The following is a 42,311-nucleotide window of genomic DNA, read 5'->3' as shown; positions in this document are numbered from 1 at the left end:
CGTTCCTGGGCGCCGCCATCGGCAGGGCGATCATGTTCTACGACGAGTACGACATCAATGAGACGTACGACGACAACCATCCGGTGCTGGCGCTCGGCCACGCCTCCGGGGTGAGCGGATTTGTCACCGCCACCTTTGCCGGCAGCGTGGCTGGTCTGGTCGGAGGCCTTGCCGAGGGGCTCACCGCGCACCTCGGGGCCGTGCAGGACGTCGTCTACGGCAGTGGTGTGGCGTTCGCCGTAGAGGAAGATCTTGTCGGTGCATTCGACGGGCGACCGGTGCGGTGCGGGTAGATCCACCGCCGACGGACCAGCCGGCGGTGCCAGGCCAGCAGCGTCGCCGGGGTCACCAGCCGGCACGACCGGGCCCCGCGGGGGAGCAGTCGGGCCGGCGCGGCCAGGACCGCGCGATCCGGCCAGGTGAACCGAGGCCGCCCGACCTGGCGACGCAGCACGTCGACCTCCTGGCGCAAGACCAGTAGTTCCGTCATCCTCGCCGCATCGCTGCGGGTGAGCAGGACGAGCCAGCCGAACACCCGCACCATGACCAGATACACCAGTCGCACGACCTTGAGCCACGATCATCCGCCACGGCGCCTGGCAGCGAAGTTGCAGATCAACGCCCCGAGACCGAGTTCTGGCACGGTACAGGGGTCGCGGCGAGGCTGGCGGAAGATTCCCTGGGGTCATTTCTCGGCGCCGCCGATCTTGCCGGGCAGGCCGAAGGAGTCGAACAGGTCCTGGTCCTGGAAGACGTTGTTGCGGCTGATACCTGACGCGGTGACGGTGAAGACCTGGAGGGTGTGCAGGTGGTATTCGCCGTCCTGGGCGCGTGTGTAGGCGGCCAGCGCGGGGTTGCCCGTTCGCCCGCGTCGGCACCATGCGCCAGCCCGTGCCCCGGAGGGTGAAGAGGCGTGCCATGAAGCGGATGTAGGGCTCGCGGCCGGCGTACCAGGTGAGGAACGGCGGCATCTCCAAGACTGCGTCATCGGTCAGCAGCTTCTCCAGAGCCGCCAGGTCGGCGCTCTCGAAGGCGACGGCATACCGCTCGACCTGGGCGCGGTCGCCGGGGTCGGCGGGCTCGTCGATCTGGTCCTCGCGCAGCCCCGCCTCGCCGAGCCGGGCCCTGGCCCGTTGCAGGGCGCTGTTGACTGCGGCGGTCGTCATCTCCAGCGTCGCGAACCAATCCCGCCAGTCGCCGAACGCAACTGTGAGTGTTATTTGCGGGCGACGCCGCAGTGGCTGTCGACGGGGGTGGGGTTGGTGCCGGGGTCGGGTCGCCACAGTGAGGTGGAGACGACGCCGGGTTCGACGAGTTCCAGGCCGTCGAGGAACCGGGCGAGCTGCTCGGGGGTGCGTGGGTGGTACGGGTCGCCGGCTTCGTTGCGGCGGCGGCCCGCCTCGCGCGCCGCCGCGGCGGTGTCGTCGGTGGGGATCGTGCCGTCGTTGACCACGAGGTAGCTGCCTGCGGGTACGGCGTGGAGGAGCCGGGTGACGATGCTGTGGGCTTCGTCGGTGTCGGCGACGTTGCCGAGGATGCCGAGCATCATCAGCGCGATCGGTTGGGTGAAGTCGAGGAGGCGGGTGGCGGCGGCCAGGATGGCGTCGGGCTGGCGGACGTCGGCGTCCATGAAGGCGGTCGCGCCTTCGGGGGTGCTGGTCAGCAGGGCCCGGGCGTGGACGAGAACGAGGGGATCGCGGTCCACGTAGACGATCCGTGCGTCTGGGGCGATGCGCTGGGCGACCTCGTGGGTGTTGTCGGCGGTCGGCAGGCCGGTACCGATGTCGAGGAACTGGCGGATGCCGGCCTCGCCGGCCAGGAACCGCACCACCCGGCCCAGGAACGCCCTCGACTCGCGGGCGATGTTGATGATCTCCGGGTAGAGTTCGCGGACCTGGTTCCCGATCGCCCGGTCGGCCGGGTAGTTGTCCTTCCCGCCGAGCCAGTAGTTCCACACCCGTGCCGAGTGCGGAACGGCGGTGTCGAGCACGGGCTGGTAGGTGCTGTCGGGGTCAGGCACAGCGCTCGTGGTCACTGTCATCTCCCTCGACATGTCCTTTCTGGTCACCCTAAACGACCCGTGCCGCTCCGTTCACAACGAACTGCCCCAATTCGGCTGCTGTGAGCAGGTGTCGCGGTGGGCGGACGTTTGCTCGCCGTCCAGTCGTTTCCTCTCACCGGGACCCGGGCGTGCCAGGCCGTGGGACCTCGACGCGGCCTGCCCTGTCGCGGGGGCCGCGGCGGGGGACGGCTCAAGGCCGTGGGAGGCCGTGGCGGTTGATGGGCGCCCGAACCGCCTGTGAGAAGACTCGTGATGCGCCTTGTCGTTGAAGCGGGGCCACCCGGTCGGGCCGGACAGCCGATCTCCCATGCCCGCCGGGCTCGATGGCCAGCCGTCGGCGTGGACGCCGACGGTGCGATGGACATGGAGTGGCGGGTAGGGGCTCGGCGATGTGAGTTCCTTCGGCGAGGCGACAACCCCTTCACGGCGGCACGAGCCTCAGGCCGTAGGCCACCTGTCTGGCTCGCTGCAACGGAACGTCGTCGACGCTGCGCGGTGGACGCGGGTCAGGACCGAGAAGGACCCGACCCGGCATGCGCGCTCGGACGCGGCTGATGTGCCCCATCGGGCGGGGGCACGGCGACCTGCGGGGACGAATCGGGGTGAAACGGTCCGGGCACGGAGGGTGCACGCAGGCGGGGCGCGCCGGCTCTAGAAGGGTGAGGGCCTCATCGCCGAGGCCCTTGTTGACCGACGAAGGGATGAACGACGTGGACCTGGTGACCGTTGGGTCAGGTTTCGTGGGCATGGTGCTCGCGCTGACCGGTGTGGGTAGGTTCACTGTCGGCGGACGAGGCGGCGATGCCAGGCCAGCAGCGTCGCCGGGGTCACCAGCTGACACGACCGGACCTCCCGGGGGGAGTAGCCGGGTCAGGCGGCCAGGAGGGCGCGGCCGGGCCAGGTGAACCGGGGTCGTCCGAGCTGGCGGCGCAGGATCGAGACCTCGTTGCGCAGCACCAGCAGTTCCGCCGTCCTCGCCGCGTCGCTGCGGGTGAGCAGGACGAGCCAGCCGAAGACCCGGACCATGACCAGATATACCAGCCGAACCACCATGAACAGAGATCATGAACCGCTGCGCCTGGCGGAGAAGTCGCAGGTCAAACCCCCGAAACCGAGTTCTGGCACGGTACAGGCAGAACCGACAGTGCGGACACGGCGACAGCTGTGCGGGTCGGATGCCGACCCGCACAGCTGTTCAGGTGTTTAAAGATCAACGCTGAGGCGCCCGAGACGCAGACGCCAGCGGCGTGCGTCAGACCGGGCGGACGTGCTCCGCCTGCGGGCCCTTCTGGCCCTGCGTGACGTCAAACTCCACGCGCTGGTTCTCGTCCAGGCTGCGGAAACCCGCGCTGTCGATCGCCGAGTAGTGAACGAAAACGTCCGGGCCGCCGCCGTCCTGCGCGATGAAACCGAAGCCCTTTTCGCCGTTGAACCACTTAACAGTGCCCTGAGCCATGTGCTTCTCCTTCGTGGGAGCTGAACCGGGACCGCCTGGCGCGGGCCGGGGTGCTGCGGTGCGGTTGCTCCCACTGCCGAACTGGCCGGAACACGACAAACGCCCGCTGTCAGAATCCGCGGGCGTCCATATGTTCGAGGAACCTACAACTGCAACGAAGCCAAGCCTATCACTCATCGCGCCGACCCGCCGTCTGCGGTCGGGAGGCGGATTGGTGGGCACCCCGTCGTCGCGGCTGGGCTTCGATCAGCCCGGCACAGTTCCATTGGCTGGAGGGCAAGGCTGGCCGGCCAGTCGGGCATGATCGTGTCATCGGCGAGCAGGACAAGCCGGCGCGTGCCCCTGGGGAGGCTCGTGTTGTCGATGCATCGCGACGGGAGTCGGTCAGGCACAGGGTTCGTGTCCCGGCCTGAGGTGGTGGACTTCGTGTACGCGGTCGCCATCGCCTACTGCCCGGAAGTGCCGCGGCCCGATATTGCGCCCCTGCTCGCGACCACGGTGCCCGCCGCGCCTGCACCGGCGACGACGATCACTCCGGGAACCTGGCTGGTCGGTAGCAACATCCAGCCGGGTACCTACGAGATCACGAACGCCAGCGCGGACGTCCTGGACTCCTGCTACTGGGCGCGGCTGTCCGGCACGTCCAGGGACTTCGGTGAGATCCTCGCGAACGGCAACGTCCAAGGCCACGGCGTCGTGACCATCAAGCCGACCGATGTCGCGTTCCAGACTCGCTGCACGTGGACCAAGCTCGGCTGAGCCCAGGCCGCGGCGACCAGACCGACGACAGCCCGGTCTGGTCGCCGCGTGACGCCGGCCCTCCCAGCGAAAAGGGACCCGTTGACAGAAATGGACCTGCGCGCCCAAGCCGACTACGACACCGGCGAAGTCCGCGTCAGCCGCCATCGCCATGACGATGGCGAGTGCATCGGCAACACCGGCGTCACCCGACTCGACAGGCCTGATCACGAGGCCGACCTCGGGGAGCTCGAACGGGCCGCCGACAGGTTGCTCGCCGAGAACGGCTTGAAGCGCACCGGTCCGTGGCGTCGAGGCCGGCAGTGGAAGATCGCGACCACGGTCACCGAAGCAGAACCCGTGCCGACCGCCAGCTGAGCCGAAGACGACGAACGCCCCGCCTCATCGGTGAACCACCTGCTACCTGGGCTGTGGCGGCATGGCCGGGCGGCGTCGATCAACAGCGGAGTGAAGCGCTGCACCACCTGTAGACGCTGACGTGGTAGACGGTGATGCCACGTTCGGCCAGCAGCTCCTCGACGTCCCGGTAGGACAGGCCATATCGCAGATACCACCGCACCGCCAACGTGATCACCTCTGGCGGGAACCGGAACCCCGCGAACTCCGAGGCCACGACCACGGAACGGACACTCCGACGATGCACCAATCGATCATGCCTTAGCGGCTGGCCCGACCGCTGTGCCCCGCCAACGCAACAGGTCCTCGGTCACCGCCGACCGGCGTGCACTCCTGCTGGACCGCCGCGTGGTGGAGCCGAGTCCTGGTCGATCCATGGACGACACGCCGCCACGGGCGACCTCTGGCTCTCCGACGGCACCCGCCGCCCTCGCCGACACCGCCCTCGCCGACGCCGTCATCACCGGGAACAATCTCGTCCGGCTTCACGCACGGCCGGCGCCCGCCCCCGACAGCGACGCGCAGTGGCACCGCCAGGCGATGCTGTTCGGCGCCGCTGGGCAGCAGGCGTTCGCCCGGATGCGCGTCGCGGTCGTCGGTCTCGGCGGAGCAGGAAACATCATCACGGAGTTCCTCGCGCACCTCGGAGTCGGCGAACTCGTTCTGATCGACGACGACCGAGTCGATGCCACCAACCTCCCGCGGCTCCTCGCCGCGCGCAACGCCCGGCGGGCGAACCTCGCGATCGGCATCCTGCACGAATACGAACATGCCGCCTGACAAGCCGGACGTGATTTTCGGCAGGTACAGGGTGTCGTCCGCTGTCTCGCGCAGCTGCTGGGCGGTCAGGCTGTCGTCGTTCGGGTCGAGGGTGTCGGCGGCGTCCAGGACGCGGGCCTGGATCTGCCGCTCCGCGGCCATGGTGGCGGCCAGCACGGCGCGGGTGCGAGGCGAGGGCATCGAGGGGTCCTCCTTGTCGTCGGCGGGGCCGGGGGGATGTCAGCCGCGGCGGCCGGTGGCTCGGCTTGACATCTTATGATTGGCCTATCAATAATGGGCCCATGACCACTGGGCGAGTCCATGAGCAGCGCCTCTCGATGGAGGAGCGCCGCGAGCAGGTGTTGGCGGCCGCGGTGGCTGAGTTCGCCGAGAACGGCTACCACGCGGCGCGTACCGCGGCGATCGCGGCTCGGGCTGGGATCTCTCAGCCCTACATCTACGCGTTGTTCGAGAACAAGAAGGTGTTGTTCCTTGCCTGCCAGGACCAGGTGCATGAGCGGATCCGGGGGGTCTTCGCCGCGGCGCTGCGCCCGGCGGAGTCGCCGGTTGAGTCTCTGCGCCTGCTGGGTCGGGCCTATCAGGTCCTGCTCGCCGACGAGGACCTGATGCGGTGCCGGATGCAGGGCTTCGCCGCGGCCGCCGACCCGGAGATCCGAGCGCATGTGCACCGCCGCTTCGTCGAGCTGTTCGACGCGGTGAAGGAGATGACGGGCGCCGACCAGGAGCAGGTCGCCCGGTTCTTCGCCACCGGGATGCTGCTGACCATTGGCGTCACGATCGACCTGCCGCGCTCCTACGCGTTCGCCCCGCCCGCCCACTGATCGTCTTTTTTTTCGGCATCAATTTATAGGTCAATCAATCAAGAGAGGTTCCCGGCATGACCACCATCCACGCTCCCTCCCGCACCCATCCCTCCCGTCCGAGCGCCCCGGCGACTCCCGCCTCCCTCGGCGCCCGGCCAGCGAGCGCGCCCGGCCCGTTCCGCCGCCGGTGGGCGACCCTCGCCGTACTCTGCCTGAGCCTGCTGGTGATCGTGGTCGACACCACGATCGTCAACGTGGCCCTCCCGACCCTGTCCCGCGACCTGCATCCCACCGCGAGCGGCCTCGCCTGGATCGTCGACGCCTACACCCTGGCCTTCGCCGCCCTGCTGCTACCCGCCGGCGCCCTCGGCGACCGCTACGGCCGACACCGCGCCCTCGCCGCCGGGCTGATCGTGTTCGGCGCCGGCTCGCTCGGCGCGGCGCTGACCACCACCACCGCACAGCTGATCGCGCTACGTGCCCTGATGGGCGCGGGCGCCGCGTTCGTCATGCCCGCCACGCTGTCGATCCTCACCAGCGTGTTCACCGACCCCGCCGAGCGCGTCAAGGCGATCGGGCTGTGGTCCGGAGTCAGCGGGCTCGGTGTCGCGATCGGCCCGACCGCCGGCGGCTGGCTTTTGGCCCACTTCTCCTGGGGGTCGATCTTCCTGGTCAACCTGCCCGTCGTCGCGGTCGCCCTGACCGCCGGGGCACTGCTGGTACCCGCCTCCCGCGCACCGCGCCCGGTCCGGCCCGACCTCGCCGGCGCGCTGCTGTCGATCGCCGGCCTGGGTACCCTGACCTACACCCTCATCCAAGCCCCCGCCGCCGGCTGGACCTCGACCACCACCCTGGCCCGCGCCGCCGCCGCCGCGGCTCTGCTCGCCGCCTTCACCGGCTGGCAGCTGCACAGTGACCACCCGATGGTCGACGTCACCGTGTTCCGCAACCCCCGCTTCACCGCCGCATCCGCCGCGATCATGACAATGTTCTTCGCGCTCACCGGCGCGACGTTCCTACTCACCCAGATCTACCAGTTCGTTCTCGGCTACTCCCCGCTCGGCGCCGGCGTCCGCGCCCTGCCCTCCGCGCTCGCCCTGGCCATCGCCTCCCAGTTCGGCGCCCACCTCGCCACCCGGCTCGGGACCAGGGCCACCGTGGCCGGCGGCCTACTCGTCATGGCCGGCGGGCTCGCCTTCTTCGCCACCGCCACCACCGCGTCCACCTACCCGCACTACCTGATCGCCACCGTGGTGATGTCCACCGGCCTGGGCCTGGCGATGGCACCCGCCACCACATCCATCATGAACGCGCTGCCCCCCGCCAAGACCGGCGTGGGCTCGGCGATCAACGACACCACCCGCAACCTCGGCAGCGTGCTCGGCATCGCCATCCTCGGCAGCATCGCCACCACCGCCTACACCCATACCCTCACCCACCAGCTGCCCGCCGCCACCGCGCCCACCGCGGGACAGTCCATCGGCGCTGCCACCGCGATCGCCCACCACACCCCCGGCCCGGCCGGGCAAGCCATCGCCCACACCACCGCCAGCGCCTTCATCCACGGCACCAACCTCGCCCTCACCGCCGCCACCGCCACCCTGCTCGCCGCCGCCGCCATCGCCCTGCGCTACCTGCCCGCCCGGACGGCCGCGGCACCCCAGCTCCAGACCGAACCCGAGCCGGCGGCCTGACCCACACCCCGAAGACACACCCCCAACGCAGAGGCGAAAGCCTGTCGACAGGTGGAGCCGGCCGACCCCACCCGGGCCGGCCGGCTCCACCTGTCGCCGGCATCCCGGTTGCCGACCTCCGAAGACGTCCACGCTGACGTCTGAACTCGTGTGCACATGAGCCTCGAAGCTGACGGCCAGGGCCAGATCCTCCGCGCTCGCACCGGTCTCACCCAATGGCGTTCAGTCCTTCGAACACCTCCTCGAACTGTCCGCCGGCCTACAGGCCCGCGACGTCGACCTGGTCGCGCTCGACCAGGGCATCGACACCTCCACCGCCATCGGCGGCATGTTCTTCCAGATCCTGGGCGCGATCGCCGAGCACGCGCTGATGTCCGAGCGAACGATGAACGGGCTCGCGGCCGCACCGGCGGGCAGAAGCCCAAACTCGGCCCTCGTCAGGTGCAGCTGGCGCGGGAGATGTACGACGAGACCGGCCCCGACGGCCGGCGGTGCCCGGGGCGGGGCGGTACTGTCTGGGCGCGGATGGCCGGCTTCCCGTGCGCCGCGGCCAGTGCCCAGGAAGGACGGCCGTGACGGATCGGCAGCGGCTGGCGACGCCGGAGCCCGGGGCGGTCTGGTTCGCCGGAAGCCAGAGCTGGGGCGGGGTGGTGGCCGTGCCCAACACGATGGAGCTCTTCTGGGTACGCCCCATGCGCATCCCGCCGTTACGGCGGTTGCTGGCGCGCCGCGTTCTCGGCGCGGGCGGTCAGCGGGACTGGTGGTAGCGGACCATCGAGCCTGGGACGCCCGGCACGACGTCGAACGGGCTCAGAGCCAAGCTCATCATCCGATCGCCGACGTCCGACCAAACAAATCAAGCGTCACCTCGACTCGCAGGTCAAGGCCTGCAGCCGGTTTGAACCGGGAGCCCACCGGTCGGGCGAGGTCAGGTAGCGGTGGCTGGTTCGTCTTCGGGGAGCAGCCGGGGTATGAGGCGGCCTTCCGCGCCGTGCGACGGCTGCCTGGGCGAAAGCCTCAGCGAGTGGGTTGGACTGCGTCCCTGGTAAAGGAGCCTCGCCAGACCTCGAGGGATCCGTCGTCGAGGGCGGCGGTGTAGTTGATGACGCGGCTGTAGCCGTCGTCGAGGAGCATCGGCAGCGCGGGTCCGGTGGGTAGGCCGTTCGAGAAGGTCTTGGTAACCCAGGCCTGGGCCCAGGCCGTTTGGTTCGTCCACTCGGTGGTGGTGAAGCCGGCCCGTTCGATCGAGGCGTGGAGTGAGTCGGCGGTGACGAGGAAGCTGTCGGTGCCGTCGAGTGACCACGGCATCGGCCAGGGCGGGTCGGCCTGCCGCTGGCGAGGCTGGCAGACCTCCCAGACGGCCAGGCGTGCGCCGGGGGCGAGGCGGCGGGCGATGTGCGCGAACCAGGAGGTCTTGTCCTGGACGTTCATCTGGACGTGCATCGTGATCGCGGCCTGGAACGGCGGGTCGGGTTCGAACGTGGCGATGTCGCCGACCTGGAAGCGGACGAGGTCGGCTAGTCCGGCCTTGGCGGTCAGGTCGCGGGCGGCGTCGACGTAGGCCGGGGTGATGTCGACGCCGAGGACGTGGTTGCCGGTGCGGTGGGCGATCTGGCGCGCGGGTCCGCCGAGACCCGAGCCGATGTCGAGGACGCGGTCGCCCTCGGCGAGGGCGAGCCCGCTGATGAGGAGGTCGACCGCGTCGGCGCCGCCGATGTGGAACTGGTCGAGGTTGTCCAGCGCACCGTCGGCCGACGCGTCCAGGTCCGGATGTTCGGTCAGGAGCCGCTCGATCGTCTGGTCGACCGTCGTTTCTCCGTAGGTCATCGCACGAGGTCCCTTCCGTCGCTGGTGGTTGCCGTCAGATCGACTAGGTGGGGTCTGGGGCATCGGCAGGCGTGATCGCCGTCGCGCCGCGTTCGCGGGGACGACCAGCTCCACGGCCATACAGGATCACGGTTGAAGACTACGTCCAGATGATAGAATTTCTCCACCGTTATATATAGAAACTAAACCATCGACACCTGGGGTGAGCTCGTGCGGACTTACGGCCAGTACTGCTCGATCGCCCGCGCCCTCGACGTCGTGGGGGACCGCTGGACGCTCCTGATCGCCCGAGAGTTACTGCTGCAGGGCCGATGCCGGTTCACCGACCTGAAGAACGGGCTGCCCGGCATCGCGACCAACCTCCTGTCGACCCGTCTGAAGGAGCTCGAGGACGCCGGGCTGATCAGCCGCGAGGACGCACCGCCCCCCGTCGCCACCGTCCTGTACTCCCTGACCGAGAACGGCCTGGCGCTGGAACCGGTGTTGAAGGCGCTCGGACTCTGGGGACTGCGCCACATGACCGTCGAACGGCCCGGAGACGAGTTCCAGGCACGCTGGCTCGCCTACGCCCCCGCCTGGTTCACGACTGATACCGATCCCGACGCCCCGCCGGTGACCATCCAGCTCGTCGCATCAGACAAGCAGGCCGTCATCGAGGTCGGCCAAGGACAGGTCCGCAGCCGAGTCGGACGCGCTGACAACCCCGACCTGATCCTGGACGGCCCACCCCGTGCCATCCTGGGCCTGCTCGCCGGTGTGATCGACATCGACCTGGCCACCAGCATCGGGCTGACCGTCCACGGCCGCCGCGACCTGCTCACCCGCCTCCAGCCCATCGACGAGCAACCAGCGCATACTCAACCCGAAGCCGTTGAGCATTGAAGGCCGACCGGGTGGGGAGCTCGAGGACGTAGCCCCTCAACCCGGCGGATCACGTCGTGCTACCCGGCGGCGGCGAGGGCGTGCTGCTGTCCCATCGGAACGACGCGGACTCCCGCCCGATCGGCGAGCCGCAGCCGGCCAGACCTTCTGGCCGGGCCCACGCGAATCAGGGATTCGTGAAGATGCCGCCGCCGGTCAGGTTCTGGACGTTCGAGCTGGAGTCGGTGGGCGGCACATAGTCGTAGTGCAGGCGGCCCGAGGCGTCGATGGTCAGGCGGACGGGCGGCGGAGCGCAGCCGTTGTTCCCCGGCAGCTCCTCCAGGTAGATCTCGGAGCCGTCGGCCGCGGCCGACAGGAGCTTCATCTTCCCGGAGCAGTGTAGGTGTAGCAGCGTGCCGATGACCGTTCCCTGCTCGCCGCCGGCGATCTCGAGGGCTACGCGCTGGGGCGCGGCGAGATCGCTGCGCGCGATGTCGCCAGCCCAGACGTCGATGAACGCCTTCGGGACCACCTGGATGGATTCCTCGCCGGTGAGGAACGGGGTGAACTCGGTGCCATTCCACCGCCAGACGAAGGTACGGCGGGTGATCAGCCCGGGCGTGTCCTGCGCAGGTGGGTAGTCGACCGCGGTGAAGAGCTCGTTGCCGGTGACGCGGACCTTCCGGTCGGCAAACCCGGTCGGAACCTGGCCGTCGACCGCGGGCGGGGTGAGGGTGGCGAGCAGCGTGCGGTCGTCGCGGTAGATTTGAACGAACGAGGTATCGACGGCGGGGCCGCCCGGGTCAAGGTGGCGGCAGTACAGAAGGACAGCCGCGTGTTCGGCGGTGGACCCGGCGACGAAACGGCCGGCGGAGGAACCGCCGAACACCAGCAGCATGCCCGCGCCAGGACCTTCGCTGGTCGCGCCGGATACCAGCCCGCCGCCGTGGCGGAGCGTCACTTGCGGTGCGCCACCGCCCGCGGCGCACTCCGCCGGTGGGTCGACGGTGGTGTTCGCCCAGTCCAGAGCGGCAAAGGCAGAGGTGGTGTCCGCCAGCGCCGGCCGGCTGTCGCGCTCAGCCCCGTCGGTGCGGAGGACGACCGGTAGCGAGACACCGACCGCGACCACGGCCATGGCGGCGAGGGCGCGGGTCTGCCGACGGCGGCGCTGGACGCGATGACGGACCGCTTCCGCCAGCCCAGGGTCGACGGACGGGTGTCCGAGCCCGGTCCGCAGGGTCGCGCGGATCTCGTCCTCGAGGTGGTTCGTGGTCACAGCGTGTTCCTCCTGCGCAGTGTGTTCGCTCTGGCCGGCTCGTCGCCGGGCAGGGTGTCGGCGATGTCGACCAGGTGGTGGCTGTCGCGGAGCCTGGCAAGACCGCGGAACGCCTGGCTACGGACGGAGCCAATCGAGCAGCCGAGCGTGGCCGCCACCTCGCCCTCTGGCAGGTCGTGGAGGTAGCGCAGCACGATGACGGCCCGCTGGCGGGGTGGCAGCGACAGGAGCGCACGGACCAGCCCGTCCCGCTGGGTGAGCCGGGTGGCGTGGTCGAGCAGGTCGGGGCCGGCGGGCTCGTGCTCGGCGAGCAGCGGCACCTCGTGGCCCCGGACCCTCAGCCGGCGCCAGCGGCTGGTCGCGGCGTTGGCGAGCGCCCGACGGACGTAGGCCTCCGGGTTTCCCGCCCGGACCCGGTTCCAGTGGCGATAGGTGCGTTCCAACGCGCCCTGCAGCAGATCCTCCGCCTCGCCCCGGTGACCGCCGACAAGCCACAGCGCGGTCAGCAGCAGCCGGTCCCCCGAAACGGCGACGAACCGTTCGAACGCCCACTCCGGGTCGTCACCGTCGTTCCTCTCCCGGTCGTCAAGCACCCTCGGCCGCCTCCTGTCGCTGCGCTCCCTGCCCCCGTCGCCCGCGTCAACGCGACGGAGCTGGCGCACTATGAGTGGAACAAAAAGGATGAAACGATCCGGGCGGCTCTACGTGATCAGACGGGGGAGGGTGATCGTTGGAGTGGCGGGCGTAGTCGCCGAGCACGGCGGTGGCGTGACACTCGCCGTAGAGGAGGATCCGGTCGGTGCACTCCTGGCGGACGGAGCGGATGAACCGCTCCGCCGAGCAGTTCGCCTGGAGTGTCCGCGGCGGCGTCCGCACGACCTGGATGTCTTCGGCGGCGAACACGTCGTCAAAGGCGCGGAGGTATTTCGCGTCTCGGCCGCGGATTGGGGTTAGTACGGCGCCTCCGACCCCAATTTCACCTGCCTCAACGAGTGATCCACCGCGCCGCGTGCAATGGCAGAAGCTGGTGGCCCGGCTGGTGGTGGGTGCGGGTTCCGAACCTTGATCGTGCGGCTAGGGCTTGCGGGCAAGGATCTGGATACCCGTCGACTCGTGCCCGTTCATGGTGGCAACCGTTATCTGGTGGGTGCGGACCGTTTCGAACCCGGCGAGCAGGGTGGAAAGCCACGCGCGGGAGTGATGGCGGCAGACCGCGCCGTCGCTCGTTTCGAACACACCGTAGCTGCCGCCATGGCGGTCGGCGTAGCGGCCGTAGCGACGGCGGTTGCGTTCGTCGTCCTGCAGCAGATAGTCGCTGATGTAAAGGACTCCGCCTGTCCTGAGCAGGCGGTGCAGCTCAGTGATCAACCGGTGTTGCGCGGCGTCGCCTGGAACGCAGGTCAGCACGGCGAAGAGCAGGACCGCGTCGAAGCCGGCGTCGGGGAAAGGCGCGAGCGGTGGCGCATCCAGGACGGCAAAGCGCGTGACGGGGTGCGTGCCGCGCGCTCGTTCGATCATTTCTGGCGAGGTGTCGGCGCCGGTGAGGTTGTCGAAGCCGTGCTGTTCGAGCTCCGCCAGGACGCGGCCGTAGCCGCATCCGTAGTCGAGGATCGCGGCGTGCCTGCTGATCCCGTCGAGCCAGCGCGGATCGAGCGGGTGGGTGAACGTCTTCGTGGCCGCGACGGCATCCCAGTAGGGAACCTGGCTGTCGAGGTCGGACATGGCGGGGTTGCTCCCTGGAGGTGTGGCCTCAGCCGATGGCGGTGAGCTCGGGTCCTGGTCCGGGGTCGCATTCCTGGTGATCCAGGGTCGGGCGTTCGCGGAAGGCGATGGGTGTGTCATAGCTGGGCGGCGGGTTGGGTGTACCGCCCGGTCAGGAGCTGGCCGGGCGGGGCCAGCGGCCGAACTGTTGGGCGGCGGCGTCGCCGAAGCCGGCTGGTTCTCCCGCCTCGGCGAACGTGCGGGCAATCTGGTGCATCTCCTCCTCCCAACGCCACCCCTTGTGGGCTGCCGCGTCGAGTGCGGCGGCGTGGCGGGTGCCGAGCTCGGGCTGGGACCGGACCCACTCCGCCGCTAGAGCTTCGTCGACCCCGTAGTGCTTCGCGGCGCCGCGGGCGCTGATCAGAAGAGCGGTGGTGATTTTGGTCCACGCCGCGTAGGTCATCTTCAGTGCCGACGCGGCCGTGTGATCGCCGTACAGCACAACGGCTTCGACGCGGGTGTCGCGGAAGAGCGCGGCCACCTCCTCGGCTCGGTCCCCGCACAGGAACAGGCGGGTGGTCCCGGGTCGCTCCGGTGGCGGCCCGATGATCCCGCCGTCGACGTAGGCGGTTCCGTGGGCGTGGACCACCGCCGCGACCTCGGAGGCGGTGCCCGGGCTGATCGCGTTGGCGTCCACGTACAACCCGGAGAAGCTGGCAACCGTCCGGGCGGTCTCCACCGCGGCGGCGGGCGGGCAGATGGACAGGACGACGTCGCGGTCGCGCAGGTCGACTGATGCGCGCATCCCGGCGGCGTCCGCGCGACGGCGCGTGCTCTCGCTTCGTCCGGTGCGCAGCCAGGTCACGTCGTGGCCGGAGTCGACGAGCGCCCGGCCCACCGCCGCGCCCATTTCCCCCGGGTGAAGAATCGCGATGCGGCTCATCAGAGCATCATCCGTCGTCGGTCACCGCCCGTGCGCCCGCCATCAGGCTGGCCCTCAGTTCGCGAGCGGTGCGGACGAGTGCGCGAAGCTCGCGCGATAGGCGCTGGGGGACACGCCGATTCGCCTGACGAAATGCTGGCGGAGTGACTCGGCCGAACCCAGGCCGCTGCGCCGGGCGACCTGGTCCATCGGCAGCGTCGTGGACTCCAGCAGAACCCGCGCCCGGTCGACCCGCTGGTGGGGAAGCCACTGCAGCGGGCTCAGGCCGGTCTCGGCCTGGAAACGGCGGGTGAGGTTGCGAACGCTGGTGTGAGCGTGAGTCGCCAGGTCCCTGAGCGTGAGCTCATCCTCGATCGCCGACACCATCGGCTACGGCTCACCCTTCGCCTTCGCGGCAGCCTTCCGCCGCCACCACGGAAATCCGCCCGGAGCCTGGCGGCAACAGCAGCGGGCAACCGCACACACCCGTCCACTCGCCACGCACCCCGGCTCGTGAACAGCCCCGCAACCGAACAGCGGTTGCGCCAGCTCCTATGAGGGATCGGTCGAACACCCGATGCCCGTGCTCGCTGACCGGGCCAGCAGGGGGGACGAGGGACGCTGTGTCGGTAGTTCACCCGATGGCCCGCCCGGGGCGGCAGTCCTAGCGTCAATCCCATGTCACACGCCTCAAGGCCGACTCTCCCGCCAGCGGCCGGCACGGACATGCGTCGCGGGGTACTGCCCACCCTGACGGTCTCGTCTCGCTTCGGTGGTCCGGCCGGCACCGCCAACGGTGGCTATATGTGCGGTCGCCTCGCCGCATACCTCGACGGACCAGCGACGGTCACCCTCCGCCGACCTCCGCCGCTGGCCACGCCCTTGGCCGTCGACGCCGATACCGACGGTTCGGTGCGGGCTCGTCATGGCGGCGCACTCGTCGCCGAGGCCGAGCCCGCCCGGGACGGGGCGACGCTGTGCGTGCCCGACACCGTCTCCGCGGCCGAGGCCCGCGCGGCAGAGGGCCGCGCGCGGTACTTCCAAGACCCGCTGTACCCGGCGTGTTTCGTCTGCGGGATACGCCGCGGATCAGGCGACGGCCTGCGTATCTTCGCTGGGCGGCTGCCGGGTCGGGACGTGTGGGCGGCGCCGTGGGCACCGGATGCCTCGCTGGCGGACGGCAGCGGCAGAGTGCCCTCGGAGATCGTCTGGGCGGCACTGGACTGTCCCAGCGGGATCGCCGCCATCGACGCTGCCGATCTCGGCGACGATGCCGCCGTCCTGCTTGGCCGGATGACCGCCACCGTGGCGGCGCTGCCGGCGGTCGGCGACGAGTGCCGGGTGATCGCCTGGCCGCTCGGACGTGACGGCCGCAAGCTGATGGCCGGCTCGGCGCTGCTGGGGGCCGGTGGCGAGGTGCTCGCGGCGGCCAGGGCCGTGTGGCTTACCGTGCCACGCTCCGGGTGCGGGATGCCCGTGGAAGAGGCGTCATGACGGAGCGGCGAGGCGTGGGGCTCACGCCGATGGAGACTCGCTGGGATGTCATCGTCAAGGCCGCGGTGCTGGCCGAGCAGCTGGGGTACGAGACCTTCGCGGTACCCGAGGGATGGGGGCTGGACTCCACCCCGATCGTGACCGAGATCGCGGTGCGCACCAGCCGTATCCAGGTCGTGTCGGGTGTGCTGTCGGTGTGGGGGCGCACCCCGGGGACGCTGGCGATGACCGCCGCCACTCTGCAACAGGTCTGTGGAGGGCGGTACGGACTGGGCCTGGGTACCAGCACGAGAGCGCTGGTCGAGGGATTTCACGACACCCCGTTCGAGCATCCGGCCGCCAAGCTGCGCGACGTCGTCACCCAGGTCCGCGCGCTGCTCGCCGGCGAGCCAGCCCTCCTGCGCCGCCTCCCGGGCGCGCACCCGTTGCGACTAGGCCAGCCGCCCACCTCCGAGGTGCCCATCTGGGTCGCGGCGCTCGGCCCGCGCACGACCCAGGTGGCCGCCGAGCTCGGCGACGGCTGGATCCCCGCGCTGATGGCCCGGGATCGCCTCGCATCCTCGGCAGAACAGCTCAACCGCCTGCGCGAGACCATCGCTCCGCACCGGGCGCCCCTCACCGTCGCGGCCGGACCGATCACCGTCGCCGACGAGAACCCCGACACTGCCAGGGACATCGCCGCCGCGTGTACCGCCTGGTACCTCACCGCCATGGGCGGCGTCTATGCCCGGTCGGTGTCCGACCAGGGCTACGCCCCACAGGTCGACGCCATCATGGCCGCCAACCCGCGGCCAAGCCCCCGGCGCGGGACCGTGCCGCCCTCCGCCCAGCCCGTACTCGACCAGCTCGCCGCGTACGGAACCGTCGACCAGGTCACCGAGCAGCTCAAGGCGTGGGACCAGGCAGCCGACATCGTCACCGTCTTGCTGCCACCCGGCCTGCCCTGGCCCACCATCGAGGCAACCCTGGTGGCCGCGGCCCCACCAACAAGGCCGGACGCGGCCTTGCCTCCCGCAGGTTCCGCGCCTCCCGCAGGTTCCGCCCAGGCCTACCGATGAGGAGTCGTGATGGGCTTCTATGACGACCAGGTGCTGCCCCGACTTGTCGATCTTGTCCTCGGCAGACCGATGGAGGAGGCCAGGGCGCGCGTCGCGGCCGGGCTGTCCGGCGAGGTCCTGGAGATCGGTTTCGGGTCGGGACGCAACATCCCGCATCTTCCGGCGGGAGTCACTCGCCTGCTCGCGGTCGAGCCCGCCGCCGTCGGACGCAAGCTCGCGGCGCCTCGCATCGCCGCGGCGCCCTTCATGATCGAGTTCATCGGCGACGATGGCCAGGCGCTGCTCCTTCCGGACGCGTCGGTCGACCATGTCCTCATGACCTGGACGCTGTGCACCATCCCCGACGCCGAACTGGCGCTGCGCGAGATCCATCGAGTGCTGCGGCCCGGCGGCACACTGCACTTCACCGAGCACGGCCGCTCGCCCAAACCCACCGTCGCTCGCTGGCAGGACCGGCTCACACCCGCCTGGGGCAGGTTCGTCGGAGGCTGCCACCTCAACCGCCGGATCGACGATCTGGTCGAGAAGTCCGGACTGACCCTGGAGTCGGCCAGGACATATCAGATGGGCGGGACGGCCCTGATCGGCTTCGCCTACGAGGGCGTCGCGTCGAAACTGGCCTGATGCCGCGAGGGCGAAGGGAGGACAACTCGGAGAGGTGGCTGGACGTCCGCTTCCACCGCACCGGAGCCAAGCGCCTCTACCACCCCGTGGTCGGCGCGCTCGGCCTCACCTTCGAGGCCATGGAATTCCCCGCGCACCACGGAGGTATATCCTGGCGTCGAAATTTGTGTTGGCCACAGCGGTCGATGCCACACGACCGGCCGGCACGACTGCGGCCGCCCTGAGCAGGGCGGATAGCATTTCCGGCAAGCCCAACCTGCGCTACGGCCCCTGTCATGGCTCGGGCCAGCTCAACACAACTGCGCCTTCCGCCCCAACCCAGGCGCGAGATCGTATACATTATTGGAACTGGGCGCGCGGCACGCTCGCACGTGGCACAGCCGCCGGTTCACGCATCCAGGGTGACGCTGTGAATCGGGTGGGATGTTCCTCGGGCATGGGAATGGGGGCTGCGTGAGCGGGAACCGCATGCGGGTCGGGGTGTTCATCGGGCGGACGACCGGCGAACGCACGACCGCCAAGGAACTGCTCGACAACGCCAGGGACGCCGAGGCCCGGGGATTGTCCACCGGCTGGGTGCCGCATCTGCCATGGAGCCTGGACGCGTTGACCGCGCTGGCGCTGGCCGCCGGGGTCACCGAGGAGCTCGAGCTCGGCACAGCCGTGGTACCGACCTTTCCGCGCCACCCGATGTCGCTGGCCCAACACGCGCTCACGGTGCAGGCGGTCGCCGGCGGCCGACTCACGCTGGGTATCGGTCCGTCGCACCCGGTCGTGATCGAGTCTATGTACGGGCTCTCCTACGACCGGCCCGCCTCGCACACGGAGGAGTACGTCGAGGTGCTCCGGGCCTGCTTCGCGGGAACCGGCTACGTCAGGCACGAGGGTGACCGTTTTTCGGTGGCCGCGATGCTCGACGTCCCCGAGGGCTCACCGGTGCCGGTTCTCGTCGCGGCGCTGGGCCCTCGGATGCTCGAGATCGCCGGCCGGCTCGCCGACGGCACGATCACCTGGTGGGCTGACGAACGCGCGATCGGCGAACACGTAGTACCGAAGATCAATGCCGCCGCGGAGACGGCGGGCAGACCTGTTCCCCGAGTGGTCGCGGGTGTGCCGGTCGCCGTCGTGGACGACGTGGACGCGGCCCGGGAGCGGGCGGCCGAGCTGTTCTCCGCGTATTCCGGCATCCCCAGCTACGATCGCATCCTGTCGCGGGGCGAGACCGGCAACACCGTAGACGTGGCGGTCATCGGCGACGAGGCAACAGTGCGGGCACGTCTGCGGCGCTTCGCGGACGCTGGGGTGACTGACCTGTGTGCGTCCGTCCTGAGCATCGAGGGCGAGGCCAGCCGCCGGCACACTCTGGACGTACTCGCCACGCTCTGAGCAACTCTGGTCGGGTGGCCCGGGGGAATCGCACCCCGCGCTCCCACAGAGTCGGGCAGGCCGCCGGCGAAGTGCCCTGGTTGGGTCCTTTTCCGTCGGCCTGTGGGTGCCCGAGATCGGGTCCGGTCACGCTGCCTGCTGGTATTCGCGGATGAGGCCGTCGAGTCGATCCCGTCAGATGACCGCGGGCGTGGTCGCGGCGGCGGGCCGGCCGCGTCCGGTGGCTGCTGGCGCCTGCGTTCCCCATCCACCTCGGCCGACGACGGCGACAGAAACGCCTCCCGACCGGCATCACCCCGGCGCCTCCCGCAGGCTGGCCAACCATCCCGGCTGTGGTGGGCGGTAGCGGCGCCCGGGGTTCAAGCGTCTGCGCCAGGCGTGCGTGGCGATCAGACCTATGAGACGTGCGGGCAGGACCGAAAGTCCCTGTCGACGGCACCGCTCGTGGGCAATCCTGGGACCCGCCAACCTCCCGCGGCCACAGGAGGTGATCTCAGTGGTAACGGGACGGCGGAACAGGAGCGTGTGACGATGACGGCCCACCGCATTCATCGGCGGGACGGCGGCGGAATTCAGGCCTGCTGGCGCCGACGTCCGGCCGGCCGCGGTGCCATCGGCGGCGACTGGATCGACGCCTTCCGCCTCGACGACGGTCGGCTGGCGGTGACGATCGGCGACGCCGCGGGCCATGACGCCGTGACATGGCGGTAGCGGTCTCGGTTGACCAACGCATCGGGGCAGGCGAGGACCTGGCCGGCCTTCAATGACGTCCCTTGGTACTTGACACGCCCGGCGCCGCACGGCACCAGCAGCGTGAGGTGAGGCGGAGGCATGCGCAGATATGCGGAGAACAGACGGCCTGCTGAACTCGGTTTCGCTATGCTCCCGCCGTGGACGCAGTCACCCGGCCCGAGGTTCGGGTCGAACCGTCCGATGCACGACGACCAGCGTCGCCTTCCGTCGGCGACGACCTGATGTTTCCGACCGTTGGTCGCCTCGAGCTCGATGAGCTGCTTGCCCAGCTGGTCGAACGTGCCCAGGACGTCATGGCCACCCAGGGCCGGTTGCGCGGCCTGTTGCGCGCCAACCGGATGGTCACGACCGACCTGCGCCTACCAACGCTGCTACGACAGGTGGTCGAGGCTGCCTGCGAACTCCTCGACGCGCGATACGGGGCGCTGGGGGTGGTGGCGCCGGATCGAACTCTCGAGGAGTTCGTCCACGTCGGCATGGACTCCGCGGACGTGGCACACATCGGCCACCTACCGACTGGCCACGGTGTGCTGGGCGTTCTGATCGACGACCCGCGTCCCCGCCGAGTGGGCGACATCGCCCGCGACCCGAACGCCGTCGGTTTCCCGCCGGGGCACCCGCCGATGCACACCTTCCTCGGCGTGCCCATCACCGTGCGGGGCGAGGTCTTCGGCAACCTGTACCTGACCGAGAAACGCGACGGCCGGGCGTTCACCGCCGAGGACGAGGAACTCGCGCTCGCCCTGGCGGCCACCGCCGGCGTCGCGATCGACAACGCCCGGCTGTTCGACGAAGCGCAGCAGCGGCACCAGTGGATGAGTGCGTCGGCCGAGGTGACTCACGAGGTCATGGCGGACCCGTCCGACCCGATCGTGCTGGTTGTCGAGCGGGCTCGAACCACCGCGCGTGCCGACTACGCGGCCATGGTCGTCCGCGGCGGTGACCCCGTCTCCGCGATCGTGGAGGTCGCCGCCGGAGCAGATATCGGGGGGAACGCGATCCCCCTTGACAGCAGCCTGGCCGGGCGCGTCTTCGCCGAACAGCGCCCCGTGCTCACCGGCAATGCCGACGTGGACGCCTGCGATCTGGAACGAGTCTCTGACGTCGGGTCCCTCATCGCCGTGCCGCTGCGAGCCGGCACGGACGCCGACCGCCGCGTTCTGCTTCTGGGACACGCCCGCGGGCGTCGGGCGTTCACGGCCGCGGAGCTCGACATGGCATCGAGCTTCGCCGGCCACGTGGCGGTTGGCCTCGAGCTCGCCCGCGCCAAGTCCGAGCGAGAACGGCTCGTGGTGCTCGCCGACCGCGGCCGGATTGCCCGTGACCTTCATGACCACGTGATCCAGCGGATGTTCGCTGTCGCGTTGGGTGTCCAGGACGTGGCGCAGTACGAGAGCACCGCGAACGCCGACCGCCTGAACGGCTTCGTCGAGGACATCGACGCGACGATCAAGGATATTCGACGGTCGATCTTCGAGCTGCGGGGAAGCGCCCAGCTCGGGCGCGGCAGTCTGCGCGCCACGATCGAGAAGATCGCCAGGGACGCCGAAGCCGGGCTCGGCTTCGCGCCGACGGTGACCTGTGCCGGCCCTCTGGACACGGTCGTCGGTGAAACGCTGGTCACCCACGTGCTCGCGGTGATACGGGAAGCGGTGTCCAACGCGGCCCGCCACTCCCGCGCCACCACGCTGCGGATCAGCGTGCGCCTGGAGAACGACGAGGTCGTCGTCGACGCCGAGGACAATGGCGTGGGAATCGGGGAGACGGTCCGCCGCAGCGGCCTGGCCAACCTGCGAGAACGTGCCGAGTCACTCGACGGGACGTTCACGCTGGCGGTTCCCGTCGGGGGCGGCACCCACCTGCGCTGGACCGCTCCGATCTAGGCCGCCCCGGCTGCGCGCAGCCGGGGCGGTAGGACCTTCCGCGATCATCGAAGACCCCGCCGAAGTGCGCTCGCTGCGGTCGTTCGACGTGCGCCTCGCATGACGAAGGTCCCGAGGTCACCACTCCGATCGCCGGATATCGGCCCCAGTCGTGCCGCGTATCGTCCTCGGCGTGGAGAAGATTACGGTATTCATCCTCGACGACCACGAAATCGTGCGGGATGGTCTCCGGCGGACCCTGGAACGTCATGACGACATCGAAGTGGTGGGAGAGGCGGGGCTCGCGGCGGAAGCGCTGCGGCGTATACCCGCCCTGACGCCCACCGTGGCGATCCTCGACGGCCGGCTCCCCGACGGCAGCGGCATCGACGTCTGCCGCGAGATCCGGTCGACGCATCCGGACGTCGCCTGCCTGATCCTGACCTCCTACGACGATGACGAGGCCCTCTTCTCCGCCATCATGGCTGGCGCCGCGGGCTACGTGCTCAAGGAGATCCGCGGCACTGACCTGGTGGGCGCGATCCGGACGGTGGCGTCCGGCCAGTCGCTGCTGTCGCCGTCGGTCACGCAGCGGGTGCTCGCCCGGTTGCGCGAAGGACCGAAGCAGGACCCGGTCCTGGCGGAGCTCAGCCCCCGCGAACGCGAGATCCTGGGGCTCGTCGCCGAAGGACTCACCAACCGTCAGATCGGGACGCGCATCCACCTGTCCGAGAAGACCGTCAAGAACTACGTGTCGAGCATTCTGGACAAGCTCGGGCTGACCAGCCGCACCCAGGCCGCCGTCCTTGCGTACAAGCACCTTGGAGGGGAGAGCTCGGCCCCGTGATGGGCGCTGGTACCGGTTAGCGGGGCGGCTGGGGCCGGGCAGGCAGGTCGCCCGCGAACCGGCGACGAGGTCGGGGGCGGTGTTTCAGGCTTCGTGCTCGTCCTCGGGCCGGGCGGACGGGCCCGTCCGGACTGGCTGGCCTCGGTGCGGGCGGTCCTCATATCGCAGAAGTCTCGTCCTCAGCCGCGCCTGGAGAAGGTCGATCGCCTCACGTAGCGTCGTTCCCTCCGCCCGTGCCCGTACCGGTGTCCCATTGACGTCCAGACTCACCGCCGCTGATGCGGGGACGGTGCCAGGTCGTCCGCCCGCGTCGAGGCTGATCCGGGCATGCAGGATCGGCTCGTGGCATAGCTGTGCCAACGCGTTCACCTTTTCCACGGCGTAGTCACGTGCTGGCTGGGAAACAGGTCCGGTGATCTGGACCGTGATGGTTCCCGGACCGAGCCGCGAAGTACTGGTCATTGATTCCTCCAGGCTGTGCTGCGGCGCCGTCGGGTGAGTCGCCGGTCGCCAGGCGGGTCACATGTCGGTCGGACGTTCCGTTCGGGTACCTCCAAGCCCCAGTAGCGGTCCAAACTCGGCGTCCCAGTCGATCAGACCGGCTTCCACCTCGGGCGGAACGGCCTCGTAGGTGTGGCGCAGAAAGGCAGCGACCCGCTGAGATGGCAGTTCCAGATCCGCGTGGCCATCCGGGCCAGTCAGCGTGATCGTCATGACCCGTCGTTTATTACCGTGGACCGGCTGGACCCGCACGTCGCCCACCGAGGCTGGTCGAGGACCTCCTGCCATGAGCAGGGTGCGCGCGAACGTCCATGCGACGGTCTCGTCGGCCGGCATCCGAACGACGAGTGTTACCGCGATGGGGTCAGCAGGGTCAAAGCGTAGATGGCCCGTCAGGGGCAGCCGCTCTCCGTTGTCCATGACCAAGCCGATGCGCAAGTCGCAGCTGATTTTCTTCATCGGGGATGACCGGGAGTGCGGCATCTCGACCCTCCTAGTCCGTGTCGCGGGCCGTTCTTCGCTCGCGTGACCACTCTGCCTGCGTTATCCGGCACGATCCTGAGGCGGTCGGTCCGGTCTGGTGGGAGGAACGGACCTCTGGGACCACCCCGCATGACTCGATGGTCGCCGGTGTCAGGAGACTGCAGCCCCGCCGGGACGGGGACCAACGCACCGCGACGGCCAGCCTGACGGCCGATGTCCGCCGAGGCGCCCAAAGGGACAGTGGTACCGAGCGAGCGAACCGCGACCCGGAAGGTGCACCATGGACCGCGCTGACGCACCAACCCACCCCATGCGAATACTCGTCGGCATCGATGGATCACCTGGCTCGGAGGCGGCGCTGCGATGGGCGTGTCACGAGGCGACGCTCCGTCCGGCAGCAATTTCGGCGCTCGTCGCGTGGACGGCGGACGGACGCCCGCAACGCGTCTACCACCTCGCCCGTCGGGCACCACGTCGAACGCCCACCGCGGGCGGGCGGCCCGTTTGGCCGCTTCCACCGACACCAGTGGATCCTTCTCTCCGTGGAGAAGCAGAACCGGCTGCCGTATCCCGCCCATGGTCGCCTCGTAACGTGCGGGAGTGACCAGGGCCCGCAGGGTGCTGTGAAATGCGTGCAGGAAGTCAGACTCGGTACCTGGATAGGACAAGCGCCGTTCGGCCAGCTCGACGGAGCGCTCAACGAGGTCAGCCGGCACCCGCGTGGAGTCAACGCAGCACACCTTCAAGGTTGACTCGATGCCACGTGTGGCCCCTGCCCAGCGCCGCGATGCTGTGACGAGGGCTCTGCCAACGCCAGGGAGCGCGTAGCCAAGAATGCCCAGGCTCATCAATACCCCTGGATGTCCGCCCGGTCGCGCGGGCAGAGCCGGGTCGATCAGGACGAGGCCGGCCACGGCGTCCGGGTCGGCTGCGGTCGCCAGGACCGCGATCATCGCACCCATCGAGTTTCCTACCAGGATCGCGGGCGTGCCCACGACCTCTCGAAGAAACCTGCCGAGCAACTGCACGTTGGCCTCGACAGTCGTGCGTCGCCCCAGGGCCTGGGTCAGGCCGTGGCCGGCCAGGTCCACGGCCAGGACACGGCACGACAGGGTCAACCGGGGCGCGAGCGCGAACCAGTTGAGATGGGAACCGCCAAGACCATGCACGCAGACCAGCAGTGGCCCGCGCTGTGGGCCCCCGAAATCGACATAGTGCGTCGGTCCGTCCAGATCGACCCAGTGCGACGCGGCATCAACCCTGTCGGGGAAACGGGACGGCTGATGGCGGACGGGTGATATCCCAATCATCGACGCTTCCTTTTTCAGCCAGATGTCGGCCGCCGCGACTGGAAGATCAGCCGCGGCGGGCCGGGATGTGTGCCGAGAGTCAATGCGTCTCGACGGACTTCGCGCCGAGCAGGACCGCCCACCAAGGCCGGCGGCCACTGCCCGCGCGGTCGGTGACGAGCTGGCGGCCGCCTCGATATCCACAGGGCTGGTGATCGCTGGTCCTGCGGTCGTGCGGTAGACCGCGAGCCGCCTGGCTTGACGTGTCTTGGCAGGCGGAGCGTCGGCGCCGCGCGGGTCGGGAGCCCATGGAGGTCCTCGCCCGACGGGTGCGGATATCCACGGCACCGCCACGCATGCTGACCCAGCCACCGGGGCCCATCTGGATCCGTGCCCGGGGGCCGCCGCGCAGGCCGTCCAGGTGGTCGAACAGGTGGATCGCGATCACGGTTCCCGCTGCGGCGAGCTCGCCGATGACTAGCACCTTGGTCAGGTCGATCTGCGCCAGGAGTCGGCCGGTCCGCCCGTTCTGGCCGGACCGGTCCGACTCCTCGCGTTCGGTCATCAGGCCGATCGGGCGGTGGAGCGGCGCGCTGTTGGCGGCCGCGTCGCCTGGAGAGTGGGACCGGTCCGGCAGGGCCGGCGTCCCAGGCCTCTCGACGGTCCCGCGGGGCGGGCTTTCGGTGGGGCTCGTCCTGTCGCGGTGCGCCCAGTCTGTCGCGATGACGGTCGCGTTGCGGCGCATAGCGCGCCTCCCTACGCTGTGACCTGCTTCTGCATGTCGGCGCCGTGCGTGTCCATTCTTGGCCGGACGGCTCTGAGATGGATGGTCCGAGTCGTCACGCGAGACTGGACCAATGGGGTAGAAGACCGACCCTGAAGGCCGGGTGAAACGCCGAGGTGCGCTCTGCCACCCGGCCAACCGGCCCAGGCGTGCCGGCCCAATGCACCCTCGTGGACCGCCGCATGGCGCGGTCTCGTCGGTCCATTCCGGTGGAACAGTCAGGGAGGTCGATCACCGGCCAGTTCTGCTTCCGCCCGATCGCCCCAGATCGGTGTCGGAAAGTGGTGGGCCGTCACAGCGGGCACGGCGACGTGCCGCACCGGACGTGGAGCGTGAGGCGTGAGCAGCTCGGTACGCATTCTTGTCGGAGTTGACGGCTCTCCTGGCTCGGAGGCCGCGCTGAGGTGGGCGCTTCGAGAGGCGGCGCTGTGGTCCGCCGCGACGGACGGCGCCGGCCGGGGTGCTGCCCCGACGGTGACCGCCCTGCTGGCCTGGACCGCGGACGGGCTGCCGACGGGCGTGCTGCGCGCCGTGGCCCAGGGCAACCATGATGGGATGACCAAGGCGGCTACCGAGATGCTGGAGCGTTCGATCAGGCGGGTGGGCGAGCCGCCGGCGTCGGTCACGCTTCGGCGCACCGTTGTCCTGGACGACCCGGTCGCGGCTCTCACCGCGGCGGCCGCGGATGCCGACATGGTCGTCATCGGGGAGCGTGGCCATGGGCCGATCCACCGGATGACCGCGGGCTCGGTCAGCCAGGGGGTCGTCCACCACGCGCCGGGGCCCGTCGTCGTCGTCCGCCCGCCCAAGGAGGACGAGACCCCACGGGTCGACGACCGCCGGCCGGTCGTCGTCGGCGTCGACGGGTCGGACCCGTCGCTTACGGCGCTGCGCTGGGCCGCGCACGCCGCGGCCGTCCGTAAGGTGCCGCTGCGGGTGATCCACGCCTGGGGTGGCTATGACCCGATGTACGCCGAAGTGCTTGTCGGGGCGCAGGGATTGCTGGTCAAGCAGGCAGACGAGGTCCTCGCGCAGGCCGTCAAGCTGGGCCTGGCCGACGCCCCGCGCCTCACCGTCGAGTCGGTCGTCTCGCCCGAATCTGCGATCCGTGCCCTGTTGCGCGAGGCCCGCGAGGCGCAGCTCCTGGTCGTCGGCAGCCGGGGGCACGGCGGTTTCGCTCGGCTGTTGCTCGGTTCGGTCAGCAACCAGTGCGTGCTGCACGCGGACAGCGACGTCGCCGTCGTGCGCTCCGACCGGCTTCCCGCCCCAGTGGACGAATCGGCCGCGACGGCCGGCGCCGCCCTGTCCACCTAGAAGGCCGAAGTCTGCGGTCGTTGGTCTCTCGCTACGGTGCCGGCGAGCTCGATGGACCGGGCTAACGCGAGGCCGCCGAGATGATCCTTGAGATCTTCCTAAGCGGCGACAGGTGGGCCGCCATCATCGGAGGCCGGCTCGACGTCAGTCCTGTACGTGAGGCGTCTCCTGCCCCAGCCGGGGCGGGAGGCGCCTCGCCGCGTCTCCGGCTGATTTGTTCGGCCACGACGAGTGGCAGCCCGGCCGAGGCATGCCCTTCCGTCGGCTCGCCCGGAGCCTCTCTGGCCTTCCCGCGGCAGGTGGGCCGATCGGCCCTACAGACGGCACGTGCCGATAGTCCGAAGCGACTGCCCGGGTGGCCCGCGCAGCCCCTGATCCGGGCGCCGTGGCCGCGCGAGTCTAAGAGCCACACAAACCAGGGAGGTCGAAAGCACATGACAACCACCACCAACGCCAAGGTCGGGGCGCGGTCCGGCTCGGTCGTCTCGTCGCCTTTCTCGACGCTGTTCCGGCAGCGTGCCGGCGCCCGCGGCCTGGCGCTGGACATCGTGCTCGCGCTGACCAGGGTCAGTCTCGGATGGGTCTTCCTCTGGGCGTTCCTCGACAAGCTGTTCGGCCTCGGCCACGAGACCGCGTCGAAGGCGGCCTGGATTCATGGCGGCAGCCCCACCGAAGGCTTCCTGGCACACGGTGCGGTCGGCCCGTTCAAGTCGTTCTACAACGACATCGCCGGCGCCGCCTGGGCCGACTACCTCTTCATGATTGGCCTCGCCGCCATCGGCACCGCGCTGATCCTCGGGATCGGGATGCGCGCCGCCGCCGGTGCCGGCACGGTCCTGCTCGTCATGATGTGGACGGTCGTCCTGCCCCCCGAGAACAACGTCTTCATGGACGACCACCTCATCTACGCGCTCACCCTGATCCTGCTGGCCGCGCTGAACGCCGGCCGGTCCTTCGGCCTCGGCGGCGCCTGGGCCCGCACCCCGATCGTCCGCGACCGCCCATACCTGGTCTGAACGTCCGGCCGTCGGTGACCGAACCGGCACCCGGCATCCTGAACTCCTCCGCCAGTCCGGCATCCAGCGGCCGGGACGCGTCACGGGACGCGTCCCGGCCGCTTCACGTGCTGCGCGACAGGGGACTGTCCGGCAGGCGGCCCTGATGCATCCAACAACCGGTGTCGCCCCAGATGGCCAGCCGGCGGAGTCCGACGTTCTTCTCTGCGCGCATCACCTCCGCCGGTCAGCCGCCGCGCTCGAAGCATGTGACGCCCGGGTGTACGACCGGTTCGGCGACCCAATCGACGAGCTCGGCAAGGTATTCCTCCACGACAGATGAGCGCGGATACGCCCCCCGGGTCAGTCCAAAGGTCCCGAGGCGTGCACACGGTGGGCACATGGTGGCGATTTGGTGCCGATGGTTCGCTGAAATCATGGTCGAGAAGAGCGGGATGACCGCCACCCCTCTGCTACGCGCCGAAGGCGTACGCAAGATCTACCGGACCGGCGCCGTCGAGGTGGAGGCGCTGCGCGGCCTCGACCTCGAGGTCGAGGCCGGTGAGCTCGTCGCGGTCATGGGCCCGTCGGGATCCGGGAAGACGACGCTGCTTAACTGCCTGTCCGGGCTGGACGACATTGATGGCGGCCGGGTGATACTCGGCGGCGTCGACCTGTTCGCGATGCCGGACGCCAGGCGCACCGAGCACCGCGCCCGCACGATGGGTTTCGTCTTCCAGGCCTTCAACCTCATCCCGGTGTTTACCGCGGTCGAGAACGTGGAGCTTCCGCTGCTGCTCGTCGGCGTCGCTCCGGCGCAGGCCCGTAGGCGAGCCGCCGACATGCTGGAGCGGGTCGGGCTGGGTGCGCGCGGCGCGCACCGGCCGAACGAGCTGTCCGGCGGCGAGCAGCAGCGGGTGACGATCGCGCGGGCCCTGGTGGCCCGCCCGGCGATCGTCTGGGCCGACGAGCCGACCGGGAACCTGGACAGTGAGATGGCGGCGCAGGTCATGGACCTGCTGCGGACGCTCAACCGGGACGAGGGACAGACGATCATCCTGGTTACCCACGACCCGGGGATCGGCGCTGCCGCGGGCAGGCTGATCCGCATGCGCGACGGCGCGCTGATCAGCGACGAACGCCGCGCGCCCGCGAACGGGCCAGTGCCCTCGGCACCCTCCGCCTCCTCGATGGCGGCCTCGCCGCCAGCACCTTCGTCTCCTTCGGCGCCCGAGGCGCCGGATGCGCTGACGTCGGCCGTCTGAGCGCGCCCAGGGGATGAGGAGATCATGTATCCGGAACTAACTCGACCACTGCTGGTCCTGCTGGTCGCAGCAGCGGCCGCGCTGATCACGGTAGCTGCCGTCCGACCGTTCCTACGCAGGCTGGCGCTGCGCCAGGTGTCGCGCCGCCCGCTGGAGGCGGTGCTCGTCATAGCCGGCTCACTGCTCGGCACGGCGATCATCGTCGGTAGCTTCGCGGTCGGCGACACGATCGACCATTCGGTGCGGAACACGGCCTTCCGCACGCTGGGACCGGTCGACGAGGAGGTCTACTCCAACGACCTGACTCGCGGCGACGCGGCCACGCGGCGCCTGGCCGCGCTGCGCGTCGACCCGGACGTCGACGGCCTACTCACCGTGGTCGCGGACAAGGCGGCGGTCAGCCGCGGCACGGGCGCGGCGCGCGTCGCCGAGCCGCAGGCACAGGTCTTCGAAGCCGACTTCGCCGCCGCCGCGACGTTCGGCGACCGCGGCGCCGACGGCCGGGACGGCAGCCACCTGTCTGGCGCGAATCCCGCGCCAGGCTCTGCGGTCGTCAACACCGAGCTGGCGGACTCCCTCGGGCTGCGAGCGGGGGACACCGTCACCGCCTATCTGTACGGCCAGCCGACGCAGCTGCGGGTCGAGCGGGTGGTGCCGGCCCGGGGCCTGGCCGCGCTGGGGTTCGCCAACATCAACCGTGATCTGTTCGTCGCCCCCGGCACGCTGGCCGCCGCGGCGGCCCGGGCCGGCGGTGACAACTCACCGTCGACGATCACACTCGTGTCCAACCGGGGCGGCGTCGAGTCGGGCAGCACGCTCACCGACGCCGTCGAACAGAAGATCCGCACCGCGCTGGGGGGCCTGACGACGTCCGGCGCGCAGGTGACGACCCCGAAGAAGGACGCGCTCGCGACCGCCGAGGACGTGGCCGGCCAGCTCGGCTCGCTGTTCCTGTTCATCGGCAGCTTCAGCATCATCGCCGGCGTCCTGCTGCTGGTGAACGTGTTCGTCATGCTCACCGACGAGCGGCGCGGCCAGCTGGGCATGCTGCGCGCGATGGGCATGCGCCGACGGCGGCTGATCAGTGCCTTCCTCCTGGAGGGCAGCATCTACGGGGTCGTGGCGGCGGCGCTCGGCGTGGCCGCCGGCATCGGGGTCGGCTGGGCGGTGGTGCTGGTCGCGGCGCAGATCTTCGCCGCTTTCCAGGACGGCGGCAATGCCCTGGAGCTGACCTTCGCCATCACGCCGACCAGCCTGTTCAACGGCTTCGCCGCCGGCTTCCTGATCGCGTTCGCCACGATCGCGGCGACCAGCGCACGGGTCAGCCGCCTCAACATCATCGCCGCGATCCGGGACCTGCCAGACGGCGTGGGCCGCAAGCCGCGTCGATCGCTGCTGGTCGGTTCGGCGCTGCTCGCGGTGCTGTGCACCGCCGCCGCGGTCCCGGCGGTCGCCAGCAGCGAAGGCATGACGACCTACCTGTTCCCCGCACTCGCGGTGCTGTTCGCCGTGCCGCTGGCGCGCCGGTTCGCCGGCACCCGGGCGGTGTCGACTGTCGCCTCGGCGCTGGTACTGGCCTGGGGCCTGCTCGCGAACATCGCGCGTCCGGACGTGTACGACAACGGCTCGACCGCGACCTACGTCGTCCTCGGAGTCATGGTCACCGGGGCCGCGGTGGTGCTGCTGTCGGTGAACCAGGACATCGTCCTGCGCCCGCTGCGCCTGCTCACGGCCCGGGCGGGGGAGACGGGCTTGGCCGCCCGGCTCGCGGTGACCTATCCGACCTCCCGGAAGTTCCGCACCGGCGCCACACTGCTCATGTACTCCCTGATCATCTTTACCCTCGTGATCATCACCGAGATGGGTGCCATCATCGGCGCGGGCACCGACCAGGCGGTCGTCGAGGCATCCGCCGGCTATGCCATCCGCGCGGACGTCGCCCCGTCGACCCTGATCAATGATCCGCAGCTAACGCTGCGCTCGGGTGATCTGGCCGGCCAGATCACCGAGGTGACCCCGCTGACGATCGGCCGGGGTACCTCGGACGACCCGACCGGGCGTTCGGACACCCCGCTGCCAGTCGTACTGATCGGGCTGCCCGCGGCCGCCGCGACCAGCCACCCGCTCGCCCTTGACTCGTGGCTGCCGTCGCTGGGCGCCGACGAGAAGGCGGCGTGGCGGGGGATCGTCGCCGACAGCCGTTACGTCGTGCTCGACCCGTACTTCAACAGCACCACCGGCCCGAACACCGATCAGGTCAAACCGGGCGCCACCATCACCCTCACCGACCCGGCAACCGGCCGAGCCCAAAAGAAGATCATCGCGGCGAAGGTCGAGAACGCGCTGCCGTACTACTCCTTCCCGGCGCAGCCACCGGCCTACCCCGTGTTCGCCGGCGCCGACACCGTGCGGGCGATCTACGGCGACGGCGCCCAGGACACCAGCCTGCTCATCCGCGCGGCACCGGGCGTGAGCGACGAGCGGCTCGCCGCCACGCTGCAAGGCCGGTTCCTGGCCAACGGGCTGATCGCCAACCGGATCGAGCGCGACGTACGGCGCACCTTCGCCGCCAACGTGAGCTTCTTCCGTCTCATGCAGGGCTACCTCGCGCTGGGCCTGCTCGTCGGCATCATCGGCCTGGGCGTCGTCATGGTGCGCGCCGTACGGGAACGGCGGCGCACCATCGGCATCCTGCGGGCGCTCGGCGTGCGGTCCAGGACGGTGACGCTGGCCTTCCTCGGCGAGAGCGCATTCGTCGCGATCGAGGGGATCGTGCTCGGTGCCGGACTGTCCCTGCTCACCTCCTGGCTGATGTACACCAACAGCCCGGCATTCGGCGGCCTCGACGTCGCGTTCCCGGTCGACTGGGCGACCATCGGCCCGACCGTCGGCGCGACTCTCGTCGCGTCCCTGCTCGCCAGCGCCGGCCCAGCACGTCGGGCGGCCGCGATCCGCCCCGCCGTCGCCGTCCGCGTCGCCGACTGACAGGGCCAGCCATGCCAACCAACGAGACGTCGCATATCTGGTGCCGGCCGGCGGCATCGAGGTGGAGGTCGTCACGAGCGCGGACACCGACCGGCAACGCGCCGCCCGACGGGCCTGTCACACGGCCGGATCGCCTCGGCGCGGGGAGCCGAACGGCCGGTCCTGGAAGGACGAGCGAGACCTGCCCGACTCGTCCCCTCGGAAGAAACATGGGAGTTGGGCACTCCGGGCGTGGCGACCGCAAACGGCGCCAGGCCGATGGAGAGGCACCCGGCACGTCGCGGCGTGACGCGACGAGGATGGAGCGGGCACGATGCGCGCACTGGTCGTCTTCGAGTCGATGTTCGGCAACACCAAGGAGATCGCAGAGGCGGTCGCGGCCAGCCTCGGGGAGCGGATGGACGCCGAGCTGGTCGAGGTCGGCGCCGCGCCCACCACGCTGACCAGCGACGTCGACCTGCTGGTCGTCGGCGGCCCCACCCACGTCCTGGGCATGAGCCGGCCTAACAGCCGGCAGGACGCCGCCCGCCAGCTGGCCGCCGACGCCGAAGGCCCCGCCGTCGAGAACGGCGTGATCTCGCCGGGCATCGGGATCCGGGAGTGGCTGGCCAGCGTCGAGCTTGGCCGCCCGGCGCCGGCCGTGGCCGTCTTCGACACCAGGGCGCGCTCCCCGCTGGCCGGCTCCGCCGCGGCGAAGGCGGCGCGCCTGCTGCGACGGCGCGGCGCGAACGTCGTCGGCCGGCGCAGCTTCTACGTCACTGGCACTCGAGGGCCGCTGCGCGACGGCGAGCCCGACCAGGCCCGTCGTTGGGCAGCGGACCTCGCCGCCCGCCCGGCGACGGGCGGCGCGGCGGGGGAGACCGCCGGAGCGCCCATCGGCACGACTGGATGAGATCCCGATGAGCCAGAACGGACCACAACGCGCCAGCGACGAGCCTCACTGCGCAGCGGGACCATCGGCCGTCGCGGCCGCGTCGCTCCCGCGCGGATGCTGGACGCGTGGCTCCGCCGAGCGGTCAGCGTAGGGTGCCTACGCAATCCTCCGGCGTTCCACCGACGGATCCCGATCCGGTGCCGCCCGACGACTCTGGCCGGACCGCCGCCGAACCTGGTCCCGCGGCGGTGTCCGACCCGCGTGAGCCTCTCGCTCTGCTGCTGCGTGATCTGCGCGCCGGGCGGAGCGGTCTGTCGGAGCGGGAGGCGGCCCGGCGCCTGGTCAGCGCCGGGCCGAACGAGCTGTCCCGGCGGCGCGGGCGCACCTGGCCGCGTGAGATCGCCCGTCAGCTCGTTCATCCGCTGGCGCTGCTGCTGTGGCTCGCCGCCGTCCTCGCCGCGGTCTCCGGCTCGACGGCGCTGGCCGTCGCGATCGTCATCGTCGTGCTGCTCAACGCCGCCGTCGCGTTCATCCAGGAACAGCACGCCGAGAAGGCCGTCGAGGCGCTCGCCGCCTACCTGCCGCCGCTGGCGACCGTCGTGCGCGACGGCGCCGAACGGCGAGCGCCCGTCCGGGAGATCGTGCCCGGAGACGTGCTGCTGATTGGTGAAGGCGACCGGGTGCCGGCCGACGCGCGACTTCTCGACGGCTACGTCGAGGTCGACATGTCGATGCTGACCGGCGAGTCGGTGCCGGTCGCCCGCTCGGCGGCCGAGACACCTGACGCCGGCCCGTTGCTCGCGGCCGAGGACCTTGTCTTCTCTGGCACGTCCTGCACGGCCGGGTCCGCGCGGGTGCTGGTCGTCGCGACCGGGATGAACACCGAGATCGGCCGGCTCGCCGCGCTGTCGGAGCGGGTGCAGCGCGACGAGAGCCCGCTGGAGCGACAGGTTCGTCGGGTCGCGTGGCTGATCGCCGCGGTGGCGGTCGGGGTCGGGGTCGCCTTCCTGCCGATCGGGCTGGCCGCCGGGCTGCCGTTCGGCGAGGCGCTCACGTTCGCGATCGGGCTACTGGTCGCGAACGTGCCCGAGGGCCTGCTGCCGACGATCACCCTCGCGCTCGCGGTCGGCGTGCGGGTGCTGGCCCGGCGCGGCGCGGTCGTGCGCCGGCTGTCCGCCGTCGAGACCTTCGGCTCGACCACTGTCATCTGCACGGACAAGACCGGCACTCTCACCGAGAACCGGATGCGCCCGGTCCGGTTGTGGACCACAGCCGGTGACCTTGCCGTCGACGGCGTGAACTGGGCTGCTTCGACCGGCGGCGACGAGACTGCGGTGGACCGGTCGGCCCCCGTGCTCGCGGCGCTCCGGACGGCGCTGGCGAGCTGCTCGAACGCCCAGCTCGCTGGCGACACGTACCAGACGAGACAGGGGATCCCACCCGAGGAGCCCAGCGACGACAGTGTCCGGCCCGGGCTGCCCGAGCCGGACGCCGAACTCAGCGAGCCCGAGGAGAGCGAGGACCGGGGGGACCCCACCGAGATCGGGCTGCTGCAGGCGGCCGCATGGCTGAGGGCGGACACCGGGCGCGCCTCGCGGCTCGCGCGGCGACGCCTGGAGGCGCCGTTCGACCCAAGGCTGCGCCGGATGACCACGGTGGACGAGACCGCGCCGGGTCGGTTCGTCGCCTTCGTCAAGGGCGCCCCGGAAGCGGTCCTCGAGCGTTGCGAGACGCTCGCCACCCCGCTCTACGGCATCCTCTTCGAGGTCGCCTTCGCGGCCGCCGTCGTCTACCTGCCGTTCCTGCACCCCGTGCTCGACACCGTTGCCGTCAACCCTGTGAACCTGCTCCTCCTGCTGCCCATGCCCGTCCTCGTCTGGGGCGCCGACGAACTGTGGCGAGCCGACCACCGCCGCCGTGAACGGACCGCTGCCGCGTAGCCGTTCGGGACGGGCGTAACGCACCGCGCCCATGCCTACTCGACAAGACCTACCCGGGTGGGGATGCGCCGGTCCGGCCGCGGGCGGCGGATAGCAGCAATCGTCGCTCGGCCGCCGCGATCACTCGCCGGGCCGCGTCGACCGCGTCCGGGTTCACCGACACCGACGTGATGCCGAGCCGCACCAGGTGTTCGGCGAAGTCGGGCCGGCTGGAAGGCGCCTGGCCGCACAGTGACGAGGTGATCCCGGCCTCCCGGCAGGCTCCGATGATCCGTGCGATGGCGTCCAACACGGCCGGGTCGGACTCGTCGAACAGCTCCGCGCACGTCTCGGAGTCGCGGTCGACGCCGAGAACGAGCTGGGTCAGGTCGTTCGACCCGATCGACACCCCGTCGATGCCGAGCCGGGCGTAGGCGGGGATCCAGTAGGCCACCGACGGGACCTCGGCCATGATCCAGGCACGCAGCAGCCGTCCGCCGTCGAGTGGAGCGGCCGGAAGGGCGTTGAAGACGGCGAGCAGCAGGTTGACGTCCGCCAGCCAGGCCACCACGTCGACTAGGAGCCCGGACGCGGACGCCAAGGCGAGCAGCCAGGCGCCCAGCGCGAAGAGTCCGCCCAGCAGGAGGCTGACCAGGGGGCCGACGCCCGCGATCCGCAGCTCCGCCGCCGGGCTCGACGCTTCCGACTTCAGCCGGGCCACGCCCCCAGCAGCCACAGCACGATGTCATCCACGGCCACCCCGTTGCGCCGGGCCATCACGGCGTGCGCCACCTCGTGGGCGAGCAGGGAGATGAAGAAGGCAACCGCGGCGCCAAGGGCGCCACCCAGTACAGCACCAGGGCACGGCCCGGATACGCCTGTGGGAGGCGGTCTTGCGCGAGGCCGAACGTGATGATGCCGAAGATGAGCAGCACGCTCCAGTGGACCCCGACCCGGACCCCGGCGATCCGTCCCAACGCGATGGTCGCTCGCACAGCGTCGCTCCCTGCTCGAAAGACCAGCGGAGGCCTCTCCGCGCTCGGGGCGGACTCGTCCGGATCAGGGCGTCGGCGTCACGACCGGAGCTGACGGCCGGGCCGTGCACGGAGATCAATGGCGGCTGGACGCCGCGCGGTTTCGGCGGGAGCCGCCGGGGCGGGCAGGGCCTGCCAGCGGTCGGCGAGCCTGTCCTCCAGCGCGGGCATGGTGGTGTACTCGAGCTCGTCGAGGCCGAGCCGGTGCGGTTCGAACGGGCCGTGCCGGCGCAGGTAGTCCATGACCTCGTTGGCCTGTGCCCGGGCCCGGTCGAAGGCCGGGTCGTCGAACATGTCGCGCGGGCCGATCAGCCGGCCGCCGGTGATCTGGAAGCCGAGGCAGACCACCCGCGGGGGGCCGTCGAAGCGGGACGGGTGCGCCTGGGCGGTCGAGACCGGCATCAGTGGCGCGTGGTGCGAGCCGCGCATGGAGCCGCCGACCGTGTAGGCCAGCGCGAAAGGCTCCAACGCCTCGCCGATCGAGGGCAGCCCGGACTGGCAGCGCACGATCATCACTCGATCGTCCTTACCGACATACTTCCCCGCGATCAGGGACAGCCGCTGGGTGCTCGTCGCCTCCGCCTGCTCGCCCAACGTCGATGAACCTGGCGTATCTGTCGAGAAGCGCTCCATCGGGTGTCTACCCCGGGCACGACGGCCACGGGCGCGCGGCATGCAGGCTCGGCTGGTGGAACCAAGCAGCAGCTCAGCGAAGCCGCCATGGCCACAGGCAAGGTCGTGGCGGTGCGGGACATCCTTTCCCTCCGGGAGGCCGGAACTGGGTCGTTGCCGCCTCGTGGGCAGGTCCGGCTCCGCGACCCTGGTTACAGGCCGGCGGAGAGCAACATTTCGTGAGCCTGCCTGGCTGCCCGCTCCGCCGTCGCTTCGAAGGGCTCATCCTCGACGGGCGGGGACTCAAGCCCACGGGCGATGACCCGGACCGCCTCCGTGAGCGCGACGATCTGCCTTTCCAAAAGCGCGATGCGCGCCTCCTGATCAGCAACCACGATCTCTTTCTCCCTCCGTCAGGCGGTGCCGCGCCATCCGCGGATTCGCCTGCTACGCACGTAGACGCGGGGTGTCGACGTCCGGGCGCCGGGGATGACTACCCACGGAGTGTCTAGCCGCTGTGTGTTGGTCAGAAACGTCTGGCCGCCGACCCTCCCGCGATCGCGGGCAGGTCCTTCGCTGACGCGGACGCCGACCTCTGCCGCGGGGCCCCGGCTGGGAGGAGAAGCCGCCGGTCACGCCGGCCAGATGCGCCGGGCGACGTGCTCGCTGTAGTCGCGAGTGTCAGGCAGACCACCCGCGAGAATCCTGGTGCGACTCCTGTGGGAGGAGATGACGTGGCGGAAGCAGACATCGTCGTGGGGATCGACGGTTCCGCGGACGCCGAGCGGGCGCTGCGCTGGGCGGTGGACACGCCTGGGAGCCAGCACCGACCCTCACCGCCCGGACCGGCCTCGGCGACGAGGTATTCCGCGACGCCGCGCAGGCCGTGCTGGACGAGTCGACCAGCGCGGGTCTCACCGGCCGGACGGGCCTCGACGTGAACACACGCCTGATCATGGGCACCGCCGCCCACGGCTCATCAACGCGGCGGCACGCGCCCAGATGCTCGTGGTCGGCGCCCGGGGCCGCGGCGGCTTCGCCGAGTTGCTGCTCGGTTCCACCAGCTCGCAGTGCGTGCTGCACGCCACCTGCCCGGTCGCCGTCGTCCGCCGCCAGCCGGCGTTAGACGGTGGGGAGCGACGGTGACGCGGCCGGTGGCCTTCGTCCTCGGCGGCAGCGGTGTACTCGGGGCAAGCGAGGTGGTCATGCTCGCGCCCTGCTCGACGCCGGGATCCGGCCGGACCTGGTGGTCGGCACCTCGGTCGGCGCGATCAACGGGCCTCGATCAGCCCGTCCGTGTACACGATCACAGCGTCGCCGGGATGGCAAGCCATGGCCGCGGTTTCCCACGCGTGGCGACGTCGCCGGGCACCACGGTGTCGATGGGGCCTTCGAAGACGACGGAGGGAGCAAAGCCGAGTGCGTCCTGGGCGTCAGTCAATAGCCGTTACAGATCAACTCGATTGACCGCCGAAATGGATCGGTGCATCCAGGCTGAGGGGTCAGGGTAAAGAGGTGGTTTTCCGGTGTGCCGATGGGGACCATCTTTGGGCTCATGTCCAGGATGGCCAGGATTGACAGCCGGGCGCGTCGGCGGGAGTCGGCGCATGCGGATGGCGGCGGTGGGATTTCACACGATGTCGCGGCGGCGGAATCCGGTGAAGGCGACGGCGAGGAACAGCGCGGCGATTCCCGCGAGCCACCCGAGGCCGGCCCAGTCGGGGGCTGTGGCGGTCACGTTCGGGACGTGGCGCAGCGGGCTGATGTCCAGGGCCCAGCCCGGGAGGTTGAACGTCGGGCCCAGGAGGGTCAGGCCGAAGGTCGCGACGACGCCGAGCCAGCCGACAAGTCGCCTGCTGGGCGCGGCGCCCACGGCGGCGAACGCGAGCGCGACGAGCGTCCACACCGCGGGAATCGTGACGAGCGCCTGGGTGACGACGTCGCCCGCGGAAATCGAGCTGTCCCGGGAGGCGGCGACCACGCCGAGCGCGGTGCCGGCTACCGTAAGGGCGACCGCGGGCGCGGCGAACGCGACGGCGGCGTTGCTGGCCAGGTACATCTGTCGCCGCAGGGCACCGGCGAGCAGGGGCTCGACCCGGTAGTCGACCTCCTCGGCGTAAATTCTGAGCGCCACCTGCACGCCGGTGACGGCGGCGATGATGCCGACGATCTGCAGGATCGTGACGAGGAACCCGAAGGTGAGCGCGGCGGGGCCGGTGGCGCCGGCGGCGAGGACCTTGGCCGCGGCGGGGTTGTCGCCGAGGACGCTGCCGAGGGACGTGGCGAGGTTGCCGAAGATGAGGCCGAGGCCGACGAAGGCGATCATCCACGACGCGAGCGCCCCGCGGTGGAGCCGCACCGCGAGACCCCACACGTTCGCCGTCGCGCCCCCACGGGCGGCGCCTGCCCGCGGCGCGATCATACCGAGCCCGTAGTCGCGTCGGCTGTGCAGCGCGAACCCGGCGAGCACGAGGACGATCGTCAGCGCGAGCGCGGCGAGCAGCGGCAAGGGGTTGTTGTCCGTGGCGGGGCGTGTCCGGGACAGCCAGCCGAGCGGGGTGGTCCAGGAAGTCCAGTCGGGCGTGTTACTGGAGTCGAGGTAGCCGCGGATCACGTAGCAGATGCCGAGCGCGGCGACGGCGATGCTATTGGCGGTTCGGGCGTCGGAGCCGAGTTGGGCAGCGATCGCCGCGACCCCGGCGAACATCAGGCCCGAGGCGGTGAATGTCGCGGACAGTATCAGTGATGGGACTACAGCTCCGCCGCAAGCGATGGTCAGCAGGAAGCACACGACTCCGAGCGCGACGGAGGCCGCGGCGGCCATCAGGACGGCGACGGCCAGTCGGGCCTGGCGCCCGAGCACGCCCGACGCGAGCAGTTCGGCCTGGCCGGAGTCCTCATCGGCGCGGCTGTTGCGGACGACGATGAGGATCCCCATCAGTCCGGCGAAGAAGGCGCCAAGGGCGCCCGCGCGCCAGGCGTTGAACCCGTCAGCAGTCGTCAGGTCGCGGGCGGGCCCGAAGATCAGCGCGAGTGCGGGGTTCCCGCCCAGTGTGGCGGCCAGCTTCGCGCGGTCCGCCGCGTCGGGGAAGATCCACGAGTAGGCGAGGATCGACGACGCGGACAACACCGAGATGAGCATCACCCAGGGTGCGATGTTGCGGGCGTCCTGGCGTAGCGCCACCCTCAACAGCGGGCGGGTACCGGTGAAGGCGGTCATGGCCGGGCCCGTCCAGTCGGCGCCTGGCGCGGAACGGCGTCGCCGGCAGTGACGCTGTCGGTGTCGTACTGGCTGAGGAAGAGGTCCTCCAGGGAGGCCGGCGCGACGGTGAGCATGGACATCTGGTGCGGCACCAGCGCGGCCATCGCGGCGTTGATCTGGTCAGGATCGACCGAGCCGGTGAGCCGAGTGCCGTCGAGCCGGGCGTCGTGGATCTCACGGAGGTCGCCTGGGTCCGCGGGTGGTCGGGCGAGCGTCGCGGTGATCTTGATCCGGGTCTGTCCGCGCAGGTCCTGCAACGTGCCTGTCCGCACGATGCGGCCCTGCCGGATGATGCTGACGCGGTCGGCGAGTGCCTCGACCTCGCTGAGGATGTGGCTCGACAGCAGGACGGTGCGGCCGGCCGCCTTCTCCTTGGCGATCTCCTCCTGGAAGACCGCCTCCATCAGGGGGTCGAGGCCGGAGGTGGGTTCATCGAGGATGAGCAGCTCGACGTTGGAGGAGAGTGCGGCCACGATGGCGACCTTCTGCCGGTTGCCCTTGGAGTACTGGCGGCCCCGCTTGGTCGGGTCGAGCTCGAACCTGTCGATCAGCTCGGCGCGGCGTGTCTCATCGAGCCCGCCGCGCAGGTTGCCGAGCAGGTCGATCGCCTCCCCGCCGGACAACCCGGGCCACAGCACCACGTCGCCGGGCACGTAGGCCAGGCGCCGGTGCAGCGCGACAACATGTCGCCACGGGTCACCGCCGAGCAGCTCCACGGTGCCCGCGTTGGCGCGCAGCAGTCCCAGCAGCACTCGGATGGTGGTCGACTTCCCCGCGCCGTTCGGGCCCAGGAACCCCTGAACCTCCCCGCGGGCGACGGTCAGGTCGAGCCCGTTGAGCGCGGTGAAGGAGCCGAACTTCTTCACCAGCCCCTCGATCCGGATTGCTGGCTGGGTCGCCGACTCATGCGTGTCGATCATCGACGGGATCTCTCCTGGGAGGCGGAACCAGATCAGGACAAGGGCAGGGCGGGGCCGGCGGGCGGGCCGTCGGTGACGTCGGGCGGGCCGGGGAGCTCACCGAGGAGGTAGCGGCTGATCGTGGGCGTGACCATGGCCGCCAGCAGGTCGGCGGGCATACTGGCCAGCGGTTCGACGGCCAGCACCCGGCGCGCCACCGCAAGGCCAAGCATCTGACTAGCCACCAGCCCGATCCGGATCTCGGCCTCGGCGGGGTCGACGCCGCCGAGCAGCTTGCCCGCCGCGAGCCGCACCACGGTGGCCGCGAAGAACTCGCGCATCAGGCTCACGGACTCCTGCCGTGACAGCACAGTGCGCAGGAAGCTCACCATCGCCGGACCGGTCTCGGGCGCATCCCAGACCCGCAGGAACGTCCGCACCAACCGCTGGGGAGCCTGCTCCACGCCGGCGGCGAAGATCTCCTCCACCAGTTCCTCAGGCTGGACAGGAATCTCCAGCGCCGCGCGGAACAGCCCCTCCTTGCTACCGAAGTAGTGGTGCACCAAGGCGGGATCGACCCCGGCGCCGGCAGCCACAGCCCTGATCGAGGTGCCTACGAACCCGCGCTCGGCGAACAACGCGCGCGCGGCGCGCAGGATCTCAGCCCGTGCGTCCGACTGGCCGGGGCGCCGTCCGACGCGCCTGGCCGCATCCTCGATCGGCATGCCGCCCCCAATTTCAACACTTGATGAGTTAAGGCTAGCCGATCGGTGCCAAGAAACTCAGCGGGTGGTGAAATTGGCGTCCAACCGGACACCCTCCACGCGGCCGAACGTCCGACCGTGCCCAGGCGGAGGCGGCCCGACTGCTGCGCGCCCCAGTCATGGGGCGGGGCCATCGCGGTCGCGGGCCGTGTCAGCCGCGTCTTGTCCGCGATCAGCGGAGCGCGGCTGTTCAGCCCAAGCCACGTGATCGCCATCGACCTCGTGACAAGCCGGCTCGACGCGGCGAAGCGGTTCGGCGCGGACCTGGTCGTGAACAACGGCGAACAGGATCCCCGCGACCTGGTACTGGAGCTGACCGGCGGGCTGGGCGTGGATGTCGCGATCGAGGCCGTCGGGATTCCGGCCACCTTCGAACTCGCCGCCGATCTCATCAGACCTGGTGGACGGGTGGCCAACATCGGCGTGCACGGCAAGCCGGCGACCCTGCACCTCGAACGGCTGTGGACGCGGGACGTCACGATCGTCACCGGCCTCGTCGACACCTACTCCACACCGACGCTGCTGCGCCTGCTGACCAGTCGACAGATCAACGCGGCCCGCTTCGTCACGCATCACTTCCCACTCGACGACTTCCTCCGCGCCTACGACGTGTTCGCCAACGCGGACGAGACCGGTGCGCTCAAGGTCGTCCTGAGCCGCGAGACCTGAGCCGTCCCAGCAGGGCCGGAGTCTCCCTACTGTTGCGCACGGCGCAGACCACCGGGGATCCTTCTGCTGATCATCCGGCCTCTTTATGACCAGCCACCCAG

At 70.4% G+C, this 42,311-nt stretch carries 44 protein-coding genes and 4 pseudogenes; 25 read left to right on the top strand and 23 right to left on the bottom strand.

What is annotated here, in order from left to right; translation table 11 throughout:
- Window positions 1–293, top strand: a 293-nt coding sequence (locus BCD48_RS53190; RefSeq protein ID WP_241841519.1) for a hypothetical protein, incomplete at its 5' end; no start/stop codon positions are given.
- A gap of 392 nt (window positions 294–685) precedes the next feature.
- On the opposite strand, the gene BCD48_RS53180 is transcribed toward BCD48_RS53190, so the two are convergent.
- The 5 genes and pseudogenes from BCD48_RS53180 to BCD48_RS05045 form a co-directional block, all read right to left on the bottom strand.
- Window positions 686–988, bottom strand: a complete 303-nt coding sequence (locus tag BCD48_RS53180; RefSeq protein WP_241841518.1) for a sigma-70 family RNA polymerase sigma factor family protein — start codon at window positions 986–988, stop codon at window positions 686–688.
- Window positions 888–1,166, bottom strand: a pseudogene (locus BCD48_RS55420) (nuclear transport factor 2 family protein); the annotation flags it as partial. The gene BCD48_RS53180 and the pseudogene BCD48_RS55420, both read right to left, overlap by 101 nt.
- 50 nt (window positions 1,167–1,216) lie before the next feature.
- Window positions 1,217–2,041, bottom strand: coding sequence for an SAM-dependent methyltransferase (locus tag BCD48_RS05055; RefSeq protein ID WP_071047063.1), 825 nt, complete (start codon window positions 2,039–2,041; stop codon window positions 1,217–1,219).
- A gap of 891 nt (window positions 2,042–2,932) precedes the next feature.
- Window positions 2,933–3,115, bottom strand: coding sequence for a hypothetical protein (locus tag BCD48_RS05050; RefSeq protein WP_241841517.1), 183 nt, complete (start codon window positions 3,113–3,115; stop codon window positions 2,933–2,935).
- A 199-nt stretch (window positions 3,116–3,314) separates the two neighbouring features.
- Window positions 3,315–3,518, bottom strand: coding sequence for a cold-shock protein (locus tag BCD48_RS05045; protein WP_007507818.1), 204 nt, complete (start codon window positions 3,516–3,518; stop codon window positions 3,315–3,317).
- 399 nt (window positions 3,519–3,917) lie between these two features.
- Between BCD48_RS05045 and BCD48_RS05040 the strand changes: the two genes are divergently transcribed.
- Window positions 3,918–4,277 (top strand): Rv1352/Rv1906c domain-containing protein, encoded by a 360-nt coding sequence (locus BCD48_RS05040; RefSeq protein ID WP_131803784.1) that lies wholly within the window; start codon window positions 3,918–3,920, stop codon window positions 4,275–4,277.
- Between the two features lie 90 nt (window positions 4,278–4,367).
- A complete protein-coding gene (locus tag BCD48_RS51990) occupies window positions 4,368–4,634 on the top strand; it encodes a hypothetical protein (protein WP_198543088.1) in 267 nt (88 codons plus the stop codon).
- 23 nt (window positions 4,635–4,657) lie between these two features.
- On the opposite strand, the pseudogene BCD48_RS05035 reads toward BCD48_RS51990, so the two are convergent.
- Window positions 4,658–4,896, bottom strand: a pseudogene (locus BCD48_RS05035) (IS6 family transposase); the annotation flags it as partial.
- A 152-nt stretch (window positions 4,897–5,048) separates the two neighbouring features.
- Here BCD48_RS05035 and BCD48_RS05030 point away from each other — a divergent pair.
- The 5 genes and pseudogenes from BCD48_RS05030 to BCD48_RS53175 all read left to right on the top strand — a co-directional run bounded on the left by BCD48_RS05030 (window position 5,049) and on the right by BCD48_RS53175 (window position 8,717).
- Window positions 5,049–5,453 (top strand): ThiF family adenylyltransferase, encoded by a 405-nt coding sequence (locus BCD48_RS05030; protein WP_071047061.1) that lies wholly within the window; start codon window positions 5,049–5,051, stop codon window positions 5,451–5,453.
- 281 nt (window positions 5,454–5,734) lie between these two features.
- Window positions 5,735–6,274 carry a TetR/AcrR family transcriptional regulator gene (locus BCD48_RS05020; protein ID WP_083418191.1) on the top strand — a complete coding sequence of 180 codons (540 nt, stop codon included), beginning with the start codon at window positions 5,735–5,737 and terminating at the stop codon, window positions 6,272–6,274.
- A 56-nt stretch (window positions 6,275–6,330) separates the two neighbouring features.
- On the top strand, window positions 6,331–7,950 hold the full coding sequence (locus BCD48_RS05015) for a DHA2 family efflux MFS transporter permease subunit (RefSeq protein ID WP_083418190.1): 1,620 nt from the start codon (window positions 6,331–6,333) through the stop codon (window positions 7,948–7,950).
- 169 nt (window positions 7,951–8,119) lie between these two features.
- Window positions 8,120–8,296 (top strand): annotated as a pseudogene (locus BCD48_RS55415) (hypothetical protein); the annotation flags it as partial.
- Window positions 8,297–8,522: 226 nt separating this feature from the next.
- Window positions 8,523–8,717: a hypothetical protein gene (locus BCD48_RS53175; RefSeq protein WP_071047057.1), complete on the top strand. Its 195-nt coding sequence runs from the start codon at window positions 8,523–8,525 to the stop codon at window positions 8,715–8,717.
- 250 nt (window positions 8,718–8,967) lie between these two features.
- On the opposite strand, the gene BCD48_RS05005 is transcribed toward BCD48_RS53175, so the two are convergent.
- On the bottom strand, window positions 8,968–9,777 hold the full coding sequence (locus tag BCD48_RS05005; RefSeq protein WP_071047056.1) for an SAM-dependent methyltransferase: 810 nt from the start codon (window positions 9,775–9,777) through the stop codon (window positions 8,968–8,970).
- A 210-nt stretch (window positions 9,778–9,987) separates the two neighbouring features.
- On the opposite strand from BCD48_RS05005, the gene BCD48_RS05000 reads away from it, so the two are divergent.
- The gene (locus BCD48_RS05000; protein WP_071047055.1) at window positions 9,988–10,659 is read left to right on the top strand and encodes a winged helix-turn-helix transcriptional regulator; all 672 of its coding nucleotides are present in this window, start codon (window positions 9,988–9,990) and stop codon (window positions 10,657–10,659) included.
- A 166-nt stretch (window positions 10,660–10,825) separates the two neighbouring features.
- Here the strand turns inward: BCD48_RS05000 and BCD48_RS04995 are convergent, their stop codons facing one another.
- From BCD48_RS04995 to BCD48_RS04975, 5 genes are all read right to left on the bottom strand, one after another.
- Window positions 10,826–11,914: a hypothetical protein gene (locus BCD48_RS04995; RefSeq protein WP_071047053.1), complete on the bottom strand. Its 1,089-nt coding sequence runs from the start codon at window positions 11,912–11,914 to the stop codon at window positions 10,826–10,828.
- Entirely contained in the window at window positions 11,911–12,507 is a 597-nt protein-coding gene (locus BCD48_RS04990; RefSeq protein WP_071047052.1) for a SigE family RNA polymerase sigma factor, read from the bottom strand. The genes BCD48_RS04995 and BCD48_RS04990 overlap by 4 nt, the downstream gene beginning before the upstream one ends.
- A 481-nt stretch (window positions 12,508–12,988) precedes the next feature.
- Window positions 12,989–13,636, bottom strand: a complete 648-nt coding sequence (locus tag BCD48_RS04985) for a class I SAM-dependent methyltransferase (protein ID WP_071047050.1) — start codon at window positions 13,634–13,636, stop codon at window positions 12,989–12,991.
- A gap of 151 nt (window positions 13,637–13,787) precedes the next feature.
- On the bottom strand, window positions 13,788–14,558 hold the full coding sequence (locus BCD48_RS04980) for an NAD(P)-dependent oxidoreductase (RefSeq protein WP_083418189.1): 771 nt from the start codon (window positions 14,556–14,558) through the stop codon (window positions 13,788–13,790).
- 54 nt (window positions 14,559–14,612) lie between these two features.
- Window positions 14,613–14,924, bottom strand: a complete 312-nt coding sequence (locus BCD48_RS04975; protein WP_071047047.1) for a helix-turn-helix domain-containing protein — start codon at window positions 14,922–14,924, stop codon at window positions 14,613–14,615.
- Window positions 14,925–15,341: 417 nt separating this feature from the next.
- Here BCD48_RS04975 and BCD48_RS04970 point away from each other — a divergent pair, with 417 nt between their 5' ends.
- The 7 genes from BCD48_RS04970 to BCD48_RS04940 all read left to right on the top strand — a co-directional run bounded on the left by BCD48_RS04970 (window position 15,342) and on the right by BCD48_RS04940 (window position 22,561).
- Entirely contained in the window at window positions 15,342–16,031 is a 690-nt protein-coding gene (locus BCD48_RS04970; RefSeq protein ID WP_198543084.1) for a hypothetical protein, read from the top strand.
- The gene (locus BCD48_RS04965; RefSeq protein ID WP_071047045.1) at window positions 16,028–17,089 is read left to right on the top strand and encodes an LLM class flavin-dependent oxidoreductase; all 1,062 of its coding nucleotides are present in this window, start codon (window positions 16,028–16,030) and stop codon (window positions 17,087–17,089) included. The genes BCD48_RS04970 and BCD48_RS04965 overlap by 4 nt, the downstream gene beginning before the upstream one ends.
- A 9-nt stretch (window positions 17,090–17,098) precedes the next feature.
- Window positions 17,099–17,713: a class I SAM-dependent methyltransferase gene (locus tag BCD48_RS04960; RefSeq protein WP_071047043.1), complete on the top strand. Its 615-nt coding sequence runs from the start codon at window positions 17,099–17,101 to the stop codon at window positions 17,711–17,713.
- Between the two features lie 453 nt (window positions 17,714–18,166).
- Window positions 18,167–19,099 carry a TIGR03564 family F420-dependent LLM class oxidoreductase gene (locus BCD48_RS04955; RefSeq protein ID WP_241841516.1) on the top strand — a complete coding sequence of 311 codons (933 nt, stop codon included), beginning with the start codon at window positions 18,167–18,169 and terminating at the stop codon, window positions 19,097–19,099.
- A gap of 531 nt (window positions 19,100–19,630) precedes the next feature.
- Window positions 19,631–19,810 (top strand): hypothetical protein, encoded by a 180-nt coding sequence (locus BCD48_RS51980; RefSeq protein WP_071047042.1) that lies wholly within the window; start codon window positions 19,631–19,633, stop codon window positions 19,808–19,810.
- Window positions 19,811–20,073: 263 nt separating this feature from the next.
- Window positions 20,074–21,735 (top strand): sensor histidine kinase, encoded by a 1,662-nt coding sequence (locus tag BCD48_RS04945; RefSeq protein WP_071047041.1) that lies wholly within the window; start codon window positions 20,074–20,076, stop codon window positions 21,733–21,735.
- Window positions 21,736–21,907: 172 nt separating this feature from the next.
- On the top strand, window positions 21,908–22,561 hold the full coding sequence (locus BCD48_RS04940) for a response regulator (RefSeq protein ID WP_198543086.1): 654 nt from the start codon (window positions 21,908–21,910) through the stop codon (window positions 22,559–22,561).
- Window positions 22,562–22,645: 84 nt separating this feature from the next.
- Here BCD48_RS04940 and BCD48_RS45480 read toward each other — a convergent pair whose 3' ends face one another.
- Both BCD48_RS45480 and BCD48_RS04935 read right to left on the bottom strand, forming a co-directional pair.
- Window positions 22,646–23,023, bottom strand: a complete 378-nt coding sequence (locus BCD48_RS45480) for an HPF/RaiA family ribosome-associated protein (protein WP_083418188.1) — start codon at window positions 23,021–23,023, stop codon at window positions 22,646–22,648.
- A 57-nt stretch (window positions 23,024–23,080) separates the two neighbouring features.
- Window positions 23,081–23,521 carry an SsgA family sporulation/cell division regulator gene (locus BCD48_RS04935; RefSeq protein ID WP_071047039.1) on the bottom strand — a complete coding sequence of 147 codons (441 nt, stop codon included), beginning with the start codon at window positions 23,519–23,521 and terminating at the stop codon, window positions 23,081–23,083.
- Window positions 23,522–23,825: 304 nt separating this feature from the next.
- On the opposite strand from BCD48_RS04935, the gene BCD48_RS54755 reads away from it, so the two are divergent.
- Window positions 23,826–24,149: a universal stress protein gene (locus BCD48_RS54755; protein ID WP_349307995.1), complete on the top strand. Its 324-nt coding sequence runs from the start codon at window positions 23,826–23,828 to the stop codon at window positions 24,147–24,149.
- On the opposite strand, the pseudogene BCD48_RS56370 reads toward BCD48_RS54755, so the two are convergent.
- A pseudogene (locus BCD48_RS56370) lies at window positions 24,064–24,855 on the bottom strand (alpha/beta fold hydrolase); the annotation flags it as partial. The gene BCD48_RS54755 and the pseudogene BCD48_RS56370 overlap by 86 nt on opposite strands.
- A 79-nt stretch (window positions 24,856–24,934) precedes the next feature.
- On the bottom strand, window positions 24,935–25,579 hold the full coding sequence (locus tag BCD48_RS04925; protein WP_071047036.1) for a hypothetical protein: 645 nt from the start codon (window positions 25,577–25,579) through the stop codon (window positions 24,935–24,937).
- Between the two features lie 378 nt (window positions 25,580–25,957).
- Here BCD48_RS04925 and BCD48_RS04920 point away from each other — a divergent pair, with 378 nt between their 5' ends.
- The 6 genes from BCD48_RS04920 to BCD48_RS04895 all read left to right on the top strand — a co-directional run bounded on the left by BCD48_RS04920 (window position 25,958) and on the right by BCD48_RS04895 (window position 34,991).
- Complete coding sequence (locus tag BCD48_RS04920) at window positions 25,958–26,932, top strand: universal stress protein (RefSeq protein WP_071047034.1); 975 nt, start codon at window positions 25,958–25,960, stop codon at window positions 26,930–26,932.
- A gap of 434 nt (window positions 26,933–27,366) precedes the next feature.
- Complete coding sequence (locus BCD48_RS04915) at window positions 27,367–27,948, top strand: DoxX family membrane protein (RefSeq protein WP_071047032.1); 582 nt, start codon at window positions 27,367–27,369, stop codon at window positions 27,946–27,948.
- A gap of 434 nt (window positions 27,949–28,382) precedes the next feature.
- Window positions 28,383–29,192, top strand: coding sequence for an ABC transporter ATP-binding protein (locus BCD48_RS04910; RefSeq protein ID WP_241841515.1), 810 nt, complete (start codon window positions 28,383–28,385; stop codon window positions 29,190–29,192).
- 24 nt (window positions 29,193–29,216) lie between these two features.
- Complete coding sequence (locus tag BCD48_RS04905; RefSeq protein WP_071047030.1) at window positions 29,217–32,177, top strand: ABC transporter permease; 2,961 nt, start codon at window positions 29,217–29,219, stop codon at window positions 32,175–32,177.
- 313 nt (window positions 32,178–32,490) lie between these two features.
- Entirely contained in the window at window positions 32,491–33,069 is a 579-nt protein-coding gene (locus tag BCD48_RS04900) for a flavodoxin family protein (protein ID WP_071047029.1), read from the top strand.
- A gap of 179 nt (window positions 33,070–33,248) precedes the next feature.
- Complete coding sequence (locus BCD48_RS04895) at window positions 33,249–34,991, top strand: HAD-IC family P-type ATPase (protein WP_071047028.1); 1,743 nt, start codon at window positions 33,249–33,251, stop codon at window positions 34,989–34,991.
- 49 nt (window positions 34,992–35,040) lie between these two features.
- Here the strand turns inward: BCD48_RS04895 and BCD48_RS51975 are convergent, their stop codons facing one another.
- The 4 genes from BCD48_RS51975 to BCD48_RS04880 form a co-directional block, all read right to left on the bottom strand.
- Window positions 35,041–35,706 (bottom strand): putative PEP-binding protein, encoded by a 666-nt coding sequence (locus BCD48_RS51975; RefSeq protein ID WP_198543083.1) that lies wholly within the window; start codon window positions 35,704–35,706, stop codon window positions 35,041–35,043.
- A 40-nt stretch (window positions 35,707–35,746) separates the two neighbouring features.
- Complete coding sequence (locus BCD48_RS51970) at window positions 35,747–35,965, bottom strand: zinc metalloprotease (protein ID WP_198543082.1); 219 nt, start codon at window positions 35,963–35,965, stop codon at window positions 35,747–35,749.
- A 78-nt stretch (window positions 35,966–36,043) separates the two neighbouring features.
- Complete coding sequence (locus BCD48_RS04885; RefSeq protein WP_198543081.1) at window positions 36,044–36,598, bottom strand: fructose 1,6-bisphosphatase; 555 nt, start codon at window positions 36,596–36,598, stop codon at window positions 36,044–36,046.
- A gap of 230 nt (window positions 36,599–36,828) precedes the next feature.
- Entirely contained in the window at window positions 36,829–37,011 is a 183-nt protein-coding gene (locus BCD48_RS04880; RefSeq protein ID WP_071047027.1) for a hypothetical protein, read from the bottom strand.
- Window positions 37,012–37,345: 334 nt separating this feature from the next.
- Here BCD48_RS04880 and BCD48_RS45470 point away from each other — a divergent pair, with 334 nt between their 5' ends.
- Complete coding sequence (locus BCD48_RS45470) at window positions 37,346–37,762, top strand: universal stress protein (protein ID WP_083418184.1); 417 nt, start codon at window positions 37,346–37,348, stop codon at window positions 37,760–37,762.
- A 484-nt stretch (window positions 37,763–38,246) separates the two neighbouring features.
- On the opposite strand, the gene BCD48_RS04875 is transcribed toward BCD48_RS45470, so the two are convergent.
- Genes BCD48_RS04875 through BCD48_RS04865 form a run of 3 tightly spaced genes read right to left on the bottom strand, consistent with a single transcriptional unit; the run spans window position 38,247 to window position 41,502 of the window.
- Window positions 38,247–39,836 (bottom strand): ABC transporter permease, encoded by a 1,590-nt coding sequence (locus BCD48_RS04875; RefSeq protein ID WP_071047026.1) that lies wholly within the window; start codon window positions 39,834–39,836, stop codon window positions 38,247–38,249.
- On the bottom strand, window positions 39,833–40,798 hold the full coding sequence (locus BCD48_RS04870; protein WP_071047025.1) for an ABC transporter ATP-binding protein: 966 nt from the start codon (window positions 40,796–40,798) through the stop codon (window positions 39,833–39,835). The genes BCD48_RS04875 and BCD48_RS04870 overlap by 4 nt, the downstream gene beginning before the upstream one ends.
- Before the next feature lie 32 nt (window positions 40,799–40,830).
- Complete coding sequence (locus BCD48_RS04865; protein WP_071047024.1) at window positions 40,831–41,502, bottom strand: TetR/AcrR family transcriptional regulator; 672 nt, start codon at window positions 41,500–41,502, stop codon at window positions 40,831–40,833.
- Window positions 41,503–41,703: 201 nt separating this feature from the next.
- Between BCD48_RS04865 and BCD48_RS04860 the strand changes: the two genes are divergently transcribed.
- On the top strand, window positions 41,704–42,210 hold the full coding sequence (locus BCD48_RS04860; RefSeq protein WP_071047023.1) for a zinc-binding dehydrogenase: 507 nt from the start codon (window positions 41,704–41,706) through the stop codon (window positions 42,208–42,210).
- Window positions 42,211–42,311 lie beyond the last annotated feature (101 nt).

The organism is Pseudofrankia coriaricola, assembly GCF_001854805.1.
Lineage (GTDB): Bacteria > Actinomycetota > Actinomycetes > Frankiales > Frankiaceae > Pseudofrankia.
Note: the sequence above shows the minus strand (reverse complement) of the source record. Positions and strands in the feature narration are given on the sequence as shown.

What these genes read in the sequence shown, in the direction of transcription:
- BCD48_RS53180 (WP_241841518.1), bottom strand. Translation starts at nt 988, where the DNA reads ATGACGCAGTCTTGGAGATGCCGCCGTTCCTCACCTGGTACGCCGGCC.
- BCD48_RS05055 (WP_071047063.1), bottom strand. Translation starts at nt 2,041, where the DNA reads ATGACAGTGACCACGAGCGCTGTGCCTGACCCCGACAGCACCTACCAG.
- BCD48_RS05050 (WP_241841517.1), bottom strand. Translation starts at nt 3,115, where the DNA reads ATGGTGGTTCGGCTGGTATATCTGGTCATGGTCCGGGTCTTCGGCTGG.
- BCD48_RS05045 (WP_007507818.1), bottom strand. Translation starts at nt 3,518, where the DNA reads ATGGCTCAGGGCACTGTTAAGTGGTTCAACGGCGAAAAGGGCTTCGGT.
- BCD48_RS51990 (WP_198543088.1), top strand. Translation starts at nt 4,368, where the DNA reads ATGGACCTGCGCGCCCAAGCCGACTACGACACCGGCGAAGTCCGCGTC.
- BCD48_RS05030 (WP_071047061.1), top strand. Translation starts at nt 5,049, where the DNA reads ATGGACGACACGCCGCCACGGGCGACCTCTGGCTCTCCGACGGCACCC.
- BCD48_RS05020 (WP_083418191.1), top strand. Translation starts at nt 5,735, where the DNA reads ATGACCACTGGGCGAGTCCATGAGCAGCGCCTCTCGATGGAGGAGCGC.
- BCD48_RS05015 (WP_083418190.1), top strand. Translation starts at nt 6,331, where the DNA reads ATGACCACCATCCACGCTCCCTCCCGCACCCATCCCTCCCGTCCGAGC.
- BCD48_RS05005 (WP_071047056.1), bottom strand. Translation starts at nt 9,777, where the DNA reads ATGACCTACGGAGAAACGACGGTCGACCAGACGATCGAGCGGCTCCTG.
- BCD48_RS04985 (WP_071047050.1), bottom strand. Translation starts at nt 13,636, where the DNA reads ATGTCCGACCTCGACAGCCAGGTTCCCTACTGGGATGCCGTCGCGGCC.
- BCD48_RS04980 (WP_083418189.1), bottom strand. Translation starts at nt 14,558, where the DNA reads ATGAGCCGCATCGCGATTCTTCACCCGGGGGAAATGGGCGCGGCGGTG.
- BCD48_RS04975 (WP_071047047.1), bottom strand. Translation starts at nt 14,924, where the DNA reads ATGGTGTCGGCGATCGAGGATGAGCTCACGCTCAGGGACCTGGCGACT.
- BCD48_RS04970 (WP_198543084.1), top strand. Translation starts at nt 15,342, where the DNA reads ATGTGCGGTCGCCTCGCCGCATACCTCGACGGACCAGCGACGGTCACC.
- BCD48_RS04965 (WP_071047045.1), top strand. Translation starts at nt 16,028, where the DNA reads ATGACGGAGCGGCGAGGCGTGGGGCTCACGCCGATGGAGACTCGCTGG.
- BCD48_RS04960 (WP_071047043.1), top strand. Translation starts at nt 17,099, where the DNA reads ATGGGCTTCTATGACGACCAGGTGCTGCCCCGACTTGTCGATCTTGTC.
- BCD48_RS51980 (WP_071047042.1), top strand. Translation starts at nt 19,631, where the DNA reads ATGACGGCCCACCGCATTCATCGGCGGGACGGCGGCGGAATTCAGGCC.
- BCD48_RS04945 (WP_071047041.1), top strand. Translation starts at nt 20,074, where the DNA reads ATGTTTCCGACCGTTGGTCGCCTCGAGCTCGATGAGCTGCTTGCCCAG.
- BCD48_RS45480 (WP_083418188.1), bottom strand. Translation starts at nt 23,023, where the DNA reads ATGACCAGTACTTCGCGGCTCGGTCCGGGAACCATCACGGTCCAGATC.
- BCD48_RS04935 (WP_071047039.1), bottom strand. Translation starts at nt 23,521, where the DNA reads ATGAAGAAAATCAGCTGCGACTTGCGCATCGGCTTGGTCATGGACAAC.
- BCD48_RS54755 (WP_349307995.1), top strand. Translation starts at nt 23,826, where the DNA reads ATGGACCGCGCTGACGCACCAACCCACCCCATGCGAATACTCGTCGGC.
- BCD48_RS04925 (WP_071047036.1), bottom strand. Translation starts at nt 25,579, where the DNA reads ATGCGCCGCAACGCGACCGTCATCGCGACAGACTGGGCGCACCGCGAC.
- BCD48_RS04915 (WP_071047032.1), top strand. Translation starts at nt 27,367, where the DNA reads ATGACAACCACCACCAACGCCAAGGTCGGGGCGCGGTCCGGCTCGGTC.
- BCD48_RS04910 (WP_241841515.1), top strand. Translation starts at nt 28,383, where the DNA reads ATGACCGCCACCCCTCTGCTACGCGCCGAAGGCGTACGCAAGATCTAC.
- BCD48_RS04905 (WP_071047030.1), top strand. Translation starts at nt 29,217, where the DNA reads ATGTATCCGGAACTAACTCGACCACTGCTGGTCCTGCTGGTCGCAGCA.
- BCD48_RS04900 (WP_071047029.1), top strand. Translation starts at nt 32,491, where the DNA reads ATGCGCGCACTGGTCGTCTTCGAGTCGATGTTCGGCAACACCAAGGAG.
- BCD48_RS45470 (WP_083418184.1), top strand. Translation starts at nt 37,346, where the DNA reads ATGACGTGGCGGAAGCAGACATCGTCGTGGGGATCGACGGTTCCGCGG.
- BCD48_RS04875 (WP_071047026.1), bottom strand. Translation starts at nt 39,836, where the DNA reads ATGACCGCCTTCACCGGTACCCGCCCGCTGTTGAGGGTGGCGCTACGC.
- BCD48_RS04870 (WP_071047025.1), bottom strand. Translation starts at nt 40,798, where the DNA reads ATGATCGACACGCATGAGTCGGCGACCCAGCCAGCAATCCGGATCGAG.
- BCD48_RS04865 (WP_071047024.1), bottom strand. Translation starts at nt 41,502, where the DNA reads ATGCCGATCGAGGATGCGGCCAGGCGCGTCGGACGGCGCCCCGGCCAG.